Source organism: Ruegeria sp. AM4 (genome assembly GCF_056540665.1).
Genome location: NZ_JBQFXD010000004.1, coordinates 288,358 through 346,028, shown reverse-complemented (window position 1 = coordinate 346,028; position 57,671 = coordinate 288,358). Strand labels below are relative to the sequence as shown.

The following is a 57,671-nucleotide window of genomic DNA, read 5'->3' as shown; positions in this document are numbered from 1 at the left end:
TCTAACAATTTGGAGACCCAAATGATGGAAAATGAAGAAGCTTACTTTCGACAGGCAGTCGCTGGAGCGCGCGCCTTCAAAGAAACAGAAGAGACAGCATCGTCGCTGGATTGGATCGATGATCTGGAAGGCATCGCGATCAACGGAAGCCACGAATATTCGATCAAATCTCTCAGAGAGTTAGACAGGCTTGCAAAATCTGAGAACGAAGAGATCAGCGCAAAGGCCAAACAGGCGCTCGAACTAGCGCTGGAGTTAACCAAAGTCTGAGTGGCTTTGGCTTCTCCGACAGAGTGCGGGGACCGGAATACTCGGACCCCGCCCCCTGGGGCATAGACCAAATTTACACCGAAAGCCTGCGCACCGGTCGCGGAGAAAAATGCGCTGATGTGGAACTTTCGGGGTCTAGCTTGCGACAAAGCCGGTCTCCGCATCGCGAATGACTGGATTTCGCGCTCATTCTATCCCTCCGTCGTGCAGGGTATCCATTTAGCGGGCAAAATGTAAATCTGCGGTTTCTGCACCAACGTCGGCTTACTAGGGGGCACAGAAACGGGGGTTTGTGATCGTGCTTGGACGCTCAACGAAGTCGTGATCGTCTATTTTCTGGGAGGGCTGTGGCCGTGAGCACCGCCATACTTCCCTGTCAGGGTTGTCTCGGTTCTCAAATCATGAATCTTGAATGTCGCTGACAGATGGTAGCCGATTTGTGATCTCGCCTCTTTTGTTCAATCTGGAGTTAAAATCAAAGCAAGAGTTGCGCACTAAGGGACTGTCAGCCATGTTTTGGCCAATCCATGTTCTGTAGGATCATCAGGAGCGTAATATGGCTGAGATAGCGGACCGCGCCAGCGTGCTGGCATGGCTTGGCGACAAGCCTCGTGAAGTCCAGGTCGCCATTGCGGCGCGGGCGAGCTTGCGCTCTCTGCCATTCATTTCTACCGCTTCAAGCGGCTTAGAGAGTTCACTATTACTAAGCTCACTTTGGATGGCACAAGTTTCTGCCGCTTTCAGCCGAGCCGATCAAGTCGATGATGGTCTTGGGGGTTATCGTGCCGCCTTTGCAATTGCAAAAGCGCATCCTACCACGCCCTTTGTTTCCGATTTTGGGGCAGCTTTTGCTGCTGCCGCCGCCGCTGCAAACGGAGCAGTGATTTCGATTGGATCGGATGATCCGACAACTGCTTCAACAGCGTCCGTTCTTGCCGCGGATCGGGCGATCAATTTTCCGACGATAGCGAAAGGGGAGGCGCTGAGTGATCTGTTTTGGGCTGCTACAATGGCAGATGCCCAAGAACTTGACACAAATTCGGTGAGCCGGGAAATTTTCGAAAGTCCATTGTGGCAATCCGAAGCGCCAGTCGCTTTCCAGAAGTATTATAAGAGACTCAAAGATTTTTGGAAGGATGAACCAGAGACGTGGGGTTATTGGCTGCGGTGGTATGAAGGAATGCTGATAGGTGCGCCGCTCGCGTGGGATTTGCAGAACGCAGTAGCTCAGATTCCAACTGAGTTCTGGGCGGCTGGGTCAGAGACGGTGGCCGGGCAGATCCGGATGGTCGAGGCTGACTGGATTACCAAGAGATCTAGTACTTTAGAAGTGTTGGTCCTCGACGATTCGACTCTTACCTATTCGGCAGAACCCGCACTGACTTCCAACCCTGGCAGATTGGCTCGTCACCTTGCACGAGTGGAAGATGCTCTTGATGATTTGATCTTGCTTGGCGGGAATAATGGCCTAAGCGAAGCAACCATAGAGTATCGGATCATTAAGCGCCTTGTTGCCAAGTATTGGGACGACCCGGAACGCGTGGCGTTTGACTTGACCGATGTAAATCACTCCGTCGAGAGGCAAATTAGAGAAGGTGAATACCCAGATAGCGAACCTTTCCGGCTTTTGCAGGCTGCAACCAGAGTTTGCATCTCAACTGTTTGTGATTTGAATCCAGAAGTCGCTGCAGAGTTGGAAAGGGAATATCCGAAAAAGTCAGAAGAATTGAGTGAAGAAAACGCTTTGGTTCTCTATGAGGCAATGCACCAAAGTCTCGATGTTCTGGATGAGCCCGCCTCGGAGACTACGCTCGAAGATATCGAAGAAGTACTGCGTGGTCGGATTATTGACGCTTCGTCAGAAAAATCAGTCGAAGAATTGGAGCGGTCGGTAAGGCAGTTTCGGACGCTGGTAATCAAGAGGCAGATATCGCGTTTATGGCGGATCGGTCGAGATATCATGAACATAGAGAAACTAGCGGTTCATTATGATGGCAAGCAGTCTAAGGCAGCGGGCGTTGTGATGCGCTATGGTGGAGTAGCCGGCCTATTCTGGGCCGCCATCAGAATTCTGGCCGACATCTTGGGGCTGTGACTTGCCAAAATTTTTGATCAGCTCGACGACAGCAAACTGAGTGACAAAAGTGCCGCTTCGGAGCCCAAGATTCTGAAATACGGGCCCGCAGCCGACGAAAGCGCTAAAATCAGAACGGCGACCTGAGCAGGTTAGTCATTCCGAGCCAACCTTGTAAAGACCACCTCGCAACCGGCTTAAGCAAGAGATGGGGATCAATCTAAGCAGATCCGCTCAATGTCTAAACTTCGAGAAACCCCCGTCCAATTCCCTATTTTTCTCCAAATTTTTATCTGCGAATGATTCGCCAAGAGCAAACAGCCTAAAGGGGCGAGCAGATGTATGTATCAACGGAGAAGTGCTTAAATCGATCGGCCAAGGAATATGCCGATGGAGCTCTGGTACTCCTTGAGACGTTCAACCGAAGTGAATCGGATGAGCGTTGCGAGGCTTCGGAATACATCTTCGATCTCTACAACTTGGGGTATGCGTTCTTTAGAATTCGCACGATGATGGCGAAAGGCCCTGACACAGTTCCGCACGATTGGCTGCTGAGACGAGAGATCTCGCGGGCTCGAAGAAACGTTTTGGCTCGGTATCCGCGCCTCTTGAACGCACGTATTGTCAACGAAGGCTTCAATGCGCTGGAAGAGCTTTTCGAGTACGCTGGAAATGTGGAGATCCAGGCAAAGAACGGGGCTAAGACAAAGGCGCTGGCAGTGTCACACTTCTTTCAGAATATTCTGCACAATATCTTCGTGGGCTCGCGGTACGGCCTCCTGGACCTCGATCGTGCAATTGTAACGTCACAAGCAACTTCCATTTCTCCGACACATGATCCTGATCAGCGATTGCTTATTTGAAGCTGTTCCTGAGCATGGTCCAAACGTGGGTTTCAAAAGAAGCGTGACACCGTGGTTTCATAACGGGCAGATGGCACTCTGGCCGTCACACACTTCTTTCAGAACGCCCTGCACAGTTTCTATTTTGGGCGAACTACGGACCTGCTAAACTTCGAGCGTCTTCTCGGACAATTGCAACCACCGCCACCGGCCTACACGCTTATCCTTCCGTCTAAGCTCTTGCACAAGGTTAGTCGGACTCGGAGATTGTTCTCCCGAACGATCAACTTCCTCATCAAGTACACTTGTTTCGCATGACCAATTAAGGAGCAGGTGCTTTGAAGAAATCGGTGGATTCGAAGTAAACTACTGTGCTAGAAGGGCTTTAATTTGAGAGGCCTCCCCTCGGCTCTCATTAATAAAACCAATTATTTCGTCCTCTGACAAACCCCCTAAATCGACGTTTTCAACTAGCTCCTGAGTAATCTCTGAAACTTCTTGAGAAATATGATCTAGCTCGCTCTGAATTTGACTGGCTTCAAGTTTGTGCGCCCTAATGGCTTGATCCAATGCAGAAATGTCGGCTTCCCCTTGGGCCATTCGACGATTAAGAATGGTCAAATCATTACGCAATTGGGTAATCAAATTCCGGTTGTCTTGTTTTTGCCTATTCCAGTTTGCTTTAATTATGTCATGAGAGCAATCTGCATAGGCGTTTCCGTTTGGGCACCTATTATAGGTTTGTGAATCAAAACTCTGTGCTCGCCTCAACCGGTTTTGGAGGTTTGTCTTCCCTGAATTGAAGTTGAAAGATTGATCCTTCAGGTTTCTTTTATCAAGTTCTGCTGCCCTTAAGTTAACCTCGGACAGCTCCTTGGCTTTTTCAAGATCTTTGCTATCAGCGACAAGCTCTTTAATTGTTTCTTTGAGCTGTTCAAATTCAACCTTTCCTGCTTCGATTTCGAGAAGATATGCGTCCAGTTCGAATTCTTCGATTTCCACGGCAAAAAGATGTTCAGTAGCCCATTCCCTGAGCGAAGACGCTCTTTCCTGTTCGAGGTTGTCGATCTCGGTTTTCGCAGCGTTAACTTTTGCGTCCAGGGCGTCCAAGGCAGGAATTATGGATGTTTCGAGTGAGAACCAGCAGACAACAGCCTGTCGAGAAATAAAGTAGACGGGAAACTCAACCATCTCAGACAGTATCTCGTTGAGCCTTTGGTAATACAACTTGTAACCTCTAACTTCTTTTCCGAGATGATCTAGCAGTTCCCTTGATGATCGATAGTCTTCGTCTCGCTCAAACTCGCTCATAACATCGATGGTTAATTGTCGGTATGTTTGACGCTTCGTCCGTGGATCAAATTCTATGAAAGCATTATAATCAGGTACATTATCAATCACATAATGGCTGTCTGCTATGCTCGCCATGTAATCAACAACGGCTTGCGACGGCACACTAAAGCCGCTGCAAAGAGAGCCGGGTGGTGGCTTAACAGCTTTGCCTCTCAAGGCTGCTTCGATGCTGTCGTCTGCCCAAGCCGTCCATTTAACAATTCTTGTAAAGTCCCCAAGAGGAGAATTAGGTGCTCCTTTTAAGAGAGTGCGAGAAATTTGCTTCACTGATTTCATTGCGGCTTTCTGAGTCAGAAAGAACGCTTTTCTTTTTTCGGCGTCTGCCAAGTCTTCGCTTGATTCGGATAGGCTCATGCTTGGTTTCAGCAGAGCGGAAAGGGTCGCCGAGATTATGAGAAATCGTCTATCAAAGATTTTTGTCTTAATAATCAAGGTAATTAACCCTATTTTCGATTTAGCCACTCATCCAATTTTACTTCATTGATTTGGCCGTTTTTCACGCGCCCATCTATCCCTTTGCGCCCGTTTACCGAGGACGTACGGCCAGGCGAACCGCTTTTCCCTGCGACCTGGCCCTTTCTTTCGTTTTCGCGACCTTGGCAGCCACAGGATCCGCGCCCGCCAAATCCAACAAGACCTGCCGCGCCCGCCGCACCACCGCTTGCTGCTAGACCTCCCGAACCACCTTGTGTGTCCGTTCTCAGTTTAAAGCCGGGAGTATTGGGCAAATCGAGACCAATTGAGCCGCCATTGCCTCCAGAGCCGCCATTGCCGCCTGGGCCGCCATTACCTCCGTTCCCTGCATTCCCGCCCCACGCTGGCCCGGCTGCGCAAGAGCATGCGCCGAGGATTTTCTTAGTTCTAGAGGGTCCGCCCTGTTCTCCATCGCCTCCCGGGCCACCATTGCCACCACGGCCGCCATTTTGACCGTCTTCACCTCGGCTAATAATAATAAGGTTTCCGGAGGCCTCATTTCTGATCTTTATAACGACAGTAGATGCGCTTCTACCTTTCGCGCCGTTAGGGCCTCGCCCCCCGTCACTGCCATTACCGGCATGGCGGCCGTTGACCCCCGTTCCTCGACCATGCGTACCTGGACCGCGAGTGTAGTGAGTACCTCGATTGCCGCTAGAACCCGTTTTAGTGTTCGGGCGAGGTTGACCGGTGATCGCCGAGTCTGAAAAACTCTGAATCTTTGCAGTACCATCAATTACGAGCCTATCTGCGAGGATGATAAGCCGATGTCCGTTAGTAATTATTTTTGTCCCATCAGCAAAGAAAAGCTCTCGCGCTTTTATCGCCGTTGGTTCGGACAGTGTTTTGGTGCCCGACACAATTTGCACAGGTTGAACATTTTGGGAAAAACTTGGGGCTGCACCTAAGAAATTGACCGCTAAAATTAAAAAACTATAAAAATGTAGAAGTCTCATAAAGGCCCCCAACAGAACGGCACAAATCATTTAATGGATTTGAAGTGATTTGTAGCCACACAAAAAATCAAACGAATGGCTCTATGCTAGCCTTCTAAAGCAAATTTTGCAAAAAACCTAAATTGGTAAATAATTACAAATACTTAAGCCGACACCTCTTGAACTGCCAAGGTCTCGCTGATAGAGTGTTGTTGTTCTTACTTTTTTGAACCTATTCTGAATTTTTGTTGTACTTCTCGAACAGCGATGAGACGTGGGTTGCTGCGCTAGATTAACCTTATGACGTGTGGACATTTTTTTCGCTTCGTAGAGAGCATTACACTGCCATTGAAGGGGAGTGCGAAAACTCGCGCAAGAAGGCTAGCGGTGAAAAATATTGAGTATTTTTGTTGCTGACTTAAACTGTTCTTGCGGTGCTGCCCCGGTGCTGCCCCGCGAAATTGTAGTGCGGTGGCAGCTAGTCGACTGATCCGTAAAATTCAGTAATTATTGTATTTTTTGGTCGGAGTGAGAGGATTCGAACCTCCGACCCCTGCCTCCCGAAGACAGTGCTCTACCAGGCTGAGCTACACTCCGACCGTGGCGGGTCATCTATACCTGAGGCGTTGGATGTGCAAGAGGGATTTTTGGTGCTTAGCTTGGTCGCAACCACACGAATAAAAGGCGTATCGCAGCGTTTCCCAAAATTGGACCTCAGGGCGTCCGGGTTGGTTCTTCAAATTGTGCCGTAGGTATCTTTGAATACTAATTCGCCCTACGATTTGCTCAAACGACCCCTGCAGCGCTACCGGAAAGCCATGCGTTTGACGGAATCAGGGCGAACTGGTACACTTCGCCCCAATATTTAACTTAAATTATTGAGTCTGTACCCAGTTCCGAAAGCTCAAGTCTGTGAATGGCAGAGTCTGTCAAATGCGCCCTCGTACAAGGGCGTAGTCAGGTTGTTTTTGTACCAGTTTTGCAAGCCTGTTCCGTTAGTCCAGGCCGTTAGATCATCTGCCGATTGGAACCGGGACCCTCACCATCCGAGGAGCGTCCGACCATGGCGAAAGAAAAGACGACGAAGGCAAAACCACGTAAACCCAGGAAAAAGGGCTCTGGCGGATCCGGCGGCGGTAGCGGCGGCGGATATGGCGGCGGTGGTGGCGAAGAACCGCTGGGTGAAGGCCCCGAAAATCTGGACGTTCATGAGGCATTCCTGAAGCACCGGCTGGAAGGCGGCGAGGACCCCTCGTCTCAAGCTTATGCGCGGGCTGTTGAACAGTTTCAGAAACTCCCCGGTGCGATCCGCGGGAAGCCGGCCTTTATACCTCCCGCACCGACCGACGATTCTGACAGCGATACGGGAGGTGAAAAATGATCCCCGGAACAGTTTGGAAACCCATCGGACCCAGCCCAATTACCGGCGGTCGCGAAGACAACGGTCTTGTCACATCCATCGCGACCCATCCCAGCGATCCGGATATTGTATATATCGGTACAGCGGATGGTGGCGTCTGGAAAACCGGCGACGGAGGCGCAAATTGGCTGGCGCTATTCGACGAAGAGCTTTGTCTTGCAATAGGTGAGCCCAATTGCATCGCGATCGATCCTGGTGACACCGATGTTTTATACGTTGGAACCAGTACACGAGGTGCGGTTTCGGTTCAGCAACGGGTCGGAATCTTCAAGTCTTCGGATGGCGGATCCAGTTGGATATTGCTGGGCTCGGGTTATCCCGAGGGCAATGACGGAAACGCGGACGACTTTGCGAACCGTAATGTCAATTCCATTATCGTGGATCCGGCGAACTCTCAGATCATCTATGCGGCGACAAGCACGGGCGTTTGGGTCTCGAACGACGCTGGCCAGAATTGGGTCCGTGGCACCGGCACTGCCGGTTTCGATGCGCGGTCACTGGAGCTTGATACAACCTCGCCAGCCGGTGCGCGTATTCTTTACGCAGGGATGAGCGGGCAGGGCGTGTCGCAGTCCACTGACGGCGGTGCGAATTGGGCCCCCGTAATGACAACGGCCACACCTGCCGTCGCTGCTGTTCTGGGCGGCGGGGTCGTAATGGGTCAGGTGCTTGCGCGTCTGGCACCTGCGACATCGCCACCGGCAGCGGGCGGCATTCAGGTGATTTATGCGGTCATCGCACATGCCAATAGGGGTTCGACCCCGGACCCGATCGGCCTGTTCATGAGTACCGATCAGGGCGCGACATGGACCCAGCAGGCCGCAGGCGGCGCAGCGGCGGCCACGACCTTTGCCGGGTATTGCATGACGCTCGCGATCGATCCGGCCTCACCCGGTGACGGGGCAAATGACATTTTGTACTGGGGTACCCAAAATCAGGTGCGCTCGGATGATTCCGGTGCAAATTTCACCAACATCTCCAACGGCCTTCATGCTGACACACATGCCTGGGGGTTCTTTCAGCCACCGGCACCGGCCACGACGACGATATATTGTGGCAATGATGGCGGTATTTTTCGGTCCACGGACGATGGCGGGACTTGGACAGCCTTAAACTCGGGCGGGTTCCAGACGACGCTGATCTACAACATGGACATCAAGCCCGGAGCTGCTGGGGATGTGACAGTCGCGGGGTTCCAGGACAATGGGCACAAACGCACGGATGGGCCTCTGGGTTGGACATCTATCGGCGGTGCGGACGGTTGGGACATCGTCTATGACGGGCTGACCGCAGACCGGTTGCTGCTGACACGTAACAGCAGCAATCCCGCAACGCGCGTTGTTCGGTCCACAGATGACGGTGGCAGCACGGGTGACGTGACACCCTGGGCCGCAGGCAGCGCCGAAGACGCGTTCTATCTGGCAAGCCTTGCCGCTGATCCAGGCAATGACGGCGTCTTTTACGTGGCGAGCAACGCCAACATCTGGCAAAGCCTTGATGGCGGGACGACGTGGCGCACAATCTTCCCGATTGCGTCTGGGTTCATTACCCCGCGCATCGCTGTTTCGCAAACAAATGGCAACAATGTAGTCATCTCGGCGGGAGGGCAGGTCTTTGTGTCGACCAATGCGCTGGCAGCAACGGTTGGATTGCCAAACGGCGTGACCTTCGCGAATATTACGCGTAACCTGCCGGGCCGGAACGTCACACGCTCGGCTTTTGACCCAAATGATGAAACGGCGATCTTTTGCGTGCTGGGTGGGTTCGCATCAGCGGCTTCACCGGGGCATGTGTTCCGAACAACGATTGGCGGCACCCAATGGGCCGATATCTCGCCCGCTGTGAACGTGCCGTTCGGCGCGATTGCATTGGATGGGGATGAGACGCCCTCGACCCTTTATGCAGGGTGCGATCTGGGGGTTTTGCGGTCTGTAGACCGGGGTAACACCTGGTATGTAATGGACGATCTGCATTTCCCGAATGCGCCGGTGACGGACATCGTGATCGGGCGCGGCTCGAACGTTTTGCGGGCGGCGACCTACGGGCGTGGTGTCTTTGAATTTGCCAAGCCGCAAGGCCCGGTGATTGCCGTGAACCTGCAAGACCGGTTTGAGTTCGGCACGGTCTGCGAAGGTCCGGTCTCGCTGACGTTACAGGTCTTCAATGTCGGCACGGCCGATTTGATCATCAAAAGCGTGCAGCGCATCCTCGGCTCTACGGCATTTAGTGTCGAAGCGTTTCCTTCAACGCCATTGTCGATTGCTCCGGGCGGTGAGGTCGATTTCACCCTGACTTATTCGCCTTCGGCACCTGGTGCAGATGATCTGGCGACCATTCGGATCGCGTCCAATGACGCCGAATCGCCAACGGTTGATCTGCTGGCAAGCGGGACAGGTGGAACCGCGAACGCCGAACTGTCGATCGCTGACGATGGCGACTTTGGCGATGTTTGCGTTGGCAAGTTCCGCGATCAGGGGCTTGTCATAAACAACTCGGGCCAATGTCCGCTGCTGGTCAGCGGCATCGGATCCTCAGCGCCAGAGTTCTTTGTTCCCAACACGGTGTCTTTCCCGCTGAAGGTAGCGCCCGGCGCAAGTGTAACCTTGCCGTTGCGCTATGAACCTTCGGGCTTTGGCAGCGACGCGGCAAGCATTCTTGTCAGCAGCAATGATCTGAACAGCCCGGCGCAAATGGACGTTCGTGGCAACGCTCCGCCGCCGAGGCTGGTGTTGTCCTTTGCCGATGACGGCGATTTTGGCAATGTCTGTGTCGATCATATAAGCGACAAGCCATTGGTCCTGTCCAACAGTGGAAAATGCCCGCTGACGATTTCCTCGATAACCTCGAGTTCGGTCGAATTCATCGTGCCGCAGGTTCTGATCTTCCCGCTGGTGATTGCTCCGGGCGCGGCGGTGCCTGTGCAGATACGGTTCCAGCCAACCTCGTTTGGTGCAAAATCGACCACGATCTCTGTCGTAAGCGACGATCCGGCAAGCCCGACATCGATCGATCTGACGGGATTTGCGCCAAGCGGCAAGCTGACGATCACTGGAACGGGATGTTTCGGAGGGGTCGAACTCGGCACCCACGCCCTGACCACCTTTGCGATCTGCAATACAGGAGATTGTGATCTTCACGTCACCAAAGTTGCGTTCAAGCCGCCAACAAAGTGCGAGGAACTGGCGCATTGCGGTGAAGGCTGCGGATGCGATTGTGGTTGCGGCGATTGTGACGACAAGTACGAACCGCGCAAAGATCGCTGCGATCAGAAATGTCTGAACTTCAAGATCGTCAGTAACCCGTTCCCGGCGACGGTGAAATCCGGGTCCTGTCTGGATCTGACCGTGAAGTACACGCCAACATGCAACAATTCTGCCTGCTGCGAGATCGAGATCGAAACCGACGACCCGGACAACAAGAAAGTGTCGATCTTTGTGACCGGCCATCTGAAGCGGACGCTGAAATCGGCGTTGAAATGCTGGGCCGGGCAAGAGCTGGGAGACATGATCAAAGCGGGGAAATCCTGTTGACCGATCGTCGTCAGATTACGCGGTTTGAACAAAGCACACCGGTGCGACCGCGCGTGCGCGTCGGTGTTCTTGGTGCCGTGTCGCCGGGCCTTGCAGCGCTGGTTGCGGTGTTTCTAGTCGGTGCTTTTGTTGGCCTGCTTTTCATGGCGTTGTTTCTGTTGGTGGCGATCCTGTTTGCGGTGGCGGGTTTTGCTTTCCTGTTTGCAAGGCGCAAGCTTTTCCGGCCCACCTCGGTCTCGCACCTGAGACGCTATGGAGATGAGTAAGGCGGACCTGGCCTCCGCAAACGCGCAGAGGGCGACCGGCACGTCCTCGCTGCTGGCCTTGTTCCTTGCTGATTTCATCGTCCGGACAAGCTATCAAATCGGCAAAGCCCCCGTGCTGCCGGTCTTTGCCCATGGGCTAGGCGCGACACCGCTGCTTTTGGGCGCAATCGTGTCGGTTTCGACGGCAACGGGTTTGTTTCTGAAGCCGCTGTTCGGGCTGCTGTCCGACTATCGTGGCAGAAGGATATGGCTAATCTTGGGGACCGCGCTGTTTACGCTGGTTCCTGCCTTCTACCTGTTTGTCGAGAACCCAACCGACCTGTTTGCACTGAGGATCGTGCACGGGCTGGCGACCGCGATCTATGGTCCTGTGACTTTGGCTTATGTTGCATCATGGCGGCGCAAGCATTCTGCCGAGGCCTTTGGCTGGTTCGGATTGGCGCGGACATTTTCCTATATCCTCGGCCCTCTGATCGGGGGGGTGGCCCTTACATTTGCCACGCCCGAAGTGATCTATGCCAGCACCTGCTTTTTGGCAGCGCTTGCATTCCTGCCGACGATCTATGTCAGGGATACTGGTCCCAAAGTGAAACCGTCGAACTGGTCGCTGACCGGGGCTGTTCGGGTCGTGCTGTCCAGCCGACCTCTGTTTGTTCTGGCGGTGATCGAAGGCACCACGTACATCGCGATCTATTCGGTCAAAGCCTTTTTGCCCGTTATGGCCCTGATCGCCGGACATCAGCCAATCGAGATCGGTACGTTTCTTGCAGTTCAAGAAGCCACAAACGCCATGTTGCGCCCGCCCATGGGGAGGCTGGCCGATCGCACCCGCCCCGGGGTTCCGCTTTTGCTGGGGCTGGCCACCCTGTCGGCGGGCCTTCTGCTTCTGTCAGGGGCGGGGCCGACACCGGCGGTCTTGTTTGCAGTTGCGTTTCTGGTCGGTGCCGGTCAGGGCGCGTTTGGGCCGGCTACGTTGTCGCTGGTGGCGACGGCAACGCCGGCGCAGCATCTGGGGTTGGCCTTCGGCAGTATCGGCGCAATTCGTAACGCAGGTAAAATCGCCGGTCCTATCATAGCTGGCGCGCTGGTCAGCACACTGTCGTATCAAGCGGCTTTTGCCAGCATCGCCTCGATCCCTCTGATATTGGCGCTCTGGATCATGGTATCACCTCGGCCAACACTTGCGATGCATGCTTACAGCACCGTCAGGGTCAAACGGTCAAATCGCCCCCAGCGCGACACATCCGGAAACGGATGAACTGACGTCGATCGTCTAAGAGAGTGGATCAGTACGATAGAGCCGTATCTTCGTTCCGCCATGGTCCACGACCGGCCCCGGTGGTAGAAGAGGCAGGCGGGTCGCCCGCGCGAGTGCCGCATTGCTGGTCACGATCCCGGCGCGCCACCCTTTGAACCGTGTCATCAACGTCTTGCCAAGACTGCCATACAATGATCGCAGCCGCTTTTCGTCACCAATGCGTGCACCATAGGGCGGATTCACGATCACCAGACCAGCAGGGCCGGGTGGCGGCTTGATGTCGCTGACGGCGCGGTGTTGGAACCGCGTGACGGGCTCGACGCCCGCACGCTTGGCATTGGTCGATGCGGCCTCGACCGCTCCGGTATTTCTGTCCGAGCCACTGAATACCAGGTCGCACTCCGCCACCTGCGCACTGCCGCACATCTCCTGCCAGGCGAGGTCGTCGAATCCCGCCAAATCCTGAAACGCGAAACGTCGCGCTCGGCCTGGAAGCAGCCCCAACGCGATTTCGGCGGCCTCTATGACGAAGGTTCCCGATCCACACATCGGGTCCAGAACCGGTTCGGATCCATCGAACCCGCAATCTCGTAGAAACATTGCCGCCATCGTTTCCCGCATCGGGGCCTTGGCAACCGCAGCCTTGTGGCCGCGTTTGTGCAGGGGCTCGCCCGAGCTGTCGACCGAGAAGGTGCAGATGTCTTTTTCGATTCGCAGCAGAACACGGAGGCTGGCGTCAGACTGAATGGGCGCACCCAACGTTTCCGCGATTGCACGCTCTACGCGCTGACGCGCGGCCCCGGCGTGATAGATTCTGGATTTGCGACTGGTCGCCTCGACCTTTACGGGAACATCCGGGCGTAGAAAATCGGACCACGGAAACTTGCGCGCACGTTTGTCCAATTGCGCCAGATGAACCGCCGGGAAACTGCCCATCCGTACCAGAACCTTGTTGGCGCCCCGCAAAACCAGATTTGCGCGCCAAACCTCAGCCCAGTTTCCGCGACATGACACACCGCCGGCGACGGCGCGGGCGGACTCAAACCCATGCTCGACAGCTTCGGCGAGCAAGGGCGCTTCGAGTCCCGGAGTGGCGATCAGAAAAAGTTCCATGTCATCGGTGCTGGTCATTTTCTGTGCTTACACCGGTTGCACATCAGGTGCGACAGGCAAAATAGTGGCTTTTTTAGATGCCCAGATGGCGCACCCGGGTCAGAATATGGTAATGACGTAGAAATTTAGGCGGTAACGGGTTTGCGTTTGTGGTCATCCCCGCGTAAAGGGGCCGTGATCGGAATAATGCCCGCGGATTCTTGCTGGCTGCTGACGGTTTCGTCGGTGCCGGGTTTGATCATTCGCACTGTTTCGAATCGTCGGGTGACGGCAGGAAACATGAGGCGCAAGAAAGAGGCTTGGAAGAACGTAGCGACATGCAAACTTTCAAACTGAAAAAAGGGCTGGACCTGCCGGTTGAGGGCGCGCCCGAACAAAAAATCCACCCCGGGCCAGAGTTTTCGACCGTTGGTGTGCTGGGCGGCGATTACATCGGTCTCAAACCCAAAATGCTGGTGCAGGAAGGCGAGGACGTGCAGCGCGGTACGCCGCTGTTCTGCCACAAGGATGCACCTGATGCGATGATGGTCGCCCCGCTGAGCGGCAAGGTCGTGGCCATAAACCGAGGCGCCCGACGGGTTTTGCAAAGCGTTGTCATCGAGGTTTCTGACGCGAATGACACCGGCGTGGACTTTTCCGCAATTGGTGACGCAACAAGCGCCGAAGGCGTGACGGCCAAACTTTGCGCGGCCGGTCTGTGGACCGCATTCCGCACGCGGCCTTATTCGAAGATGCCGCAACCCGGCAGCAAACCGGCAGCAATCTTCGTGACGGCGATAGATACAGATCCCCTGGCCGGTGATGCCGCGCTGATCATTGCCGATGCGGCCGATGCTTTTGCCGCAGGTTTGGCCGCCATTACCCATCTGACAGATGGGAAGACGTATCTGTGCCACGGCGAAGAAACCTCGGTTCCGGGCTCTGATGTGCAGGGGGTCGAGGCCGCATCCTTCTCAGGGCCGCACCCAGCGGGTTTGGCTGGGACGCATATCCATTTTCTGGAACCACTCGCCGGTGACAAGCAGGTTTGGACGATCGGCTATCAGGATGTGATCGCCATCGGTCGACTGGTGCAGACCGGTCATCTGGATCCGAATGTCGTGATTGCGTTGGCTGGTCCTGGCGCGCGTCAACCGCGCCTGATCCGCACCGTCATGGGTGCCTCGACCGATGATCTGACGCGGGATGAGGTCTCGGTTGACGGAACGGCGCGGATCATCTCGGGTTCGATCCTGTCCGGTACACAGGCCGAAGGCCCGACAGCCTATCTTGGTCGTTTCGCGCGTCAGGTTGCGATCATTCGCGAAGATCCCGACCAGCATACGCTGGGCTGGATTCTTCCCATGCCGTCCAAATACGCGGTGCAACCGGTTCTGGGCTCGGCCTTTGCCAAGAAACTGTTTGCGTTCACTTCGAACCTGAACGGCGGGCGTCGCGCGATGGTTCCAACGGGTACGTTCGAGCAGCTGATGCCGCAGGACTATCTGCCGACCCAGCTGCTGCGGGCGCTGCTGGTCATGGATACCGATACTGCACAGGCTCTGGGCGCGCTGGAACTGGACGAAGAGGACATGGGCCTTGTGGGTTTTGCCTGTCCGGCAAAATATGAATACGGGCTGGCGCTGCGCGACTGCCTGAACAAAATTGAAAAGGAGGGCTGATCCGAATGGGTTTGCGCAACTTCTTTGATCGGATTGAGCCGAACTTTACCAAAGGCGGCAAGTACGAGAAATATTTTCCCATCTACGAGATGGTGGAAAGCTTCATTTACACTCCGAAAACCGTAACCACTGCTGCACCGCACGCACGGTCTTACGTCGATATGAAGCGGATCATGACCTATGTCGTGATCGCGACGATCCCCTGCATTCTGTGGGGGATGTACAACACTGGCTATCAGGCGAACTCGGCCATAGCTGCGTTGGGGCCGGATTCAGCGACGGGCTGGCGGATTGCGATATTGCAGACATTTGGCATTTCGCTGAACCCGGACAGTATCTTTGCATGCGTCATGCACGGGCTGATGTATTTCCTACCGATCTACATCGTGACGCTGGTTGCCGGTGGTATTTTCGAGGTCATTTTCGCGACCGTGCGTGGTCACGAAGTGAACGAAGGTTTCCTTGTTACGTCAATGCTTTACACCCTGATCATGCCCGCTTCGGCACCGCTTTGGCAGGTGGCATTGGGCATCATCTTCGGTGTGGTCATCGGCAAAGAGGTTTTTGGCGGCACCGGTAAGAACTTCCTCAATCCCGCGCTTGTCGGGCGTGCCTTCCTGTACTTTGCCTATCCGGCGAACATGTCGGGCGACACTGTCTGGACCCCGGTCGACGGGTTTTCGGGCGCAACTGCGTTATCGGTTTCCGCCTCAAAGGGATATGAGGCGCTGGCCACCGATGGGATCACCTGGTGGAACGCCTTCTTCGGCACTATTCAGGGCAGTTTTGGCGAGACCTCGACGCTGGCCATCATGATCGGCCTGGCCTTTTTGCTGATGACGCGGATCGCCAACTACCGCCTGATCGTTGGATGTCTGGCCGGCACGATTGGCTTTACCCTATTGTTAAACCTGATCGGATCGGACACCAATCCGATGTTTGCGATGCCGTGGTACTGGCATGTTGTCATCGGCGGTTACGCCTTTGGTCTGGCCTTCATGGTGACCGAGCCGGTATCTGCCAGCCACACCAATCTTGGCCGCTATATCTATGGTGCGCTGATCGGTGTCATGGTTGTGATGATCCGTGTGATCAACCCGGCCTTCCCCGAAGGCATGATGCTGGCCATCCTGTTCGGCAACGTCTTTGCACCGCTGATCGACTATTTCGTCGTGCAGGCCAACATCAAACGGAGGGCGCGTCGCCATGTCTGATCCGCAACCTCAAGAACCCAAGGGCATGATTGCCAAGTTTTTGGCGGCATCGCCCGACTCGGTCGGCAAGACGATCTTCATCGCGGTGGCGGTCTGTCTGGTAGCGTCGATGGTCGTTTCCGCAGCTGCTGTCAGCCTGCGCCCCGTGCAGGAGGTCAACCGTCTGAAGGACAAGCAGGTCAACGTTTTGCAGGTTGCAGGTGTCTACGAGCCTGGCATTGATGTGACCGAAGCCTTCGCCGCGTTCGAGCCGCATGTGCTTGAGTTGTCGACAGGTGAGTTCGTTGACGATCAGTTCGACGCCGCCACGTTTGATGATATCGCCGCTGCCAGCGATCCCGAGTTGAGCGTGGCGCTGGACGATGATCCAGCGGGCATTGGCCGCAAATCCAAATACCGGGTGATCTATCTGCTCCGCGACGAATCTGGTGGTTTGGACAAGGTAGTACTGCCGCTGCACGGCTACGGCCTTTGGTCGACCCTCTTTGGCTTCATAGCGCTGGAAAACAACGGCAACGACATCTTCGGCCTGCAATTCTATCAGCACGGTGAAACGCCGGGCCTTGGGGCCGAAGTGGACAACCCGCGCTGGAGGGCGTTGTGGAACGGCAAAAAGCTGCGTGACGACAATGGTGACTTACAGATCACCGTGTCGAAATCGCAGCCTGCGGCCGGGCCTGACTTTTATGTCGACGCGCTGGCTGGTGCCACGCTGACCTCGGTCGGTGTCGACAATCTGGTGAAGTTCTGGATGGGCGACGCGGGCTATGCTCCGTTCCTGGCCAAACTGCAAGCAGGAGAGATTTGATGTCGCAGACCAAGAAAGAAATGCTGGTCGACCCGCTTGTCGACAACAACCCGATTACACTTCAGGTGCTGGGCATCTGTTCAGCGCTCGCGGTGACCTCGTCGCTGCAGGTGTCGATGGTGATGGCGCTGGCAGTGATCTTCGTGACGTCGTTCTCATCCTTCTTCATCTCATGCCTGCGCAACCAGATCCCCGGCTCGATCCGGATCATCGTGCAGATGGTGATTATCGCTTCGCTGGTGATCCTGGTGGACCAGATCCTCAAGGCCTACGCGTTCGAGATTTCGAAAACTCTGTCCGTGTTCGTGGGCCTTATCATCACCAACTGCATCGTGATGGGCCGGGCCGAGGCGTTTGCGATGAAGAACCCGCCGGTAGCGTCTTTCATCGACGGTATGGGCAACGGCATGGGCTATGGCCTGATCCTGCTGCTGGTCGGTTTCATTCGTGAGCTTTTCGGCGCAGGGTCGCTGTTCGGCGTAACCATTCTGCAAACAGTCAACAATGGTGGCTGGTACGTACCAAATGGCATGCTGCTGCTGCCGCCTTCGGCGTTCTTCATCATCGGTCTGATCATCTGGGCGTTCCGGACATGGAAGCCGAACCAGGTGGAAGAGCGTGAGTACAAAATTCAGCAGGTAGAGGCCCACTGATGGAAGGTCTGATCTCACTGGCCGTAAAGGCCATCTTTGTCGAAAACCTCGCACTCAGCTTCTTTCTGGGGATGTGTACCTTCATCGCTGTTTCCAAGAAGATTTCGACAGCGCTGGGTCTTGGGATTTCAGTGATGCTGGTTCAGGCCATCACAGTGCCCACCAACAATCTTCTGCTGAACTACCTGCTGAAGCCAGGCGCGCTGTCCTGGGCCGGGTTCCCGGATGTGGACCTGACCTTCCTTGGCCTGATCTCGTATATCGGCGTGATCGCGGCGATGGTGCAGATCCTGGAAATGATCCTCGATAAGTACTTTCCACCGCTCTACAACGCGCTGGGGATTTTCCTGCCGCTGATCACGGTGAACTGCGCCATTCTGGGCGGCTCGCTGTTCATGGTGGAACGCGACTATAACTTTGCCGAGGCGGCAACCTACGGTCTGTCCTCAGGTTTCGGCTGGGCGCTGGCGATCACCGCAATGGCGGGTGTTCGGGAAAAGCTGAAATACTCGGACATTCCCGACGGTCTGCAAGGATTGGGTATCACCTTCATCACTGCAGGATTGATGGCAATGGCCTTCATGTCCTTCTCAGGCGTGAAACTGTAAGGAGGGACGCATGGAAACTTTTAGCCTGGGCGTTGTCCTTTTTACCCTGATCGTTATTGCGCTTGTGGCCATCATCATGGCCGCGCGCTCGCGATTGGTGTCGACCGGTGACGTGAACATCACAATCAACGGTGAGAAAACCATATCGGTACCGGCGGGCGGTAAGCTGCTGCAGACGCTGGCCGCAGAGAAACTGTTCGTGCCGTCAGCTTGTGGCGGTGGCGGAACTTGTGCCCAATGCCGCGTCCGTGTGCATTCTGGCGGCGGGTCGATCCTGCCGACTGAGGAAAGCCATATTACCAAACGCGAAGCTGCTTGTGGCGACCGTCTGTCCTGTCAGGTCGCGGTCAAGCAGGACATGAATATCGAAGTTCCCGAAGAGGTCTTTGGCGTCAAGAAATGGGAATGCACGGTTCGCTCGAACGAGAACGTGGCGACCTTCATCAAGGCCCTGACGCTGGACCTGCCCGAAGGTGAGGATGTGAACTTCCGCGCCGGTGGCTATATCCAAATCGAAGCGCCTGCGCACCAGCTGGCCTATACTGATTTCGAAATTGAAGAGGAATATCGCGAGGACTGGGACCGCTTTAACTTGTGGCAGTACAAGTCCGTGGTGAGCGAACCGATCGAGCGTGCCTATTCGATGGCCAACTACCCGGACGAAAAGGGCATGATCATGCTCAACGTCCGTGTTGCCTCGCCGCCTCCGGGCTCCGAAGGTATTCCCGCTGGTCAGATGTCGTCCTACATCTTCAACCTCAAGCCAGGCGACAAGGTCACGATTTCGGGTCCGTTCGGCGAGTTCTTTGCCCGCGAGACGGAAAAAGAGATGGTGTTTATCGGCGGTGGTGCAGGCATGGCTCCGATGCGCAGCCATATCTTCGACCAGCTCAAGCGCCTTGAGAACCGTGACCGCAAGATCAGCTTCTGGTATGGTGCGCGGTCAAAGAAAGAGATGTTCTTTGTCGAGGATTTCGACACGCTTGCCAAAGAGTTCGATAATTTCGACTGGCACGTCGCCCTGTCGGATGCCCAGCCCGAGGATGACTGGAAGGGCTATACAGGCTTCATTCACAACGTGCTGTTCGACGAATACCTCAAGAACCATCCGGCCCCCGAGGATTGCGAATATTACATGTGCGGTCCGCCAATCATGAACCAGTCGGTCATTAACATGCTGCTGGATCTGGGCGTGGACCGCGAAGACATCATGCTCGACGATTTCGGCGGGTAGAGCTTGGGGAACCGGCGCTTTTGGCGCCGGTTTTCTTTTATGGGCGGGCCGACTTACTCGTCCCGCTTTTCCTTTAGAAGCGCAGACAGGATCGGCACCAAAAGTGCCGGAAGCGCGCCGAAGGGATTTGCTCCGATATTCTTGACGGCTTGCACAAGATCTCTCGCGTCCGCCGCCATGTCCTCAAGCTCGTCCTCGATATCGGTGATAGCCATATCGCGAACCTCGATCGCTGGGGCGATTTCGGCCTCGGCACTGATACTTTTGGTGAACAACACAAGCAGCCCGGACAGAAACAGATTTGCAACTGCCAAGATCGCGGCCGCATAAGCGGGCGAAACCCAGGCTTTCAGCGCGAAAAAGAATGCAACATTTAGCAGAACCAGCCCAGCCAGTGCCGCTATTCCGGCCAAGACCATCAAGATGGTCTGTTGCTGCACAACCGCCAATCGGCGCCGCGTAATCAGCCGCTCGGTTCGATAGATCGTCGTCAAATTCCTGCTGATCCGGTTCATGATTATTTTCCTATTTTTGTGTTCGACCAACCATATAGCCCAGCGCAAACGCCGCGATCAGGGTCGTGATGGGATATGATTTTTGCAGGCGACCGAATTCGGCCACGACTTTTTCGCCGACCTCTTCGGCCTTTGTCAGATCAATGCCATGTTCTGACAGCAACGCTTTGATTTCCTCGGCGGTTTTGTTCGGTGCGGATGCATCGGAATCCTTGTCGTTCGCCGGGGTGTTTTCGGCCTTTGCCGCCAACCGGGCATTACGTGTTCGAAGCTTTTCCAACTCGGTCTCGAGTTGCGCTTTGGTCACCATGGGCAAACAATCCTTCCAGTGCTGGTTCCGCACGGCCACATATACGGGCGCGCAAAGATGTCCGGGGATATGAACATGTGATCCGACGCGGGTAAATGCCGTTGTCGCCGGCAGCAGGCAGAGGTGGCAATCCGCAATTGCCGCAATAGCGTTGGCAGGGTAGGGATCATGTCCAATGGTGATGCGATTGATCAAAAACCTGTTCTTTGCGCCAAAGTGCGATTGGGCACCGTCGACGCTGGCGCCGGACGCGCGGTTTTACGTTATTGGAGACGTGCATGGACGTCTCGATCTGTTAGAGCAGTTGTTGCCGGAACTGGATACGAATTGCCCGGTTGTTTTTGTTGGCGACTATATCGATCGCGGGGAAAACAGCGCTCAGGTGCTTAGCCTGGTCCACGAACTCAGCGATGGCCATCGCGAATTCATCTGTCTGTTGGGCAATCACGAGGAGATGCTTCTACGGTTTCTCGACGACCCGCACCCATCGGCGGCTATGTGGTTGCGCAATGGAGGGGCGCAAACCTTGGCGTCGTTCGGGATAAGCGATGAAGCTGTATTGACAGACGGTGCCGAAAAGATCGCCGACAGATTGCGCAGCGAGATGGGCGAGACCCTGCTCAGCTGGCTACAGGACCGCCCTCTGGTCTGGACCAACGGCAACGTCAACGTTGTTCACGCAGCGCTTGATCCGGGCAAGCCCATTGACAATCAATCCCGACAGACTTGCCTTTGGGGCCATCGCCAGTTCCCCCAGCGACAGCGCAAGGATGGGCAGTGGGTTATCCGTGGCCACACGATTGTGACCGAACCAATGGTTGTGAACGGAGTTATTTCGGTGGATACCGGCGCGTTTGCCACCAATATCCTGACCGCAGCTGAGGTGTCACACGGTCAGGTCAGGTTTCTTTGCACCGCTCGCGACGGCGTCACCCGTCTTTAGGCTGACAAGTTGCAGCGTCGCTAGCCGACGATCATCTGCTTCATACGAAGCGCCTCGTATTCCAGTTCTTTCAAACGGAAATGAACCACATCGCCGATGGTGATGACCCCGCGCAAATTGCCGCCACTCAAAACCGGCATATGGCGGAACCGGCCTTCGGTCATGGTTTTAAGAACCGTGTTCAGATTGTCTTCGGGGGCACAGGTCTGCACGTCGCGGGTCATCAGCTCCTCGACCGATTGCGGCAGGGTTTGACCGGGGGTGTCCGCCATGCGGCGTACAATATCGCGTTCGGACAGGATGCCTTGCAAAGCGCCGTTCTGATCGGTCACCACAACCGCGCCGATATGTTTGTCGCGCAGAATGTCGACGACCGAATGAATGGTGTCGTTGGGCCGAACGGCGATCACGGCGTCCCCTTTGCCTTCCAGCAGCTTTGCCACGGTTGTATTGGAATGCGACAAATTCGACTCGATCGACTGGCTGCGGGTGGTGGCATCGGCCTTGTCGCCGCGTGTAGGCGGCTGGTAAGAGCTTGGGGCCATGGACGGTCTCCTCAGACTTGGGTATTGGCTGTCTCTTCTACCTTATCGCAGGGGAAAGTCCTGTATAGGGTGCAAATTGGAAATCTGGCGCAACTGCGCCGCATCGCAGGGAATTTCTATCGCATGAGCCACCTGTACCTGACCCCGCCCGTGGCTGTGGCGATCTTCCTGGGTGTGGTCATTTGCGGTCATAATTTCCGGAGGGTTTGGAAGCAGCAAGCACCCGGCTGGAAAACACGTGCCTGGATATTCGGCGTGCCGGCCGCGCTCGGATTGCTGGCGCTGGGGTTTTTGCCGCTGAAACTCTAGGCCCGGTTTGACTCTGACTGGGGGCGCTGGCATACGCCGGGCACAGTTCTCGCACGAGGTTTCAAGATGCGCCACCTGACAGCCCTGGCTTTGACGCTTTCCCTGACCGGTTGCCTGTTCGGCGACGAACCGGACGTGGTCCGCCTGTCGGGCGAAACCATGGGCACGACGTTCAACATCACCGCAATCGGGGACGATCTGGACGAAGAGGCGCTGGCGGCATCGGTGCAAGAGGCTTTGGCTGACGTTAACGCCAAGATGTCAAACTGGGATCCGAACTCGGAAGTGTCGACATTCTCTGCCTCAGCCAGCACGGACCCGGTGGCGGTTTCCAAGGAATTTGCGCTGGTTCTGGCCGCCGCGAACGAGGTTCACGCAAAGTCGGGCGGTACATTTGATGTGACGCTTGGCCCGCTGATCGAACTATGGGGTTTTGGCCCGCGCAAACCGGAAGATCCGGTGCCGTCGGAGGTCGAAATCCAGACCGCGTTGAATGCTGTTGGGCAGGATCGTCTGCTGACCTTGGACCAAGAGGCAGGAACCCTGGCGAAATCCGACGGCGGTGTTGGGATCAACCTGTCTGCCATCGCCAAAGGTTATGGCATTGATGCGGTTGCCGAAACCCTGAGCGCGGAGGGGATTGAAGATTACATGGTTGAGATCGGCGGCGACCTGGTTGCCAAGGGCGAGAACGACAAGGGCGAAAGCTGGCGTATCGGTATCGAAAAACCCGAGGCTGGCGCGCAGAGCATTCAGATGGTCGTTCCTGTTGCTGATCTGGGCATGGCGACTTCTGGCGACTACAAGAATTTCTTTGAACAGGACGGTGTGCGCTATTCCCATATCATCGATCCAACGACCGGGCGTCCGATCACGCACCGTACGACCTCGGTGACTGTTTTGGCAGAGAACGCAATGATGGCGGACGCATGGGCGACCGCGATGCTGGCGCTGGGTCAGGAAAAGGGCCTGGAACTGGCAGAACAGCATAAAATTGCCGTGTTCTTCATCTCGCGGGATGTGACAAGTGGCGACGATGCCTATATCACCGTACAAAGCAGCGCGTTCAAGGACGCGCTGGGGACCAACTGACAGGTAGGAACCGGGATGACCACCTTTATTCTGGCCTTTGGGCTGCTTCTGATCGTCATGGTTGGTATGTCGCTGGGAGTCATGCTTATGGGCAAGACGATCAAGGGCAGTTGCGGCGGGCTGAATGCGATCTCGGGCGCGGATAAATGCGTGGTTTGCAAAAAAGATATCGACCCCGACAGCCCTTTGCGTGATCAGTTGCAGTGCAAGCGTGCGAAAAAGATGCTGCAACGCATGGAAGGCTAAGCTGCCGCTTTTGACAACTCAAACACAGACACATCGGTGCCGACACGCGCGTGACTAACCCGCGTCAAGCCGATGCGGATTCGATTTTTCCGAATGCGGTCACGAATTGTGTCCCAAGAGGGCGCTATCATAGGGCGCGACGTCGCACCGACAACAAAGACCATGTACGTTAATTCTGATTAACGCATTGCAAAAGGCGGTTCACCCCCGCGCGGGCAGGGGATAGAAGAGACGTCAAGAGCAGCCATCGGAGAGCATCAATGACCGTCCCCAAACCCGTAGTCCTGTGCATTCTCGACGGTTGGGGGCTTTCAGATGACACGACTGCTAACGCACCTTTGCTGGCGAATACACCGACATTTGACGCGATCATGTCGAATAGCCCGCACGCCAAATTGATCACTCATGGACCCGATGTGGGCCTGCCCAGTGGCCAGATGGGAAATTCCGAAGTTGGTCATACCAATATCGGCGCGGGTAGGGTGGTCGCTATGGATCTCGGGCAGATCGATCTGGCAATCGAGGATGGTACTTTTTTCGAAAATGACGCATTGCAAGCCTTCATTGCCCAAGTGAAGGCAACAGGCGGAACCGCGCATCTGATGGGGCTGATCTCGGACGGTGGCGTACATGGGCATTTGAACCACATTGTCGCCGCTGCCAGGGCGATCACGGATGCGGGGGTGCCGGTCGCCTTGCATGCGATAACTGACGGGCGCGACGTGGCCCCGAAATCGGCATTGACCTATGTTAACGCTCTTGAGGAACGCCTTCCGGACAACGCCCACATTGTCACCGTTTGTGGCCGCTATTTCGCGATGGATCGGGACAATCGTTGGGAACGCGTGTCCGAAGCCTACGCTGCCATGATCAACGGGCAGGGGCGCGCCGCGCAAAGCGCCCGGCCTGCCGTGGATCAAGCCTATAACCTATCAGAGACGGATGAATTCATCGTCCCGACAGTTCTGAGCGGATTCGATGGCTTAAAGGACGGTGACGGCTTCTTTTGTCTGAACTTCCGCGCCGATCGGGCGCGTGAAATACTACGCGCAATTGGTGAGCCTGGGTTTTCGGACTTCGACACCGGCCCACGTCCGCAGCTTGCCGCGCTTTTGGGCATGGTCGAATACTCGGACGGCCACAACACATATATGACGACGGTATTTCCCAAACGGGAAATCGTGAACACTTTGGGTGAATGGGGCGCCAAGCAGGGGCTGCGACAGTTCCGGCTGGCCGAGACCGAAAAGTACCCGCATGTGACGTTCTTTCTCAACGGCGGCAAGGAAACGCCTGAAGAAGGCGAGGACCGCTATATGCCCAAATCGCCCAAGGTCGCGACCTATGACCTGCAACCGGAAATGTCTGCCCCGGAAGTGACCCGCAAATTTGTCGAGGCGATCGAGGCGGGTTATGACCTGATCGTAACCAACTACGCCAACCCGGACATGGTTGGCCATACCGGCGATCTTCAGGCGGCCATGAAAGCGTGCGAAGCCGTGGATCAGGGGCTGGCTCAGGTCGTTGCAGCGCTCGAAAAGGCTGGTGGCGCGATGATTGTCACGGCCGATCACGGAAATTGCGAACTTATGGTCGATCCTGAGACTGGTGGACCCCACACCGCGCATACGCTGAACCCGGTTCCGGTTGCATTGGTTGGCGGTCCAGCGGATGCCGCGTTGCGTGATGGGCGCCTGTCAGATCTTGCACCGACAGTTCTGGACCTGATGGGTTTGCCCAAGCCGTCCGAAATGACCGGAGAAAGCCTGATCAAATGAGGTTACGCGCGCTTTGTCTCGCAATGTCCCTGTGCCCCGGCATCGCGTTGGCGCAAAGCGATCCTTCGCAGGCGGCGCTGGAGGCTGCGGCGCTGCTGGAACAAGCCTCGGTCGCCCTAAGCGAAGCAGACAGCGCGCGCGACCGCGTCCGCGCCTTGACCGACACCATTCAGGCCTACGAAACCGGCCTGTCTGCGATGCGTGATGGCCTGAGGCGCGCTGCGCTGCGCGAGGCGCAGCTGACCGCTGAGTTACAGGCGCGCGAGGAAGACGTCGCGCAGCTGCTCGGAGTTCTCCAGACCATTGAAACAACAGCGCCACCGGTACTGATGCTGCATCCTTCGGGGCCGCTGGGGGCCGCGCGCACCGGCATGATGCTGTCCGAGGTGACCCCGGGCCTGAACGCGCGTGCGCAATCTCTGGCCAATGATCTGAACGAAGTGCAAACCCTGCGGATCTTGCAACAAAACGCAGCCGATACGCTGACCGAAGGGCTGACCGGAGTACAGGATGCGCGCACGCAACTGAGCAATGCCATAGCCGATCGAACCGATCTTCCGCGCCGCTTTGTTGAAGATCCGGTGCGGACGGCGATCCTGATCTCGTCAACCGAAACGCTGGATGGGTTTGCCAGCGGTCTGTCCGAAATCTCTGGTGGTGCGATTGCCGAGACCGACGCCGACATATCGGCCCGCAAAGGCCAGGTCGAATTACCGACCCAGGCCGTTATTCTGCATCGCGCGGGCGAGACGGATGCCGCCGGCGTTACCCGTCCAGGTCTTGTGTTGGGTACGCGCCCTCGCGCGCTGGTGGTGTCGCCTACCGCAGCCACAATCCGTTATCGCGGGCCGTTGCTGGATCTTGGCAATCTGGTCGTTCTGGAACCGCAACCGGGGTTGTTGTTTGTATTTGCAGGCTTGCAAGAGGTCTATGGTCAGCCCGGTCAGGTCATCCCCGCAGGCACTCCGGTCGGGCTTATGCCCGGAGAAACGCCCGGAATCGGCGCTATTATGTCAACAAGCGGTGATGGCACTGGAACTGACCGGTCAGAAACGCTCTATATAGAGGTAAGACAAGACAACAGCCCCGTTGATCCGGACAGTTGGTTCCGGACAAACAAGGATGGATAAACGAGTATGAAGAAATTTATGATGGCCGGTCTGGCCGGTACTGTGGCAGGGATTGTAGCAACCACTCAGATCGCGGGTCCGCTGCTGGCGCAAGAGGCCGAAAGGAAGGCTGACGTTTATCAGCAACTGGACCTGTTCGGCGACATCTTTGAACGTATTCGCGCGCAATATGTCGAAGAGGTCGAGACAGATGATCTGATCGAGGCCGCGATTGACGGTATGCTGACCTCGCTTGACCCGCATTCCAGCTATCTTTCGCCCGACGATGCCGAACAGATGCGCGTGCAGACGCGTGGCGAGTTCGGTGGCTTGGGCATCGAAGTCACACAGGAAGAAGGCTTTGTTAAAGTCGTTTCTCCTATCGATGGCACACCAGCGGATGAAGCCGGGATTGAGGCTGGTGATTTCATCACCCATGTGGATGGCGAAAGCATCCTTGGTCTGACGCTCGATTCCGCCGTTGACCTGATGCGCGGCCCTGTCGGTTCAGAAATTGTGATAACCGTTGTACGCGAAGGCGAGTCGGAGCCGTTCGACGTGACGATCATCCGCGACACGATCAAGCTGACCGCCGTACGCGCGCGTACCGAGGGCACCAGCGTGGTGCTGCGGGTGACGACGTTCAACGATCAGACCTATCCCAATCTAAAGGAAGGACTGGAAGAGCAGATCGATGAGGCCGGTGGCCTTGAAAACGTCAACGGCATTGTTCTGGACTTGCGCAACAATCCGGGCGGGTTGCTGACCCAGGCCATCAAGGTGTCCGACGCGTTTCTGGACGAAGGCGAAATCGTTTCGACCCGCGGCCGCAACCCAGAGGATGGCGAGCGATTCAATGCCACCGTGGGAGATCTGACCGGTGGCAAGCCGATCGTTGTTCTGATCAATGGCGGGTCGGCATCCGCATCTGAAATTGTGGCCGGCGCCTTGCAAGACCACAACCGCGCCATCGTCGTGGGCACCAAAAGCTTCGGCAAAGGATCAGTACAAACGGTCATGCCACTGCGCGGCGATGGGGCCATGCGCCTGACGACCTCGCGCTACTACACACCGTCTGGCCGGTCGATCCAGGCGTTGGGTGTCAGCCCGGATATCATCGTCGAACAACCGCGCCCGGAACCCGCGACCGAAGAGGAAGAGGAATCCAACGCCCGCACCCGGTCAGAGGCGGATCTGCGGGGCAGCCTGAACAATGACAGCCTCAGCGAAGATGAAATCCGTCAGATCGAAGAAGACCGCGCCAAGGCCGAGGCGACCGCCGAACTGCGCGAGCAGGATTATCAATTGGCCTACGCGATCGATATCCTCAAAGGGCTGTCGGCGTTCCGACCGAATGGTCCGTCGCAGTAAACGATAAAGGGCCGCGCCAGTCGCGGCCCTTTCACTTTGCGGCTACCCTTCAACTTTATGCAGTTTTTTTTCATCCAGCATCAGTGCGAGAACAATTCCGACAGCGACCGAGAATGTGGCAAACACAAACGCCATGTTCATGCCGCTGTCAAAAGCTGCCGCGAGGGCTGATCTGACCTTTTCCGCCTCTGCTGCGCTGAGGTTGTGCAATACAGCCTGCGCGGATGGCGTATCCAGAGTACCGCCATTGATCGTCCTTTGGTCTGCGTCCGACAGAGAAATCCCCTCAGCCGCAAGCGATTTGCCCAGACTGGCAAGGCTGGTGACATACATGATCGCTGTGGCACAAGCGACCGCGATGGCCCCGTACACAAGATGTGTCATGAAGCTGAGCCCGCCGACCAGACCGGCGCGTTCTGGCTTGACCGCACAGACGGCAGCGGTACCGGATGGGCCAACGGTCAGCGTCGCGCCCAAGCCGATCATTGCCATACCGGGCAGGATCTGGAAGTACCCGAACCCTGCAGGAAGAGCAACGACACTTGCGGCACCTACTGTGGCGCAAACGTATCCCCAAAACAGCAGCCGCTTGGGGCCGAAGTCGTTGTAGAGCGTCCCTGAAACTATGGATCCGACCGCCAGCAACAAGGTCAGCGGGGCGAGGCCCAGAGCCGACTGGAAGACCGACCATCCAAGAACCTTCTGCATGTATTGTGGGAAATACAGCAACCCAACAAACGCGGCGGCCACGTTGAACATGTTCAGGCCGAGGGTGATCAGAAACTCTCGGTTCTGCATCAGCTGCGGCAGTAGCAGCGGTTCCTTCACGCGCTTTTCTATCCTTGGAAACAGCACGAACAGCGCCGCGCTGACCACGAACAGCAACAGAAGCGGAGCCGATGTCCAACCCCAATCGGCCCCAACATCCAGCGCGTAGAGCAGCAGCAGAACGGCGACCGACAATATGCCGACACCGGCAAAGTCAATGTGCTCGCCTTGTTTGTGTTTGGTTTCCTTTTCCAACAAGATGATCGCGGTGACCATCGAAACGCTCGAGAATATGACGTTGGCCAGGAAGAACAGCCTCCAGTCGCCAAAACTGACCGCCGCCCCACTGATCAGGGGGCCAAAGACGTTGCCTGTGGTTACGCCTGCAAGAATCAGTCCCATGACCAGCGCGCGATGTTCCGGTTTTGAAACTTTCGTTGCCCCGAACGCCAGCGTGCAGGGCCAGACGCAGCCCGCGCCAATGCCCTGCAACGCGCGCGCACCGATCAGATAGTCCAACCCGGGTGAAACAAGGCACAGAACCGAGGCGAACAAGAATATCGCCAGCCCGATGATCATCACTTTGCGATGGCCATACATGTCACCCAGGCGCCCTCCGGCTACCATGGTCATCGCAAAAAACAGCGCATAGATGTTCAGAACCCATTGGGTGCTGGTGATGTCTGAATCAAAGCTGTTTTCGATGGCGGGAACCAGCATCAGCGCGCCGGTGAAATCGATACCTATGCCAAACCCCGTCACCATCAGGGCAATGACCTTGAGGATACTATTGCGGTTCATGGAGCCACCCGGTTTGTCTGGAATGCCCCAATGATGCACGCAACCGGTGAAATTGATAGAAAAAACTGGCTTTGCAGCCCCGCGAAGAAGTGCCGAGTCGTCAGTCTTCGGGCGTGTTCATCCGACGGAAGGCGCGTTTCAGCATGTCTAGCTCGGCGCGCAGCAATCCAATCTCGGCTCGCAGATCCGCCGCGGCGGGCTCACCGGCGATGATGGTGAAATCGCCCAGCTTTTCCTTTGTATCCTGGTTGTAGATGACGATGCAGTGAACACCATCCGACAAGGCGGCGTTGGGAACCGGCACACGGAGGGTCCACCCCTCGGCATTTTGGATCAGCGCAACATCCGGGAGCGCCGCGCCCAAATAGACCGCTTCGACCCGAGGTTCCGTATCCGCTGCAATGTGTGCTTCCCATAAGGCGTTTTCAAACCGGGTGGGGGTCAGGGTGATCTCTGTCAATTCGGAGTCCCTCAAAGATCGGCCCGGTGATGGCGGCATAGGGTCAGATCACGCAGCACCAGTTTGTTCATAGCCGGGTCTTCCAGGATCAGATCCAGCCACAGCTTTTCTATCCGCCGCTCGTTCAGTGTCAAATGTGCCAGGTCGAAATCCACCGATACTTGTGACGCGCTGGTATCAAGTTCGCGCAACACCTCTTCGGTATTGGGGCCGTGCTGAACGTTCAAGCGGGCGAAAATCCTGATCGACCGCTCGCTTTCCAACAGGCAATCCAGTCGCATCAGATGCTGGCGGGTCAGCCCTCTGGCGACTGTCGAAGGCAGTTCGACGGACAGGGACAGGAACGAACCGTCAAAGCCAAAGGTTTCGATGGCCAGCGAAAACGGCGCAAGATCCCTGTCGCGGCGATTGCGCATCTGGCGCATTGCGATCTCGGCCAGCGGGCAATCATGAAATAGGGTGACCTGACTGTCCAATTTCGCCTTGCGTGGGGCCGAGGCCAGACCTGCGCGGTGCAGCGGCTCGCGCCAGAGGTCCGGGCGCCAGGACCAGTCGGCACCCAGCGGCGTTGAGAAACGGGTCGACCCGATCAAAGGTCGCACCAGTCGCCCGTCGGCTTTCTGAATCAGACGGTCCAGGCGCGCCCTAAGCTGCCGCGCCTCATCCCGTCGCTGGCGCAGGTCAGCAAGCGGGGCATGATCGGCATCTTGCTCGGCGCGCAGCCACCGCGAAAGAACGCGGCGATGAATATGGCGGTCCAGAATTCTGCCCATAGCTTCGGTTCCCAATTCCTATCCCTCTTTAGTCAAAATCGGGGGAGAGAATAAAGATACCCATAATCCAAGGGTGATGAATTTTTTGATATCTCGAACCATAATGGCGCTTCACCTGGCTTGTATTCGCGCATTCTTGCATTAGGTGAGGGGGCCACGTACCTTCGGCGACCGCAGGGCGCGGCGTTTTCATCGTTTCCGAAAAACACTCATTAACAAGACAGGGCAGGGGCATGGAACGCACCCTATTTTCATTCATCTGGAAATACTCGAAAAAGCAGCAGCTTGTGCTGCTGGTGCTTACGGTTCTGTCGTTTCCGTTCCTATACGCTTCGCTGGAGCTGCCCAAGCAGATCATCAACGATGCCATTGGTGCGCCGACCGCGACGGTCACGTTCTTCGGCTTCACGGTTACGCAGATTCAGTACCTGCTGATCTTGTGTTTCGCGTTTCTGGCCACGGTCATCGCCAGTGGTCTGATGAAGATGCGCATTAACACGATGAAGGGAATTCTGGCGGAACGCATGTTGCGCCGCCTACGGTTCACGCTGATCAGCCGGTCGATGCGGTTTCCCAATTCCTATTTCGCCGCCACCAGTCAGGGAGAGCTGGTGTCCATGATCACATCCGAGGCTGAACCCATGGGCGGACTGATGGGCGACGCCATCGCGCAGCCGGTGTTTCAGTTCGGTCAGATGATGACGATCGTGACATTTCTGTTCATGCAAAGCGTCTGGTTCGGTCTGGCAAGCATTGCTCTTATACCCTTGCAAGCCTGGTTGATCCCCAAATTGCAGCGCCAGATCAACCTGTTGAACAAGGACCGCATTCAGGAAGTCCGTCACTTGAGCTCGGAGATCGGCGAAAGTGCGGCAGGTATCAGCGATCTGCGCACCAATGGCGGCTGGCGTTATCGGTTGGCCCAATTCAGCCACCGTTTGGGAACCTTGTTCGAGATCCGCTTCAAGATCTACAACAAGAAATTCTTCATGAAGTTCCTCAACAACCTGATCACGCAGATGACACCGTTTCTGTTCTACTCGGTCGGTGGCTACCTTGCGATCACGGGTGAGGTAACCGTGGGCGCCCTGGTGGCGGCATTGGGTGCCTACAAGGACCTGAGCGGTCCTTGGAAGGATCTGTTGACCTACTACAATCAGGTTCAGGACATGTCGCTTCGGTGGGAGATCGTGACCGAACGCTTCGCACCATCCGGCATGATCCCAGAAGAACTGTTCGAGGGTGAACCGGAAACCATCCCACATCTGACCGGGGACATCGAACTGCGCAATGTCACCGTGCGGGATGATGACGGGAAGACCATCCTCGAAGATATCGACCTGATCATCCCTCAGGGCGCACGCGTGGCGATCAAGGCGACCCATGCAGCGGAACGCACAGCGTTGGCGCAATTGTTGACGCGCGAGGTTCTGCCGGTTCAGGGCGACGTCGTCATGGCCGGGCACAGGCTGAACGAGTTGCACCAGAAGGTCATCGCGGCGCGGATCGGCTATGCTCATTCGCGGCCTTACCTGTTCGACGGCACTTTGGGTGACAACCTGCTGATGCCTTTGCGCACCCATCCGCAGCATGAGAGCGATGCATTGAAACTGCCATCCCGCCGTCAGATCGAGGCCGTGCGCGCAGGCAATCCGCCCGACTCGCTGAGCGATGAATGGATCGATCCGGCACTGGCCGGTTTGGATGACATCGAAGAGATCCGCAACTGGTGGTTCCAGCTGGTCGAAGCGATGGGCATTGACGAGTTCATGTTCCGGCGCACATTGCGGTCCCAGTTCGACCCCGAACTGCACCCTGAGCTGGCGCAGGAAATCGTCGATCTGCGTGGCAAAATCGCAGAACGGCTCAAGGAATCCGGATTGGACCAATACGTCTATCGGTTCGAGCCCGACCGGTTCAATCCGGCTGTCCCGTTGGGTGGTAACCTTCTGTTTTCCGCCCCTAAGAAGGAAATCTCGGCCGAGTCGCTTGCAGCGGACGGACGCTTTTTGTCAGTGCTGACAGCGCACGGGTTGGACGATGATGCGCTTGCGATCGCCGAGGCGGTGCTGGATACCCTGAACCAGACCTTCGGCCGCGACGGAACTGACCACCCGCTGTTTCTGAGGCTGGGCTTGTCCAAGGACATGTATCACCGTTTGCTGGATATCGAGGACCGCAGACGGGCCAAGGGCGATGATGAGATCAGCCTTCAGGAGCGGACGCTGCTGCTGACCGTGCCCTTCATGCTGACTGCCGAACAGATCGGTCCCAGTTTTCCCGAAGAGTACAAAGAAAAGATCCTGTCCATTCGTCAAAACCAGGCCGAACAGTTGCGCAATACGATGGACGGTATGTTTGTTCCGCTCGCGCCGGATGTCTATCTGCCACGCCTGACCGCGCTGGAAAACGCGCTCTATGGGCGCGTATCGCTCATGGCCGGTGCCAAGGCGGACGAGATCGAAAACCTGGTCGCCGAGGTCCTGAGCGAAGCCGATTTGCGCCGCCAGGCAGCGGCGATCATCTACGATTTGCCAGCGGGTCTGGGTGGAAACAACTTGCCAACGGTTTTTCAGGAACGGGTCTCTTTCTCGCGGGCGGGGATCAAGCGTCCCGATGTGTTGATCCTCGACAAGGCGCTGGCCAGCCACGATACCGAAAGCCGTCTGCGGACGCGGCTGAAACTGCGCGAGTTGCTGCCTCAATCCATCATGATCTTCATGGAGGATCATTTCGCCCATCCGGAAGCCTATGATCTGTTTGTCGAAATCAAGGAGGGCCGCATCGACGGCGTGTCTCGGACCAGGGTCGAGGACGAAGACGACCTGTCCGATGACCTGAGTCGTAAGCTCAAGATCATCTCCTCGACAGAACTGTTCTCGAGGCTTGATGGACGAAACCAGCGTCTGTTGGCGTTTTCCGCGCAATGGTACGAAGCTGCCAAGGGGCAGACAATCTTTGCCCGCGGTCAGGCCCCGGACGCGGCCTATCTTTGCATCTCGGGAGAAGCCAATCTGTACTGGGAGACCGAAGATGGCGAGCGCCGGCCTCTGAGCACGATCGAGCCGGGTCGCCTGATCGGGGATTTGGCGGTGATTACCGGCGAACCACGACAAATCGATCTGGTTGCAACGCAGCACTGTACCTTCCTGCGGATCGGGGCTGAGGAGCTCAGAGCGGTTGTGGAAAGCGACGCAATCGTCGCGATGCAATTGCTGGAAACTGTGGCGGGCTACCTGACAACATTGGGAGAGCGGGTGCGGTTGTCCAATCTGCCGTTGGGCGACGAGCCCGAGACAAACCATGCCGGATAGGATGCAGCGCGCGACCTATTCCAGCCATGAGCTGTTGGTCAAGCCTGTGCGGGACTATCCCGAACTGTGGCGGTTGCTGGTGGGGCTGTGCGTCATCGGTCTTGTAGTCACGTTGTCGAATGCGGCCCTGTTTGCCATTGTTGCGAGTACCGCTGGTCCGAATTGGGCCGAGTCATTGTTGCAAGGTTCAACCCCAACGGCATTACTGGTCATTCTGGCCAGTTTTGTGTTTGCGATAGTCGGTGTGGCCCTGGCAGCCAGGCAGTTTCAGCACCGGGCGTTGATCTCTGTAATCGGCGCGCCTGCGTTGGCGCTGCGGCAGTTCTGGCGCGTGTTTCGGGTTCTGGTCGTTCTTGCTGCGGTCGTGCTTGTTCTGCCGCCTTATGGCATGGGCGAACCTTTGGTTCCGAATCTGCCCCTGTCGAAATGGCTTTTGCTTTTGCCGTTGTCCGTTGGTGCCGTTCTGATTCAGACCAGCGCCGAAGAGATTCTGTTTCGCGGCTTCCTGCAGCAAAGCCTTGCTGCCCGGTTCCGTGCACCGGTGATCTGGATGGGCGTGCCTGCGGTGCTTTTCGCCGCCGGCCACTATGATCCCGGCGCATCGGGCGAAAACACGATGCTGGTTGTGATCTGGGCTGGGGTTTTTGGGGTGTTGACCGCAGACCTGACCGCACGGTCAGGTACACTGGGCCCCGCCATTGCCCTGCATTTCTGCAACAATGCCTCGGCCTTGTTGTTGTTTTCGCTGCCGGACATGCTGGGTGGTTTGGCGTTGTATCACGTTCCATTTGACGCGACCGACAACGGATTGCTCCGACAGTGGCTCTATGTGGATTTTGGATTGATGATCGTCGCGTGGTTATCAGCACGGCTTGCACTCAGGCGCTGATTGCATTTCCTGCGCGGGCGTCTTATTTGACGTCAACATCGCATCAGCAAGGTTCCGACATGAACTGGATCACAAACTACGTCCGCCCTCGGATCAATTCGATCTTCTCGCGCCGGGAAGTGCCGGAAAACCTTTGGCACAAATGCGATGAATGCGGAACGATGCTGTTTCACCGCGAACTTGCCGAGAACCAGAACGTTTGTACGCAATGCGGCCATCACATGGCAATCACGCCGCGCGACCGGTTTGGCCACTTGTTTGACGGCGGTATCTTTACCGAGGTAGCGGTTCCCGCCCCCAATGATGACCCGCTGCATTTCCGCGATCAGAAGAAATACCCTGACCGCATGAAGGCGGCACAGAAGAAGACCGGCGAAAAAGAAGCAATGCTTGTTGCCACGGGTGAAATCGGACGCACGCCGATCGTGGCCGCCGCGCAGGATTTTTCGTTCATGGGTGGCTCGATGGGCATGTATGTCGGCAACGCCATCATTGCCGCCGCGCAAGAGGCGGTAAAACTCAAACGCCCGTTGATCCTATTTTCTGCGGCCGGTGGCGCGCGTATGCAGGAAGGTATCCTGAGCCTGATGCAGATGCCCCGGACCACTGTTGCGGTCGAGATGCTGAAAGAGGCCAACTTGCCTTACATCGTCGTGCTGACCCATCCTACGACCGGTGGCGTGACTGCGTCCTACGCAATGTTGGGCGATGTTCATATCTCAGAGCCTAATGCGCTGATCTGTTTCGCCGGACCACGGGTGATCGAGCAGACCATTCGTGAAAAATTGCCCGAAGGGTTCCAGCGCGCCGAGTATCTTCTGGACCACGGCATGCTGGACCGTGTCACCAAGCGGACCGAGATGCGCGAAGAGCTGATTACCATCACACGCATGCTGATGAATCAGCCCCCCGCCGTCAAAGGCGATTTGCCTGCGCCCGAACCGGAAGAGGAACCGACACCCGCTAAGGGCGCGGACAAGAAATGACAACCGCGAATTCGGACGTCATCCTTGACCGGATGATGGCGCTGCACCCGAAAATCATCGATCTGACGCTGGATCGTGTGTGGCGCCTGTTGGCTGCGCTGGACAATCCGCAGACCAAGCTGCCACCCGTGATCCACATTGCCGGGACCAATGGCAAGGGATCGACTCAGGCGATGATCCGTGCGGGGCTAGAAGGGGCCGGGTTGACGGCCCACGCTTATACCTCGCCGCATCTGGCTCGGTTCCACGAGCGTATCCGCCTTGCAGGCGAGCTGATTTCCGAGCCTGCTTTGTCTGCGGTTCTGGACGAGTGCTACGCTGCCAATGGTGGTGAGAACATCACCTATTTTGAGATTACGACTTGCGCAGCACTGCTGGCTTTCGCGAGGGCGCGCGCCGACTTTACGCTGCTTGAGGTTGGTCTGGGCGGGCGTTTGGACGCCACCAATGTCATTGAACAGCCGGTCGCGACAGTGATCACACCGGTCTCGATCGATCATGAGCAGTTTCTGGGCGACACGCTGGGCAAGATCGCGGCGGAAAAGGCTGGGATCATCAAGCCCGGTGTACCCTGCATTGTTGGCCCGCAAGAAGACGAAGCGCTGGAGGTCATCGAATACACCGCCGCGCGTCTGGGTGCGCCGCTACTGGTGCACGGTCAGCATTGGCACGTCCACAAGGAAAACGGTCGCCTTGTCTATCAGGACGAAACTGGCCTGCGCGATCTGCCATTGCCGAACCTGCTTGGCGCGCATCAGATCGTGAACGCGGGGGCGGCGCTGGCTGTCTTGCGCCATCTGGATTTGGGTGAAGACGCCTACGAGACCGCGGTCACCAAGGCCGAATGGCCCGCTCGGATGCAGCGGCTGAAAACCGGACCGCTTGTAACGCAAGCCCCTCAGGCCGAGCTTTGGTTGGATGGCGGCCACAACGCTGCCGCTGGTCACGCGATTGCGGATGTACTGGCGACATTGCCTAAGAAACCGACGCACATGATCTGCGGGATGCTCAATACCAAGGATGTGACCGGTTATCTTGCGCCACTTGCAAATCAGGCGGACAGCCTGACCGCCGTTTCGATACCCGGAGAGATGAACACTTTGCCCGCCGACGACACCGCCGCTGCTGCGGCACAGGTCGATTTGCCGGCAAAGACGGCCACCAGCGTGTCTGACGCGCTGCATGAGATCATCGAAACGGATCCGCAGGCGCGTGTTCTGATCTGTGGCTCGCTCTATCTGGCGGGGAATGTTCTGCGCAAAAACGGCTGAGTATCTCCCTTGCAGATCTCTTACGAGGTGCCGCGCTTTACTTTCCCCAATCCTTGTCCTGCATTTCCCGCAGACGTGAGGCAGTGCGTTCGAACTCGAACGTGCCTTCGCCTTCGACATACAACATTTCGGGCTCGGCTGCCGCTGAACAGATCAGCCTGACCTTCGCTTCGTAGAGTGCATCGATTAGGGTGACGAACCGCTTGGCCTCGTTGAAGTTGTTGCGCGACAGCTGTGGAATATCCTCCAACACCAGCACCTTAAGGGCTTCGGCAACAGCCAGGTAATCCCCCGGGCCCAACATGCGCCCGCACAGATCATAAAACGATGCGCGCGCCACACCGTTGCGGAAGGCGGGCAGGGCGACCTCGCGCCCTTTGACCTGCAGCGCCAAAGGCTCGGCAGGACCACCGGACAGGTCATCCCAAACGGCGCGGATCTTGGCCCGTGCCTCGGGGCCGATTGGCGAAAAATAGACCGGCGAGCCTTCCAGTCGGTTCTGCCGATAATCGGTGGGCGAAACCATCTCCCACACTTGCAGTTGATCTTTGATGTGCTGGATGAAGGGCAGAAACAACTGTCGGTTCAGCCCGTCCTTATACAGATCATCCGGGTGCCGGTTCGAGGTCGTAATCACCACGACACCCCCCGCGTGCAGCAGGTCGAACAGGCGACCAACGATCATCGCATCGGTGATGTCGGTGATCTGCATTTCGTCAAAGGCCAGAACCCGAACAGATTTCACCACCTTCTCGGCGACTGGGGCCAAGGCGTCTTCGACGCCGTCTTCGCGCGCCTTGTGCAGGCCCGAGTGAATTTCCTGCATGAATGCGTGAAAGTGGACACGCCGCGCAGGAATATCCCCCAGTGTATCAACGAACATGTCCATCAGCATCGACTTGCCGCGACCAACGCCGCCCCACAGGTACAAGCCTTTTGGCGGCGGTGGAGCCTTTCGGAAAAGCCCGCGTTTGACAGGCGCCGCCAGTGCTGCGCTGATACGGTCGAAATGGGGCAGGACGGCTTCTTGCGCCGTGTCCCGGGTCAGCGAACCATCGGCGATGCGCGCCTCATAAAGCGAAGTCAGATCCTTCATATCAGAGCCATAGCGCCCAGTTTGCATGTTGAAAAGCAAGCATTTGGCGCGCGCATCAATTTTGCTTATCCAGCAGGTCAAAACTCGTGAATTGACCGGGTGCAAAATCCCGCTAACGTCCTTTTTTGCCAATGCGCTGAGGACCCAATGCAACAATCCGCACGTCTGCTGAACCCGATCTTGATCGTCGGGTGCATCATCATCACCGTCAGCTTTGCGGTGCGGGCCTCATTTGGTGTGTTCCAGATCCCCATTGCGGACGAGTTCGGCTGGCTGCGGACAGATTTTTCCATGGCCATTGCAATCCAGAACCTGGCCTGGGGCATCGGCCAACCAATCTTTGCTGCCATCGCTGAAAAAGTCGGCGACCGGCGCGCAATCGTGCTGGGCGCGCTTACTTACGCAGCCGGAATGGTCCTGTCCGCGTGGTCGGTGACGCCGTTTGGTCATCAGATGTACGCCTGGCTGGTCGGTTTTGGCATTGCGGGAACCGGGTTTGGTGTGGTTCTGGCGGTTGTCGGTCGCGCCTCCTCGGACGAAAATCGCTCGATGTCACTGGCCATTGTAACTGCGGCTGGCAGTTTCGGGCAGGTGCTTGGTGCGCCCACGGCCGAATGGTTGCTGAGTTTCCTGCCCTGGCAACAGGTGTTCATCGTATTTGCCATCGCCATTCTGGCGTTGATCATGACCTTGCCATTTATGCGAGCACCGCAGGTCGCAAGCAAAGCCGAACTACAAGAGAGCATGGGGCAGATTCTGGGCAAAGCACTGCGCGACCCATCCTATGCCTTGATCTTTCTTGGCTTTTTCAGTTGCGGTTATCAGCTGGGTTTTGTCACCGCCCATTTCCCTGCCTTCGTGACCGAAATGTGTGGGCCAATTCAACCCGGCGGGGTGCTGCATTCCATCGGGATCACGACGACTTCGGCGCTAGGGGCGGTGTCGATTTCCCTGATCGGGCTGGCCAATATTGGCGGCACGCTGTTGGCCGGGTGGGCCGGAAGCCGCTTTCCCAAAAAATACCTGCTGGCGGGTGTTTATACGGGACGAACACTGGCGGCCGCATTGTTCATTATATTCCCGATCACTCCTTTGTCGGTCATCGCGTTCTCTCTGGTGATGGGCTCGCTTTGGCTGGCCACCGTGCCGCTGACATCTGGTTTGGTCGCGCATCTCTATGGCCTGCGCTACATGGGTACGCTGTACGGCATCATTTTCCTCAGCCATCAGATCGGCAGCTTTTTGGGCGTTTGGCTCGGCGGGCGCATGTACGATCAATATGGCGACTACACAACGGTCTGGTGGATCGGTGTCGCCATCGGAGCGTTCAGCGCCATCGTGCATCTTCCGATCCGAGAAAACCGGGCGCCATCTTCGGTCGCGGCGTGACCTAGATCGCTTGTTCCGGCAGCAGCAAGCCCTCTGACACAAGCCGATCAGCCCAACCTTGCGGCTCGTCAAAGTGATGGGTCTGCCAGCCCCGGGATCGGGCCGTTTCGATATTTTCAAGCCGATCATCGGCAAAAAGAAGGGCTGACGGGTCCAGCCCGCAATCAGTCTCGACCATCTGATAGATCGGTGGATGAGGTTTGACGGCCTTCATGCGCCCGGACACATATTGCCGGTCGAACTCGTTCAGGAATGGATAGACGGTGGTGGCGTATTCGAAGTTCTGAACCCCGAAATTGGACAGAGCAAAAACCGGCACTCCGTTCGCGCGCAGCGCTTTCAACAAGCGAACCGAGTGCGGGATTTCAGGTGCTGCCAATTCGATCCAATCGTCATGCCACATGCGGATTTCATTACGCCACTTCGGGTATTTTTCGGCCCATTCATAGATCGTATCTGTAAAGTGATGTCCTTGATCGACCAGATCATTCATGCCGTGCAGATCGACCTCTGCGAACATCGCTCGTCGGCGCTCTTCACCGATAACGCGATCATAGTGACGCTCGGGCTGCCATTCGATCAGAACGTTTCCGATGTCAAAAACAACAGCTTCAATAGTCATGATACGATCCTGTGTCCGAGTTCCTGATAGGGCAAAAAAACCAATCTCTGCCGCCGGTTGCAAGCTCGAACCCGCAGCGCGAAGCGCTGCCTGGCCCAACCGGATCGGGCGCATCTTTGATGCGACCGGGACGGGCGGGAGCCCTAGGCCCTAAGTGCAGCGCGAAGCTCGCGTTCAAGTGAATCCAGAAACCGGGATCTGTCGGCCTTGCCAAAGGGTTTGCCGCCACCGCCAGAACCTAAGGGATTGGCCGCACGCAGGTCGGCCATCAAGTCGCGCATGGCCAGTTGCTGTCCGATATTGGCGGCGGTAAATACCTCGCCATTTGGGCGCAACACCCGCGCCCCAGCTTCCACACATTTGGCTGCAAGCGGGATATCGGATGTAATCACCACATCCTTTGGACCGCATCTTTCAGCGATCCACTTGTCGGCCTCATCCGCCCCCTCGGATACGATAATGACCTGTACCAAGGGGTTGTTCGACGGGCGTAGCCCACCATTCGACACAAGCGCCATCCGCACCTTGTGGCGGGTTGCGACCCTTTCGGCCTCGGCCTTGACCGGGCAGGCGTCGCCATCGACGAACAGCGTTGTCACGCGCTCTTTGCCTTTGACTTGGGCGCTTCTGCGGGTTTCTTTCGCACCTTGAACTCGTCCGGTATCGGCATCCGGTTGAATGCGTCCAGCCCTGCGATCTTGTAAGCCTCTGCCAGCGTTGGGTAATTGAACGTGTTCTGCACGAAATAGTCTACCGTGCCCTTCAGGTTCAGGACCGCCTGCGCAATGTGGATCAACTCGGTCGCACCCTCGCCGACGATCTGCACGCCCAGAACCCTGCGGGTCTTGAGCGAGAACAGCATCTTCAGCATCCCGTGCTCAAGCCCCATGATATGCCCGCGTGAGGTTTCGCGAAACCGCGCCACGCCGACCTCATAGGGGATCCCGCGTTCCTGCAGCTCCTCCTCGGACATACCGCAGGTGGAGATTTCGGGGACCGAATAGATGCCATAGGGATACCATGGGCTTTCGGGCAGCGTGGGCGTTTCCAGCGCATGGCACGCCGCCACGCGACCCTGTTGCAGCGAGGTCGAGGCCAGCGACGGATGCCCGATCACGTCACCGGTCGCATAGATATGCGGCACTTCGGTTTGGTAGGTCTTGCGATCGACCTCAATCCGGTTGCGGTGGTCGGTGGTCAGCCCGACCGCATCCAGATTAAGCGCCGAGGTCGCCCCCATGCGGCCCGCTGCGAACAGCAGCATTTCGGCGCGGACATGTCGTCCGTTTTCCAGCGTGACCTCAACATGGCCGCCAGCATCTTCGATTTTTTCGACCGCAGAACCCAGCCTCAGATCAACACCGTTCTCTCGGATCTGATGGGTGAAATCGTGGATCAAGCGGCTGTCGATAAAGTCGAGAAACGTATCGCGAGGTTCGATCAGGGTCACGCGAACATCCAGTGCCGAGAACATTGTGGCATATTCAACGCCGATGACCCCTGCGCCGATCACACACAGGGATCGGGGGATTTCCGCCATTTCCAGAAAGTCGTCACCGTCGACGATGGTTTTACCGTTGAAGGGGACGTAATCCGGACGATAGGTCTTGGTGCCGGTTGCGATCAGAAACTTTGCAGCCGTCAGGCGCGTGGTTTCGCCGGCGTCAGTTGCGATTTCAACCTCATGCGGGCCCACGAACCGGGCAAGACCGTTCAGCGTTTCTACGTGGTTGCGGTTGAACTGATGCTCCAACACGTCAACTTCGTGATCCAGCGTCATGTGCAGGCGCGCTTTCAGGTCTTCGGCGCGGATCTGATCTTTGACGCGATAGGACCGTCCGTAAAAGCTGCGCTCGCGCCATCCGGACAGGTTCAGAACGGTTTCTCTCAGCGTTTTGGACGGGATCGTGCCGGTATGCACGGATACCCCGCCCAACCGGTCCTTGCGGTCGACCACCAGGACCCGCCTTTTCAGCTTGCCTGCCTGGATCGCTGCGGCGCGCCCCGATGGGCCCGAGCCGATGATGATCAGGTCATAGTCAAATTTGCTCATACCTCAGTCCCCGTAAATCGCCTCGGCGTGGAAGGTAATGTGGTCTTCCATGAAGGTGGACACGAAGAAATACGAGTGGTCATAGCCCGGTTGCAGCCGGAATGTGGCTTGCTGGCGGCGTTCCGCGATGGCCTGTGCCAGCGCTTCCGGCCGCAGAAGGTCGATGAACTGGTCGTTGGCACCGGTGTCAATCAGGACCGGTCCATCGAAACCCTTCTCCTTCATCAAATGCGCCGAATCGTGCTTGGCCCATGCCGTCTCGTCTGTGCCAAGATAGGCTGCCAATTGCTTGCGACCCCAATCCGCACCCGTTGGGTTCGAAATCGGCGCAAAGGCTGAAACCGAACGGAACCGGCCTGGCAGGTTCATCGCCAATGTTAGCGCGCCGTGGCCGCCCATCGAATGACCTGTGATCGCCTGACGGTCCATGTCAACGGCGAAATTCTCTGCCAGCAGCGCCGGAAGCTCCTCGGCCACGTAATCCCACATGTTGAAATGCGGCGCCCAGGGCGTTTCTGTCGCATTCACATAAAATCCCGCACCCTGTCCAAGATCATAGTCGTCATGATCCGCCACGCCTTCGCCGCGTGGCGAGGTGTCGGGAAAGACAACAGCAATGCCCTGTTCCGCCGCCCAGGCCTGTGCACCGGCCTTGGTCATTGCGTTTTCGTGCGTGCAGGTCAGGCCCGACAAGTACCACAGGACCGGAACTGGGCCATCCTTGGCTTCGGCGGGAAGGAACAGACCAAAGGTCATGTCGCAAAGGCACGCCGAGGAGGCATGGCGGTACACGCCCTGCACTCCGTCAAAACAGGCATTTTCCGAAACGGTTTCCATCAGACACTTTCCTTACATTGGGTTTGCACAATCGCTAACGATCCTGATTGCGAGCGTAAAGCCCGTTGCATCATAACCGATGTATTTTTCGCCCCCTTCGGGTCAAAGCCCCCCGACCCAGTCAATGACAAATGGCAAGGTCAGGATGCTGGCCATCGTTGAGAGCAGGATTGCCGCTGACGCGCGATGCGGGGCGACATTATAATGCGCCGCCAGCATATAGACATTTCCCGCAACCGGCAGAGCGGCTGCGGCAATCGCGACCGAGGCTGGAAAGGTTTCGACTGGAATGAGCCAGATCAGAACAATTGCGATGCAAAGGGGATGTATCACAAGTTTGCAGAAACTCAGCCATGCGGCGATCTGCACGCGTTCGGCAGACTTGCTGGCCAGCGATGCGCCGATGGCAAATAGCGCGCCCGGAGTCGCCGCACCGCCCAGAATTGTCAGGAAGTCGTTGAACGGGTCAGGCATGGAGATGTTCAGCGCTGACCAGATCAATCCTCCAGAAATGGACACGATCATTGGGTTTTTTATCAGGCCAAAGCCAATCAGTCTGAAAGTGTTCACAGTCAGCCGTCCATCGCGGCCACCATTTATCAATATGACGATCAAGGACGAAAACACGACAAGATCGACAGCCAGAATCAGCATCACGGGGCCGATTGCGGCCTGCGTGAACAGCAGCGCCAGCATAGGCAGCCCCAGAAATCCGACGTTTCCGATCGCTGCGCATTGCGCCTCGATGGCAGCGGTCGGGATGTCCAGCCCCCGCATCCACGCACCCAAAGTTGCAAGAGCATAGACGGTGAGCGTACCCAAAAGATAACCCAGAACAAGCCTGCCGTTGAAGATCTCGTCAAAAGGCAGCGTCGCGGCAAAGCGGAACAGCATCGCCGATAGGGCAAAGAAAAACACAAACTTCGTTAAGTATGCCGTCGCCTGTTCGGTGAAGAAGCCACTGCGCCCGGCACCGTATCCCAGGCCGATGATCGCAAAAAAAGGTAAAGTGCGCAGGAAGATATCGACCATGGAGCAAGAGGTAACACGGATCGCAGGGGCTGCAAGGTTTCGTTCGCAATCCTTGCTACGGCGCAGTCGCTGAGTTTGCCGAAATCGGTTCGTAGTCTGCTCGCAAACTCAGTATAATTCCGGAGCAAAGTTTGAGCGACTGTTTGGTCACTAGGACTCAAATTGACAAATGCAGGCGCGCGATGCTCAGCTCAGCGCATGCGTGACAGTCCATCGTTTTTTGAACGGCTGTTCGTCGGGCGCCAAAGATCTTTTGCGTGGAAGGAGTTCCGAAAGTTGATTTCTTTGCTGACCGGCGCGACTAAAGTGATGCCCTGGCTTTATTGCCTTGGTTTGTTTCTTGCTTTGCGGCAGACTTTCGCAAAAAGGGAAAAACAATTGTAACGACGATCCCGACCACGACGTAACTCAATACAGCAAACGATAAGCCATACCCAAGCATCGCAACGACAACGCCGGAAAACATCCCTGCTATGATGCCCAGTAAGATCGCGCCTATCACCGAATTATCCTCAGTTTCCTGCTGCGCCTTTTTCGATATCGCTTGTTATCACAAAACGCCCAAAAGTTGAATACCCAACAAGGATGGTTACGGTCACAACAACCGCAAAACGATGGAAATTATTGGCAATTTGTTGCTGAGCTTGGGCGGAATTGTGCGCGTCAAAGGGGCGCAACAAACAACTCTAGATTTCGCCTTCGCGGTGACGCCTGGACAGATTGGAGCTGTTGTGGCGCGTGTATTTTGGGCTGCGCGGAAAGTGGGAAGTTTGTGCGCTGTTCCATCGATGCAAGATCGCCGGGCCATGCCATTTCGCAATCGCACAGAGTCGAAACGATTTGAGCGGCAAAAAATTTCTACTTTAGGGAGAGTCGTCAAGATTGGTTGGATCGTCGATCAACCGCCCTGAGTCTGGGTGCAGCGTATCTGATGCCGCTCAATCTCTGCCTGTGCGCAAGTTCCGCGAGCTAGGCGCAAGCAATTGCGAGTCTGAAGATCGGCAGGATGCTTATTGAATGTCGTTGCAGCAGTATGCGATCCTCGTACCAAATACGTTCAGCATATGCCGCCGGGTGGTTGAGGCGGCCGAATGGTTGGGCCGCCTCGTTTGTTTTACATGTCCCAGACTTCGACAACTACGGTTGCTTCGGAAAGTTCACCGTTTTCGTCCGATACCCAATAGGTAAAGCTGTCGGTACCTTCAAAGTCCACGTTCGGCTGGTAGAGCAACCGCCCGTCTTCCTGCTGGTACACATCACCGTTGTCCGGATCCGTGAATCCGTTCACCGAGAGAACATCATCGTCGAAGTCCGTGTCATTGGCGAGGACATTAATGAGCACTTCCTGGTTGGTGTCGGTCGTGACGCTGTCATTTCGAGCGAAAGGCGCACTTCCGTTCAAATCAATGATGCCATTGTATGTTGCACCATCTGTACGGTCGTTGAGCGCCCAGTAGTTCGCAAGCTGCGCATCCGTCATCTCGAGCGTGACAACATGCGTAATCTTCTGAACTTCACCGGTTGCCCGATCCACGAGGAAGTCATCAATCAGGACGACATTTTGACCGTCCGGTGTTTTATAGTATCCCTCTTCGGCGATGATGTGGACGATGTGCTGATCGAAGTTGAGCCGCAGAGGATCCTGGGTAAAGGCGCGCTCATAGGTTCCGATCGAATCCGTCTTGATTCCGTCGAAGCTGAAGCTCTCTCCCGGCGCCAAGCTTAGGTCGCCGTTGTGGATGAATTCCAGGCGCCCCGGTGTCAGATCGTCAGAGGTCAGAAGCTGATGCAGGTTGGGATCAAAGCCGACGAAGTCCACGCCGTTGTTGATCGATTCATAATCGATAAACACATTGCGCACTTCGCTTCCTGGGACCGGAAGGAAGTTGGCCGGAGTTTCAATGCCCACGTCGAACCCTTCAGCGCGCAGACCATTTATGACCATGTCGTAGGTGTTGTCACCCAGCCTGATCCCAACATGGTCTACATCGCCAAAGCGTCCACGTTCATGGATAAGGTCAAAGTCAACCAGCGTGTAGTGCGCGGTATAGTGGATGCTTGCACCAATTGCTGTTTCCCAGTTCAAGAACCCGTCAAAGACAGAACGCAATTCGTGCGTTTGCTGATCCGGCACGTTTTTGATGACCGTAATCCCGGTGTTGGTGCCGAAGGCTTCGTTGTCGCGGAAACCTTGAATGGGCGCGTGGTTGTTCGCAATGGTATCTGAGCCGTACCGGATTTCCGGGTGATCCAGATTTTCAACCAGCGGATCCGCTTTGTTGTTGCGATGCATCCAGACGAAACCATTATTGGTGTTGGCAGCAACGTTCTCAGCCGCCTCCACCAAACGTCCGGCGAAGAAGAACCCATCACCGGTGTGCCCGGTATCCTGCCCGTTAACATTCGGAGCATTCTTGACTTCAAAATCGCCCCAGCCGGTACCTTCGGCGCGGATCGCCATGTTTCTGAACCAGGTCCCGGTCTCGTCGCCTGCCTCAGCTACAAATGCAGCGCCAAATACGTCAAACGCCACGTTTTCCGAGAAGTTTGCGTTGCTCGAATGGTGGACAAAGCCCCAACCCGGAGACCCGTCAACGGTGTTTCCGACGGCCATAGCCGGGTTTGATTGGTCCTCAGTCCCGGTCCGGTGGAAGTGGAACGAATAGCGACCTTGCACATTGCTGTCGGGGCGTACAACGTCCAGATCCGCAGTGCTGAGCGCAGCCGGAGTGGATTTGTCAGTCCGACCCAGGTCTTCAAACGCAGCATAGCGAACATCGACGTCGTCATTGTGCATGAACATCACATGCCCACGATGATGCGTCTCAGTTGCGTCGCCGTCTTCGCTGCGGATGGTGATGTTCCGCGACATGTTCGCGACATAAGCAAAAAGGTCGTCGCGTGGCGTGTCGTGGTCATGCTCCAGCGCGCGATCAAATGTGATCTGATTGCCGTTGATAGCAGTGATGATCACCTCTTCGTCTTCACTTTCAACGTAACCCAACCCCGTGCTGGAGTGACCGGTTTTGTGAGTGCCGGTGAGGACAAGTTTGTCGCCAACCTGCCAGCCTTCAGGGATTTCCTGGAGGGTCATCGACGTATCGCCCGTCATCGGTGCCTCGGCGACCTTCAGGAAAGCGGTTTTTTCCGCGCCGTGGATTTCAACCTGGCCGTGAGAAATGACACCGCGTGACAGCAGAGACGGGTCCCAGCCGACGTCGATATCGCCATTATTCGCGATGACGATATCAACATTTACGTTGGCTTCGATCGGGTTTTCGGCGGTACCGATTTCCAACCGTCCCGATGTATCCACCACCAATGTATCAACGACCATTCTGGTATCGATATCAGTGGCAAAGGACAACCCGCCGTCAACGCGAACACTGAACAGCGACGCGTCGCTTTCACCATTGTAGTTAACAGCAATATTCTTTGGAATCAGGACATTGGCGCCTGCATCGGGGATGCGGCCTTCGTACCATGTGGCCGGATCAAACCAGTCCCCATCAGATACTGCAACATGGGTTGCCTCGGAACGCGGAACTAGGTCAAGCAATTGCGCATGCTCGGTTGCCATGCCCGCGTTACCGCCATGAGCATGCGCATTTGGCTCAGCCATCACGGCTGCGACAAACGCCTCAATCTCTGCAGGGCTGGTCGGTTCGGGAATGGTGCCCGGGATATTGGGTCCGCCATGGTCCACATCGTCGTTTCCACCGTGGCCACCGTGGTCTCCATGGTCTGTATCATCACCGGTATCGGTGTCGTCATGATCACCGTGATCGGTATCATCACCGTTATCGGTGTCGTCATGATCACCGTGATCGGTATCATCACCGTTATCGGTGTCGTCATGATCACCGTGATCGGTATCATCACCGGTGTCTGTGTCATCATGATCACCGTGATCGGTATCATCACCGGTGTCTGTGTCATCATGATCACCGTGATCGGTATCATCACCGGTGTCTGTGTCGTCATGATCGCCGTGATCGGTATCATCACCAGTGTCGGTGTCGTCGTGATCACCGTGATCGGTACCGTCACCGCTGTCTGGTGACGTGTGAGTCAAACTCTCGCCATTGATAAGCTGTGTCGCACCATTTGTGTCTGGCCCGCTCCATTCCAGCTTCAGCGTCTGTGCGCCCCACAATTCAAAGTACCGAAGTTCAAGGTCATGTTCCCCTTCATCCAACTCAAGGGTAACAGGAACCACCGTACTGGCGTGTGCGCCATCGTTGTCGATAACCCTTTCGCCGTTCAGGTAAAGCGCCGAGCCATCGTCTGATGTCAGATAGATTGTATAAGTGCCAGCGTTCTGAACGTTCAATTTGCCTGTGTAGCGTGCGGCAAACCCATCAGTCGCACCGTTTTCCCAGAACGGATCATACGACACTTCGGTATCGAATTCCGAGACAACGCCAACAGCGTCCGGAGTCGCATCAAAGTCGATTTCGCTCAGGCTCATTGCATCATGCGACAACACGAAGAACTGCGCCATAAGCCCAATACGCGGGGCCGTTTGATCATCGGATCCATCCCCATGATCGGTTCCATCACCTGTGTCGGTGTCGTCGTGGTCCCCGTGATCGGCGTCATCGCCGGTGTCTGTGTCACCGTCGTCGCCCTGATCGGTTCCATCACCTGTGTCGGTGTCGTCGTGGTCCCCGTGATCGGTGTCATCGCCGGTGTCTGTGTCACCGTCGTCGCCCTGATCGGTTCCATCACCTGTGTCGGTGTCGTCATGGTCCCCGTGATCGGTGTCGTCGCCGGTGTCTGTGTCACCGTCGTCGCCCTGATCGGTTCCATCACCTGTGTCGGTGTCGTCATGGTCCCCGTGATCGGTGTCGTCGCCAGTGTCCGTGTCACTGTCGTCGGAGCCAGGAACAGAATGTGCTAGGCTGTCACCGCTGATATACTCACGTACACCGTCAGAATCAGGACCCTCCCACTCGAGCATAAGCGTTTGTGCACCGCGGTTCTCGAAGTAGCGCAGCTCTATGTCATGTGCGCCTTCGGACAATTCCAACGTGGTCGTCAGCAGCCTCGTCGCGTGGCGACCGTCATTATCAATGACCAATTCGCCATCGATATACAGCTCGGATCCATCGTCGGACGTCAGATAGATCGTGTAGGTGCCCGCGGTTTCGACAACCAACTGACCGGTAATTTCAGCGGCAAAGCGATTGCGTGGACCGTCTGCCCACCACGCATCCTTGCTTCTTTCATAAGCAATTTCGGTCAGGGTGTCTTCGGCGATCGGTGTCGCGTCAAAGTCAATCTCATCCAGGCTCTCGGTGCCTCTTTCAATTCGGAAAAATCTGGCTTGCAGACCGGGATTCGCATCGGCGACATCGTTCGTTTCTGCAGCATCGGCATTCACCGGCGCATCTGCAGCCTCTTCAGCGGTCTCCGAAACGTCTTGGGTTCCGTATTCGACGACATCCGAACTCAGCAGGCGCGTTTCACCGTCCGTGTCAGGACCGTTCCACTCCAGCTTGAGCGTCTGAGCGCCGCCGCTTTCGAAATACCGGATTTCGATTTCATGTGAGCCCGCCGTCAGGTCAAGTGTCGCCGCAATCAGCGTGCTTGCGTGGTTGCCGTCATTGTTGATGACTGGCTCGCCATCAATATAGAGGGCCGATCCGTCGTCCGACGTCAGGTAGAACGTGTAGGAACCGGGTGTCGTCACATTCAGATTGCCGGAGTACAGGGCGGCGAAGGAATCGCGAACGCCATTCTCCCAAAACGGGTCGTAAGACGTTTCGATATTGAGTTCTTCGACAACCTCGACGGCGTCCGGTGTCGCGCCAAAATCGATTTCATTGAGGCTGGAAACCCAATTCGGCAGAATGAAGTACTGGGCAACGAAGCCTAATCCTTCTGTCGGAATCCCATAATTCCGAGTGTCAATGCTGCTCATGACGTGTTCCTTGGTGTCGGTAACAAAAGCCCGGTAAGGCTCCGATTGTTGTGGTGGCTGAAAAAGTACTAGTGGCGTAGAAAGGCATAAGTGCGGCGAGACTCGGACATAAAGACCCGTCTATGGCGGAACTTTGACATCTCCGCGCTGAATGAGTGGGTGCAAGCGTCAATTGTCCTGCTTTCGCAGGTATTGTATTCGACTAGATTTAACATACTGCCCGTCGCTTAGTTTTGGCCCATTTATGAATGTCCGCAATGCCTTATACGCGAACAATCGTTTCCATTTACTCAACCAAAAACTAATTTAACCATCCCTGTTTCTGTGGATAGTGACGGTCTTTAACGGCAGCAACCTGATAAATCTGGCGATGGGTAAGCAGGCAAGACATTGCCGAAAGCCCCCGAAATTCCGCCGAAATAGCGCTTAGCGCGTTGAAATTTGGCGAATCTTGGGCAGGTCGCTCATCTTTTGGTTTAACGCGGCCGAGTTGTTTCATCCTGTTACGGGGAATCGTTTCAGATTTGTCTTGAATTCTTCGAAATCAACGGAACACCTGAACGACGGTAAAAACGGCGCCATTCGAATCGATAAATTTAGCTACCTGCAATACGAACTCATCGGGCGAACCCGAAGCTCTAAGGTTAGGGGTTGCCAGAAATTGTCATTGGAAAGCTCAGCACTCGAACATAGACATCTTGCAGCGACTGGGTCATCACAATGGATAAGGCCCCGTTCAGCGAAATCGCTCAATAAGTTGCAAATTGATATGACAAAAACTCAAAAGCCGTCAGAGCCCGAATTCATTGCTTTGATCAATTGTCCGACAAAGACCGGGCTGTTCGAGAAAATCCTAGATTGCTGGGAAAAAAGACAGGGGTTTGCCCTTGCGACCCTAAATCTGGATCACATTGTGAAAATGCGTCATCTATCAAGCTTTCGAGACGCATATAGCGCACAGAGCCACGTTGTTGCTGACGGCAATCCGATCGTTTGGTTGTCACGGCTGGCTGGGCGCCCAATTGAATTGATGCCAGGTTCCGAATTAATCGCGCCGATATCGAGCCTGGCCGCACAGCACGGCGTTTCGATCGCATTGCTGGGCGCGACCGAAGAAACTTTGGATCGGGCCGCTGACCGCTTGGCAAGCACAAATGCTGGGCTGAATGTCGTTTGCAAAATCGCCCCACCATACGGCTTGGACCCAATGGGTCCCGAAATCGAAGCATATCTGAAGGATATAGAAAAGTCTGGCGCAAAGCTGTGCTTTCTGGCTTTGGGAGCGCCAAAGCAAGAGATCCTTGCTGCCCGCGGTCTGGAACTCGCACCCGAGTGCGGCTTTGTTTCAATTGGCGCCGGGCTTGATTTCATCGCAGGAAGCCAGCGTCGCGCACCACCATGGGTCAGAAAGCTGGCGTTGGAATGGCTTTGGCGGATGTTGAGCAATCCTGGCAGGCTCGCCGCGCGCTATGCGCGTTGTATCCTGATACTACCAAAGTTGACCTTGCAGGCGTTGCAAGTTCGTTTTTCTCGCTGAACCGATTTCCCTTACGGAGCAGATTTCGACAACGCGATCGAATGGTATCTTCAGAGGAATGCCGCATCGCAATTTGATGTAACAGAGAGCGCAGAACAACTCGCGTTGGGCGGCCACGCCTCGCAACCATTCGAATAACGATATCGGACTTAATACCCGTAGTTATCAGATCTATCCAAATAGCGACACTTGTTCAAAATCACACCCATCAGATTACAGCGTGCTTCGATGTCACGTTTGCATTTCTCCAATTCCTCGGCCGTTGAGCTTTCGGCGCCAGCGACAAGAAGCACACAGTCGATCTGATCGAGGAATGCGTAAGTGTCATCGCACGCCAACATAGGAGGCGTGTCAAACAGCATCACGTCGGGCTTGTACCTTTCTTCAATCTCATCGATGACGTGCGCGGCATCCTTATCCTGCAATAGCTCAGCAGGGCTCTGAACCGGTTGATCGTTGATTGCAAATGCCAGCTTATCCTCAAGGCAGACGATGTGGTCTTCGGGGGCAGCTTGCCCCTCCAATGCTCTGGCAAACTGGTGTGTCCCACCGACGTTAAGGGTTTTTGCGATAGAAGGGCGACGCATATCCAAGTCAACAACCAGAGACCGCATATTGCGTTGACGGGCAAAGCTGAACGCAAGGTTGAGACACAGGGTGGTTTTTCCGCAAGCGGACCCGGGTGATGTAATGGCGACACGCCGCCAATTGTTCGAGTTCATTTGATGCAGCATGCGGGTGCGCAACGCATCAAACGGTGCCGCCATGTCGCTGACCTGATCAGAAAAGACACGTGCCCGTTTGAGCCGTTTGTGGTTGATCTCAACTTTTTCCAGCGCTGCCCAGTGCTGGGCTTCCGGGGCTGGCGTATCAACCGCATCACCTGAGCGGTTCTCAAACGCGAGGGCTGGGGTTGGCGCTGGCTTTGTTTTCGCCGAGCCATCGGGTTGCTGCCGTGCTTCGCGGGCCTTTTGGATAGCAGACTGAATGCGTTCCATATCTCGTTCCTGTTATCCTAAATTGAACCTGTCAAGCAGCCCAGATGCGCCTAATCTTTCGGCGACTTTCTCGATAAACAGGTCAAGGGGCAAATAAAATTGGTGGATCACGTATAACCCAATCGCCACCCCGGCGATGGGGATCAGCAAGCTTGCAAGCACCAATCCTCTGCGCGCGATCACATCACCCGTATTCGGGATGTATGGAATAGTGGCAAAGGGTGCCGCGCCCAAACGGTTTGTAAGGTCTGCGGGTCGGCGAAGGGTACCGTTGATAAGTTCCAGCAGTACAAACAAACCGCCCGCAAGCGCCAGTCCAGCGGCCATGCCGGCAGCCGCGATCTTCTTGCGGCTTGACTCAGCAGGGCTGTCGGGCACGACAGCTTGCTCCGACACGGTGATCCGTTGACCACGCGCCTGAGACTCAATCTGATCTCCTGTTCGGGCTTCGGCAAGACTTGCGGTCGCCTGACCGTATTGAAGACGAAGGTTATCGTAGTCGCGCTCCAAGGTTCCAAGGGCGATTGCGTTGGTCGGCGTCGCCTCAATCGAAAGCGCCAGCTGATCCAATTCGCCGTTGATAACTGTTTTTTGCTCTTCGATGAACGAAATCTGACCGTCTATGTCTGAAATTTGCAGGTCGAATGCGGTGAAGTTTGGTGCGGTCTCGGTTCCCAGGCCTAGTTTGATATTGGCGGCCTCCATCGCTGCGATCTGGCCGTCCAGCGATTTAATTCGGGGATGATCCGGGGAATAAATGACCAGGGCCGAGGCGCGCTCGTCCTGCAACTGCCGCAATCGACGCTGTTCCGGCGTCAGACTCTCACCAGCCAAATCCGACCGGCCAGTCCTCTCGTAGATCTCCACCAGTCGAGCACGCCGATCGCGCAACCCGGACAATTCCCGATCCAGTTGCAAAATCCGTTCCTGTAACGAGGACTGACGGTTTCGGCGGTAGTCCAAGCTGTCAGGCAGCGCATCGCTGTTCGCTTCCTTGAATTCCAGAATTCTTCCGCCTTGTTCTGCCAGTTCTTTGTCCAGGCGCGCGACTTCCTGTACGAAGAAGTCCAGAGTTTGAGCGGCCACGCCGGTGCGCATTGCCACGTTTTCCTGCAATATCTGTTCAACGATTTCGTTGGTAACCAGAGCTGATATTTCACCAGTTGGTGCGGCAAATGACACCGAAACGAAGGAGGCCCTGTTACGCGTGTCAACTGGCAGGTCGATCTCGATCCGTTCCCGCATATCCTGGATTTTCTCGTCGGTGGTCAGTTCCGGCTTGTCGTCGTGAACACCGAAGCGGCTGGACAAATCCAGAAGATTGGCTCGGGTCATCAAACGCTGCTGAATGACTTCGAGGATTTCGACCACGCTGGCCTGGACCGTTGTTGACGCAAGCTCACCAGGTATCTGCGGAGGTTCCACTACCAGAACGGACTGCGCTTTGTAAATTGGGGTCAGCGAAAGCGCATAGATGACACCACCTATCGTACAGGTCACGACAATAAGAAGAAGATAGGGCAACCGCCTAAAGACAAGTGAGAGATAAAATCGCAATTCATCCATCATATCGATGCACCATCCGCTTGATCTGGCAAACTCGCCGCGAAAAAGGCACCGTCATCCAGAACCAATTCGACAGTATGCCTTGAAACGCTCTTTCCTCCGCGCACAGAGGCATAAACCATGGCAAGATCGCAGAGCTGATTGACAAGTCGAGGAACGCCACCGGTCTTTTCGTAGATAAGGTCGGTCGCGGCCGGGCTAAAGAAATTGCGCGCTGCGCCCGCAACGTCCAATCTGTGGGCAATGTATCTTCTCACGGTTTTTCTATCCATCGCACGCAGATGAAAACTGGATGCGACGCGCTGCGCAAACTGCCGCATTTCCGGGCGGCGAATAATGTCCTGCAACTCAGGTTGCCCCACCAGCACCAACTGCAACAACTCGTCTTTGTTGGCGTTTATGTTCGTGAACATACGAAGCTCTTCAAGCGACTCGGAACTGAGGTTCTGCGCTTCGTCGAAAATGAGTATGACTCGGTGCCCTTGGGCATATTCCTCGATCAGGTGCGTCTGGAACGCGGCAAATAGGTCAACATAGGTCGCGTTGGTCGGTGCGGGCTGGCCCAGAGCCATCAGGACCCATCGCAGCAGCTCACCCCTGTCGCCATGTGCGTTCGAGATCAGTCCAATTTTAACGTCATCACCTACGGATTTCAAAAACTGATGCAAAAGAGTTGTTTTGCCTGCCCCAACTTCGCCCGTGATCAATGTGATCGGCGCTCGGGTTAAAATTCCGTATTCCAGCATAGTATAGGCCTGCAAGTGGGCTTGCGACCAAAAGATGAAATCCGGATCCGGCAAAAGCGAAAAAGGCCGCTCTGCCAGCCCAAAGCAAGCAGAGTAGATGTCCAGCGATGTATCCGAATTCACCTCGCTAGGCTTTGGGGTGGGGTTAAACGTCAATTTGCGTACTCATCTACTAATAAACTCGCCCAGTCGCTTCCTGAGTGTCCCTTTGGTTCCATTTGTCTGTGAAACCACCTTATCCGCTTTCTCCGCTCTCCTTTTATATATGCTACTCCTCCGAAATTGCTTGTCGCTCATCCGGCTATGTTTATCTTTCCGAAGTCCACGTTGGCTTCCATGTGCTATTTACACTGATACCATTCTTGCAGTCGGCAATCTGTGAAACAGATGACGTTTGACCACTTTTTTGTCATTTTAGAGTACTGCACCCGGTAAAGACTAAGGTTCAGTAAGCGAGTCGGATAGAAAGTTCCATTTGCCGTTCTGAACTGTAACATTTTCCGACACAATCGCAGATGGGGCCATAGATTGTTTGTCCTTTGAGGCCACCTTCCTGTGCCATGTTTCCGGCAAGCCTTTAGAGTATCGATCACCTGTCTTACTGCGACTCATCGGCTGCGTGATTGTGCCCTGCTTGAAAGGTCGCTGACGGCAACTGGCTGGCGGATCAGGGTCGCCACGCGAACTCGCGTCCGATTGAAAAGAACACAAGAGGGCTCGTTGCCTTACCCACACCCTGCTCGTCACGAACGCGATAGTTAAGACCGGTGTTGATGACCCATTGAGATTCAAGTTCATAGCTGTACACAGCATTCAACTCAGTACGGTCTATGCGCGGGTCGACAGTGACGTCATTCGTCAAGATCTGTGTTGCGCCGAAGCCCAGCCGAGAAGACGGACCCAAACCCAAGATATACCCGACGTTCAGAATGTACTCGTCGCTGAAGTCGTCTTCATCGGCATAAACGACATTTCTGTCAAAAAATATGCGAAGCTCGTTTTCGTTGAACTCCTGTGAGTAGCTGAGCGACCCGATCGGTTCGGTCAAACCGTCCTCTGTGTTCGCCACCCCCAAGCTGGCGGAAAAACTGCCGTCCGCAATTTCTCTACTGTACCCGACGCGCATTCTGCTAAGGCGCCCTGGCGAGTCTATTTCCGATTCCAGGCCAAATGTGAGTGACCCGTTCGGCACATCCTGTTCGAACAAAAAGCGCCCGATGGGACCGGATTGTCGAATATCTGGCGAAACGGAACGACGTTCGTGAAGATCTGCGTAGCCGAGCGCTAAATCAAAACGATTTCGGGGCGATAGTTCGTGCGAAACGCCGATCAAAATGTCGTTTGTTCGGCGATCTGTTTGGTCGAGATCATCTTCCTGAAACCGTTCTGCGCTGGCCTCGATCCTCGCGGTTGTAACGGGCGACAAAAAGAAACTCAGACCGACGGTCGCGCGATTGGTATCTTGGTCAAAAAGATCAGGGTTGGTTTGATCCACATAGCTGATGTCCTGACGCTCGAGGCGAAAGAAATAGCCGACTTGATCCTGGCGCCCAAAGTCCATCTGGAAGGATAGGTTGTATTCTCTTCGTGTACCCTCGCCCGTCAGGTCATCGAAATCCGGCGGCAGGTCAATCACACCTTCATCATCGACAAACACGGTCAACGAACGCAGAAAGCCTATGTCGTAGCTTGAAAAATCAGCGTCGAACGCCAGCCCGGCATTCGCGCCCTCGCGGGTATAGTCGAAGTCGAAGATCGAGTCGCCGATATCGAACTCGCTGCCTCTGTCTGGAAGGTCCGACCACCGAAGCGCAGTTATAGCATCCAAGCCGATGCTCTGGATCGGTGTTTCACTGGACAATCCGAACGACAGGATCGTTGAGGCAATTGTTCCATGTCCTTCTTCCGGCACGTCCAATTGCAGGTTTCGCCCGCTTTCGAACCTTTGGGCAATACCAAAGCTTAGTTGCAAACCGCCGGGATCCAGTTCAACACTCTGCGCTTGTGCGCGCTCGTTGACACTTGATGCTGCGCACACAGTGCCGAACAGTACAGCATGCAGGGCAGACTTTTTGTTCACGGCCCGATCACTTTCAGATTTATTCGAATAGGCGACGTTGCGGGATGACGATCACATCGCCGTCAATCAGCTTGGTCGTACCACCGGTTCCGGTCCCGTCAAGCATCGCGTCATAGTTGAATTTGTACACGGTTTCTTTGCCGCTTCTGTCCGTCCGGCGCAGCATGATCCGTTTTGTCGCCGCAAAACGCGAGAACCCGCCCATCTCGCCGAAAAACTGCAACAACGTGGTGCCGCGAACAGCTTCGTGCCGCCCCGGTGTGCCGGCTTCGCCAATGACATACACGTTGATCGTTTCTTCCGGCAGTGGCGCGATGGGGACGTTGAGCGCACCCAAGGACACGAACACACTGGGCGGTGATGCAAAATTAGGCGCCAGAAGTTGTTTCAACTCGCCGCTGACCTGTTCGACGCTGCGACCACCTGCTGCGAGAGAACCAGCCAGCGGAACGTTGATTCTGCCATCTGGTCGAACGAGCACTTCGCGATTGAGGCTGGGGTCTTCAAGCACCTCGATCCGCAGCGTGTCTCCGGGCTGTATGCGGTAGTTTTGTGCTTCGGCTGAAAGTGCAAAGGCGCTGAAAATGAACGCGACG

Annotated in this window: 48 protein-coding genes and 1 tRNA gene (1 of these 49 running past the window's edge); 27 read left to right on the top strand and 22 right to left on the bottom strand. The window is 56.0% G+C overall.

Annotated elements, in window-relative coordinates:
* Window positions 1-21 precede the first annotated feature (21 nt).
* From ACR0JA_RS11040 to ACR0JA_RS11030, 3 genes are all read left to right on the top strand, one after another.
* Window positions 22-270: a hypothetical protein gene (locus tag ACR0JA_RS11040; protein ID WP_480574131.1), complete on the top strand. Its 249-nt coding sequence runs from the start codon at window positions 22-24 to the stop codon at window positions 268-270.
* 556 nt (window positions 271-826) lie between these two features.
* Window positions 827-2,365 (top strand): hypothetical protein, encoded by a 1,539-nt coding sequence (locus ACR0JA_RS11035; RefSeq protein ID WP_480574128.1) that lies wholly within the window; start codon window positions 827-829, stop codon window positions 2,363-2,365.
* 317 nt (window positions 2,366-2,682) lie between these two features.
* Window positions 2,683-3,207, top strand: coding sequence for a hypothetical protein (locus ACR0JA_RS11030; RefSeq protein ID WP_480574125.1), 525 nt, complete (start codon window positions 2,683-2,685; stop codon window positions 3,205-3,207).
* A 345-nt stretch (window positions 3,208-3,552) separates the two neighbouring features.
* Here ACR0JA_RS11030 and ACR0JA_RS11025 read toward each other — a convergent pair whose 3' ends face one another.
* From ACR0JA_RS11025 to ACR0JA_RS11015, 3 genes are all read right to left on the bottom strand, one after another.
* Window positions 3,553-4,893, bottom strand: a complete 1,341-nt coding sequence (locus tag ACR0JA_RS11025) for a hypothetical protein (RefSeq protein ID WP_480574122.1) — start codon at window positions 4,891-4,893, stop codon at window positions 3,553-3,555.
* Between the two features lie 89 nt (window positions 4,894-4,982).
* Entirely contained in the window at window positions 4,983-5,969 is a 987-nt protein-coding gene (locus ACR0JA_RS11020; protein WP_480574119.1) for a hypothetical protein, read from the bottom strand.
* Window positions 5,970-6,468: 499 nt separating this feature from the next.
* Window positions 6,469-6,545: transfer RNA gene (locus tag ACR0JA_RS11015), tRNA-Pro, on the bottom strand.
* 466 nt (window positions 6,546-7,011) lie between these two features.
* Here ACR0JA_RS11015 and ACR0JA_RS11010 point away from each other — a divergent pair.
* The 4 genes from ACR0JA_RS11010 to ACR0JA_RS10995 are packed head-to-tail and all read left to right on the top strand — an operon-like array spanning window position 7,012 to window position 12,422.
* The gene (locus ACR0JA_RS11010; protein ID WP_480574116.1) at window positions 7,012-7,329 is read left to right on the top strand and encodes a hypothetical protein; all 318 of its coding nucleotides are present in this window, start codon (window positions 7,012-7,014) and stop codon (window positions 7,327-7,329) included.
* Window positions 7,326-10,898, top strand: coding sequence for a choice-of-anchor D domain-containing protein (locus ACR0JA_RS11005; protein WP_480574113.1), 3,573 nt, complete (start codon window positions 7,326-7,328; stop codon window positions 10,896-10,898). The genes ACR0JA_RS11010 and ACR0JA_RS11005 overlap by 4 nt, the downstream gene beginning before the upstream one ends.
* Complete coding sequence (locus tag ACR0JA_RS11000) at window positions 10,895-11,164, top strand: hypothetical protein (RefSeq protein ID WP_480574110.1); 270 nt, start codon at window positions 10,895-10,897, stop codon at window positions 11,162-11,164. Before ACR0JA_RS11005 ends, ACR0JA_RS11000 begins: the two co-directional genes overlap by 4 nt.
* Window positions 11,157-12,422, top strand: a complete 1,266-nt coding sequence (locus ACR0JA_RS10995; protein ID WP_480574107.1) for an MFS transporter — start codon at window positions 11,157-11,159, stop codon at window positions 12,420-12,422. The genes ACR0JA_RS11000 and ACR0JA_RS10995 overlap by 8 nt, the downstream gene beginning before the upstream one ends.
* Window positions 12,423-12,437: 15 nt before the next feature.
* Here the strand turns inward: ACR0JA_RS10995 and ACR0JA_RS10990 are convergent, their stop codons facing one another.
* Complete coding sequence (locus ACR0JA_RS10990; protein WP_480574104.1) at window positions 12,438-13,553, bottom strand: THUMP domain-containing class I SAM-dependent RNA methyltransferase; 1,116 nt, start codon at window positions 13,551-13,553, stop codon at window positions 12,438-12,440.
* 299 nt (window positions 13,554-13,852) lie between these two features.
* Here ACR0JA_RS10990 and ACR0JA_RS10985 point away from each other — a divergent pair, with 299 nt between their 5' ends.
* Genes ACR0JA_RS10985 through nqrF form a run of 6 tightly spaced genes read left to right on the top strand, consistent with a single transcriptional unit; the run spans window position 13,853 to window position 19,713 of the window.
* A complete protein-coding gene (locus ACR0JA_RS10985; protein WP_480574101.1) occupies window positions 13,853-15,196 on the top strand; it encodes a Na(+)-translocating NADH-quinone reductase subunit A in 1,344 nt (447 codons plus the stop codon).
* A gap of 5 nt (window positions 15,197-15,201) precedes the next feature.
* Window positions 15,202-16,410, top strand: coding sequence for an NADH:ubiquinone reductase (Na(+)-transporting) subunit B (locus ACR0JA_RS10980; protein WP_480574098.1), 1,209 nt, complete (start codon window positions 15,202-15,204; stop codon window positions 16,408-16,410).
* The gene (locus tag ACR0JA_RS10975; protein WP_480574095.1) at window positions 16,403-17,218 is read left to right on the top strand and encodes a Na(+)-translocating NADH-quinone reductase subunit C; all 816 of its coding nucleotides are present in this window, start codon (window positions 16,403-16,405) and stop codon (window positions 17,216-17,218) included. The genes ACR0JA_RS10980 and ACR0JA_RS10975 overlap by 8 nt, the downstream gene beginning before the upstream one ends.
* A complete protein-coding gene (locus ACR0JA_RS10970; RefSeq protein ID WP_170710614.1) occupies window positions 17,218-17,871 on the top strand; it encodes an NADH:ubiquinone reductase (Na(+)-transporting) subunit D in 654 nt (217 codons plus the stop codon). The genes ACR0JA_RS10975 and ACR0JA_RS10970 overlap by 1 nt, the downstream gene beginning before the upstream one ends.
* Complete coding sequence (gene nqrE, locus ACR0JA_RS10965; protein WP_480574092.1) at window positions 17,871-18,479, top strand: NADH:ubiquinone reductase (Na(+)-transporting) subunit E; 609 nt, start codon at window positions 17,871-17,873, stop codon at window positions 18,477-18,479. The genes ACR0JA_RS10970 and nqrE overlap by 1 nt, the downstream gene beginning before the upstream one ends.
* A 10-nt stretch (window positions 18,480-18,489) precedes the next feature.
* Complete coding sequence (gene nqrF / locus ACR0JA_RS10960) at window positions 18,490-19,713, top strand: NADH:ubiquinone reductase (Na(+)-transporting) subunit F (RefSeq protein WP_480574089.1); 1,224 nt, start codon at window positions 18,490-18,492, stop codon at window positions 19,711-19,713.
* Window positions 19,714-19,766: 53 nt separating this feature from the next.
* Here the strand turns inward: nqrF and ACR0JA_RS10955 are convergent, their stop codons facing one another.
* Both ACR0JA_RS10955 and ACR0JA_RS10950 read right to left on the bottom strand, forming a co-directional pair.
* The gene (locus tag ACR0JA_RS10955) at window positions 19,767-20,228 is read right to left on the bottom strand and encodes a hypothetical protein (protein ID WP_480574087.1); all 462 of its coding nucleotides are present in this window, start codon (window positions 20,226-20,228) and stop codon (window positions 19,767-19,769) included.
* Between the two features lie 10 nt (window positions 20,229-20,238).
* On the bottom strand, window positions 20,239-20,733 hold the full coding sequence (locus ACR0JA_RS10950; protein WP_480574084.1) for a hypothetical protein: 495 nt from the start codon (window positions 20,731-20,733) through the stop codon (window positions 20,239-20,241).
* Here ACR0JA_RS10950 and ACR0JA_RS10945 point away from each other — a divergent pair.
* On the top strand, window positions 20,714-21,481 hold the full coding sequence (locus ACR0JA_RS10945; protein WP_480574081.1) for a metallophosphoesterase: 768 nt from the start codon (window positions 20,714-20,716) through the stop codon (window positions 21,479-21,481). The genes ACR0JA_RS10950 and ACR0JA_RS10945 overlap by 20 nt on opposite strands.
* Window positions 21,482-21,501: 20 nt before the next feature.
* On the opposite strand, the gene ACR0JA_RS10940 is transcribed toward ACR0JA_RS10945, so the two are convergent.
* On the bottom strand, window positions 21,502-22,026 hold the full coding sequence (locus tag ACR0JA_RS10940) for a CBS domain-containing protein (protein WP_480574078.1): 525 nt from the start codon (window positions 22,024-22,026) through the stop codon (window positions 21,502-21,504).
* 24 nt (window positions 22,027-22,050) lie between these two features.
* On the opposite strand from ACR0JA_RS10940, the gene ACR0JA_RS10935 reads away from it, so the two are divergent.
* The 6 genes from ACR0JA_RS10935 (at window position 22,051) to ACR0JA_RS10910 (ending at window position 27,931) form a co-directional block, all read left to right on the top strand.
* Window positions 22,051-22,335, top strand: a complete 285-nt coding sequence (locus tag ACR0JA_RS10935; protein ID WP_480574075.1) for a hypothetical protein — start codon at window positions 22,051-22,053, stop codon at window positions 22,333-22,335.
* Between the two features lie 66 nt (window positions 22,336-22,401).
* Window positions 22,402-23,427 carry an FAD:protein FMN transferase gene (locus tag ACR0JA_RS10930; RefSeq protein ID WP_480574072.1) on the top strand — a complete coding sequence of 342 codons (1,026 nt, stop codon included), beginning with the start codon at window positions 22,402-22,404 and terminating at the stop codon, window positions 23,425-23,427.
* Between the two features lie 15 nt (window positions 23,428-23,442).
* Window positions 23,443-23,673 carry a (Na+)-NQR maturation NqrM gene (gene nqrM, locus ACR0JA_RS10925; RefSeq protein ID WP_480574069.1) on the top strand — a complete coding sequence of 77 codons (231 nt, stop codon included), beginning with the start codon at window positions 23,443-23,445 and terminating at the stop codon, window positions 23,671-23,673.
* Window positions 23,674-23,933: 260 nt separating this feature from the next.
* Window positions 23,934-25,451, top strand: a complete 1,518-nt coding sequence (gpmI, locus tag ACR0JA_RS10920) for a 2,3-bisphosphoglycerate-independent phosphoglycerate mutase (protein ID WP_480574066.1) — start codon at window positions 23,934-23,936, stop codon at window positions 25,449-25,451.
* A complete protein-coding gene (locus ACR0JA_RS10915; RefSeq protein ID WP_480574063.1) occupies window positions 25,448-26,581 on the top strand; it encodes a murein hydrolase activator EnvC family protein in 1,134 nt (377 codons plus the stop codon). Before gpmI ends, ACR0JA_RS10915 begins: the two co-directional genes overlap by 4 nt.
* Window positions 26,582-26,587: 6 nt before the next feature.
* A complete protein-coding gene (locus ACR0JA_RS10910; RefSeq protein ID WP_480574060.1) occupies window positions 26,588-27,931 on the top strand; it encodes a S41 family peptidase in 1,344 nt (447 codons plus the stop codon).
* A 42-nt stretch (window positions 27,932-27,973) separates the two neighbouring features.
* Here ACR0JA_RS10910 and ACR0JA_RS10905 read toward each other — a convergent pair whose 3' ends face one another.
* From ACR0JA_RS10905 to ACR0JA_RS10895, 3 genes are all read right to left on the bottom strand, one after another.
* The gene (locus tag ACR0JA_RS10905; protein ID WP_480574057.1) at window positions 27,974-29,500 is read right to left on the bottom strand and encodes an MFS transporter; all 1,527 of its coding nucleotides are present in this window, start codon (window positions 29,498-29,500) and stop codon (window positions 27,974-27,976) included.
* A gap of 100 nt (window positions 29,501-29,600) precedes the next feature.
* Window positions 29,601-29,960: a hypothetical protein gene (locus tag ACR0JA_RS10900; protein ID WP_480574054.1), complete on the bottom strand. Its 360-nt coding sequence runs from the start codon at window positions 29,958-29,960 to the stop codon at window positions 29,601-29,603.
* A gap of 11 nt (window positions 29,961-29,971) precedes the next feature.
* Window positions 29,972-30,733 carry a DUF6478 family protein gene (locus tag ACR0JA_RS10895; protein ID WP_480574051.1) on the bottom strand — a complete coding sequence of 254 codons (762 nt, stop codon included), beginning with the start codon at window positions 30,731-30,733 and terminating at the stop codon, window positions 29,972-29,974.
* Between the two features lie 233 nt (window positions 30,734-30,966).
* Here ACR0JA_RS10895 and ACR0JA_RS10890 point away from each other — a divergent pair, with 233 nt between their 5' ends.
* From ACR0JA_RS10890 to ACR0JA_RS10875, 4 genes are read left to right on the top strand one after another with little or no spacing between them, the layout of a single operon-like run.
* Window positions 30,967-34,047, top strand: coding sequence for an ABC transporter transmembrane domain-containing protein (locus ACR0JA_RS10890; protein WP_480574048.1), 3,081 nt, complete (start codon window positions 30,967-30,969; stop codon window positions 34,045-34,047).
* Entirely contained in the window at window positions 34,037-34,936 is a 900-nt protein-coding gene (locus ACR0JA_RS10885) for a CPBP family intramembrane glutamic endopeptidase (RefSeq protein ID WP_480574044.1), read from the top strand. The genes ACR0JA_RS10890 and ACR0JA_RS10885 overlap by 11 nt, the downstream gene beginning before the upstream one ends.
* Window positions 34,937-34,995: 59 nt before the next feature.
* Window positions 34,996-35,922, top strand: a complete 927-nt coding sequence (accD, locus tag ACR0JA_RS10880; protein ID WP_480574041.1) for an acetyl-CoA carboxylase, carboxyltransferase subunit beta — start codon at window positions 34,996-34,998, stop codon at window positions 35,920-35,922.
* Window positions 35,919-37,193: a bifunctional folylpolyglutamate synthase/dihydrofolate synthase gene (locus ACR0JA_RS10875; RefSeq protein WP_480574038.1), complete on the top strand. Its 1,275-nt coding sequence runs from the start codon at window positions 35,919-35,921 to the stop codon at window positions 37,191-37,193. Before accD ends, ACR0JA_RS10875 begins: the two co-directional genes overlap by 4 nt.
* Window positions 37,194-37,230: 37 nt before the next feature.
* Here ACR0JA_RS10875 and zapE read toward each other — a convergent pair whose 3' ends face one another.
* A complete protein-coding gene (gene zapE / locus ACR0JA_RS10870) occupies window positions 37,231-38,289 on the bottom strand; it encodes a cell division protein ZapE (protein WP_480574035.1) in 1,059 nt (352 codons plus the stop codon).
* A gap of 147 nt (window positions 38,290-38,436) precedes the next feature.
* Between zapE and ACR0JA_RS10865 the strand changes: the two genes are divergently transcribed.
* A complete protein-coding gene (locus ACR0JA_RS10865; RefSeq protein WP_480574032.1) occupies window positions 38,437-39,678 on the top strand; it encodes an MFS transporter in 1,242 nt (413 codons plus the stop codon).
* Between the two features lies 1 nt (window position 39,679).
* Here the strand turns inward: ACR0JA_RS10865 and ACR0JA_RS10860 are convergent, their stop codons facing one another.
* The 5 genes from ACR0JA_RS10860 to ACR0JA_RS10840 form a co-directional block, all read right to left on the bottom strand.
* Complete coding sequence (locus ACR0JA_RS10860) at window positions 39,680-40,300, bottom strand: HAD family hydrolase (RefSeq protein ID WP_480574029.1); 621 nt, start codon at window positions 40,298-40,300, stop codon at window positions 39,680-39,682.
* Window positions 40,301-40,443: 143 nt separating this feature from the next.
* Window positions 40,444-40,899 carry a YaiI/YqxD family protein gene (locus tag ACR0JA_RS10855; RefSeq protein WP_480574026.1) on the bottom strand — a complete coding sequence of 152 codons (456 nt, stop codon included), beginning with the start codon at window positions 40,897-40,899 and terminating at the stop codon, window positions 40,444-40,446.
* Entirely contained in the window at window positions 40,896-42,353 is a 1,458-nt protein-coding gene (gene sthA, locus ACR0JA_RS10850; RefSeq protein WP_480574023.1) for a Si-specific NAD(P)(+) transhydrogenase, read from the bottom strand. The genes ACR0JA_RS10855 and sthA overlap by 4 nt, the downstream gene beginning before the upstream one ends.
* Before the next feature lie 3 nt (window positions 42,354-42,356).
* Complete coding sequence (fghA, locus tag ACR0JA_RS10845; RefSeq protein WP_480574020.1) at window positions 42,357-43,190, bottom strand: S-formylglutathione hydrolase; 834 nt, start codon at window positions 43,188-43,190, stop codon at window positions 42,357-42,359.
* A 102-nt stretch (window positions 43,191-43,292) separates the two neighbouring features.
* Entirely contained in the window at window positions 43,293-44,222 is a 930-nt protein-coding gene (locus ACR0JA_RS10840; RefSeq protein ID WP_480574017.1) for an AEC family transporter, read from the bottom strand.
* 614 nt (window positions 44,223-44,836) lie between these two features.
* Between ACR0JA_RS10840 and ACR0JA_RS10835 the strand changes: the two genes are divergently transcribed.
* A complete protein-coding gene (locus tag ACR0JA_RS10835; protein WP_480574014.1) occupies window positions 44,837-45,133 on the top strand; it encodes a hypothetical protein in 297 nt (98 codons plus the stop codon).
* 203 nt (window positions 45,134-45,336) lie between these two features.
* Here the strand turns inward: ACR0JA_RS10835 and ACR0JA_RS10830 are convergent, their stop codons facing one another.
* Window positions 45,337-50,148: a PA14 domain-containing protein gene (locus ACR0JA_RS10830; RefSeq protein ID WP_480574011.1), complete on the bottom strand. Its 4,812-nt coding sequence runs from the start codon at window positions 50,146-50,148 to the stop codon at window positions 45,337-45,339.
* 490 nt (window positions 50,149-50,638) lie between these two features.
* Here ACR0JA_RS10830 and ACR0JA_RS10825 point away from each other — a divergent pair, with 490 nt between their 5' ends.
* Window positions 50,639-51,685, top strand: a complete 1,047-nt coding sequence (locus tag ACR0JA_RS10825; protein ID WP_480574008.1) for a WecB/TagA/CpsF family glycosyltransferase — start codon at window positions 50,639-50,641, stop codon at window positions 51,683-51,685.
* Between the two features lie 149 nt (window positions 51,686-51,834).
* Here the strand turns inward: ACR0JA_RS10825 and ACR0JA_RS10820 are convergent, their stop codons facing one another.
* The 5 genes from ACR0JA_RS10820 to ACR0JA_RS10800 all read right to left on the bottom strand — a co-directional run.
* Window positions 51,835-52,683 (bottom strand): CpsD/CapB family tyrosine-protein kinase, encoded by an 849-nt coding sequence (locus ACR0JA_RS10820; RefSeq protein WP_480574005.1) that lies wholly within the window; start codon window positions 52,681-52,683, stop codon window positions 51,835-51,837.
* Between the two features lie 12 nt (window positions 52,684-52,695).
* On the bottom strand, window positions 52,696-54,252 hold the full coding sequence (locus ACR0JA_RS10815; protein ID WP_480574002.1) for a GumC family protein: 1,557 nt from the start codon (window positions 54,250-54,252) through the stop codon (window positions 52,696-52,698).
* The gene (locus ACR0JA_RS10810) at window positions 54,249-55,151 is read right to left on the bottom strand and encodes an ExeA family protein (protein ID WP_480573999.1); all 903 of its coding nucleotides are present in this window, start codon (window positions 55,149-55,151) and stop codon (window positions 54,249-54,251) included. The genes ACR0JA_RS10815 and ACR0JA_RS10810 overlap by 4 nt, the downstream gene beginning before the upstream one ends.
* 511 nt (window positions 55,152-55,662) lie before the next feature.
* Window positions 55,663-56,913 carry a hypothetical protein gene (locus tag ACR0JA_RS10805; RefSeq protein WP_480573996.1) on the bottom strand — a complete coding sequence of 417 codons (1,251 nt, stop codon included), beginning with the start codon at window positions 56,911-56,913 and terminating at the stop codon, window positions 55,663-55,665.
* A gap of 181 nt (window positions 56,914-57,094) precedes the next feature.
* Window positions 57,095-57,671: the 3' portion of a polysaccharide biosynthesis/export family protein gene (locus ACR0JA_RS10800; RefSeq protein ID WP_480573993.1), read on the bottom strand. The gene runs 23 nt beyond the window's last position; the window shows 577 of its 600 coding nt (coding positions 24-600); the start codon falls outside the window, past its right edge — the gene reads right to left on this strand; the stop codon is at window positions 57,095-57,097.

Coding starts and splice junctions, on each gene's coding strand:
- ACR0JA_RS10815 (WP_480574002.1), bottom strand. CDS start 54,252: ATGATGGATGAATTGCGATTTTATCTCTCACTTGTCTTTAGGCGGTTG.
- nqrF (WP_480574089.1), top strand. CDS start 18,490: ATGGAAACTTTTAGCCTGGGCGTTGTCCTTTTTACCCTGATCGTTATT.
- ACR0JA_RS11040 (WP_480574131.1), top strand. CDS start 22: ATGATGGAAAATGAAGAAGCTTACTTTCGACAGGCAGTCGCTGGAGCG.
- nqrM (WP_480574069.1), top strand. CDS start 23,443: ATGACCACCTTTATTCTGGCCTTTGGGCTGCTTCTGATCGTCATGGTT.
- ACR0JA_RS11005 (WP_480574113.1), top strand. CDS start 7,326: ATGATCCCCGGAACAGTTTGGAAACCCATCGGACCCAGCCCAATTACC.
- ACR0JA_RS10955 (WP_480574087.1), bottom strand. CDS start 20,228: ATGAACCGGATCAGCAGGAATTTGACGACGATCTATCGAACCGAGCGG.
- ACR0JA_RS10895 (WP_480574051.1), bottom strand. CDS start 30,733: ATGGGCAGAATTCTGGACCGCCATATTCATCGCCGCGTTCTTTCGCGG.
- ACR0JA_RS10835 (WP_480574014.1), top strand. CDS start 44,837: ATGGAAATTATTGGCAATTTGTTGCTGAGCTTGGGCGGAATTGTGCGC.
- ACR0JA_RS10860 (WP_480574029.1), bottom strand. CDS start 40,300: ATGACTATTGAAGCTGTTGTTTTTGACATCGGAAACGTTCTGATCGAA.
- fghA (WP_480574020.1), bottom strand. CDS start 43,190: ATGGAAACCGTTTCGGAAAATGCCTGTTTTGACGGAGTGCAGGGCGTG.
- accD (WP_480574041.1), top strand. CDS start 34,996: ATGAACTGGATCACAAACTACGTCCGCCCTCGGATCAATTCGATCTTC.
- ACR0JA_RS10975 (WP_480574095.1), top strand. CDS start 16,403: ATGTCTGATCCGCAACCTCAAGAACCCAAGGGCATGATTGCCAAGTTT.
- ACR0JA_RS10890 (WP_480574048.1), top strand. CDS start 30,967: ATGGAACGCACCCTATTTTCATTCATCTGGAAATACTCGAAAAAGCAG.
- ACR0JA_RS10990 (WP_480574104.1), bottom strand. CDS start 13,553: ATGACCAGCACCGATGACATGGAACTTTTTCTGATCGCCACTCCGGGA.
- ACR0JA_RS10995 (WP_480574107.1), top strand. CDS start 11,157: ATGAGTAAGGCGGACCTGGCCTCCGCAAACGCGCAGAGGGCGACCGGC.
- ACR0JA_RS10865 (WP_480574032.1), top strand. CDS start 38,437: ATGCAACAATCCGCACGTCTGCTGAACCCGATCTTGATCGTCGGGTGC.
- ACR0JA_RS10840 (WP_480574017.1), bottom strand. CDS start 44,222: ATGGTCGATATCTTCCTGCGCACTTTACCTTTTTTTGCGATCATCGGC.
- ACR0JA_RS10980 (WP_480574098.1), top strand. CDS start 15,202: ATGGGTTTGCGCAACTTCTTTGATCGGATTGAGCCGAACTTTACCAAA.
- ACR0JA_RS10875 (WP_480574038.1), top strand. CDS start 35,919: ATGACAACCGCGAATTCGGACGTCATCCTTGACCGGATGATGGCGCTG.
- ACR0JA_RS10945 (WP_480574081.1), top strand. CDS start 20,714: ATGGTGATGCGATTGATCAAAAACCTGTTCTTTGCGCCAAAGTGCGAT.
- sthA (WP_480574023.1), bottom strand. CDS start 42,353: ATGAGCAAATTTGACTATGACCTGATCATCATCGGCTCGGGCCCATCG.
- nqrE (WP_480574092.1), top strand. CDS start 17,871: ATGGAAGGTCTGATCTCACTGGCCGTAAAGGCCATCTTTGTCGAAAAC.
- ACR0JA_RS11030 (WP_480574125.1), top strand. CDS start 2,683: ATGTATGTATCAACGGAGAAGTGCTTAAATCGATCGGCCAAGGAATAT.
- ACR0JA_RS10830 (WP_480574011.1), bottom strand. CDS start 50,148: ATGAGCAGCATTGACACTCGGAATTATGGGATTCCGACAGAAGGATTA.
- ACR0JA_RS11010 (WP_480574116.1), top strand. CDS start 7,012: ATGGCGAAAGAAAAGACGACGAAGGCAAAACCACGTAAACCCAGGAAA.
- ACR0JA_RS10940 (WP_480574078.1), bottom strand. CDS start 22,026: ATGGCCCCAAGCTCTTACCAGCCGCCTACACGCGGCGACAAGGCCGAT.
- ACR0JA_RS11020 (WP_480574119.1), bottom strand. CDS start 5,969: ATGAGACTTCTACATTTTTATAGTTTTTTAATTTTAGCGGTCAATTTC.
- ACR0JA_RS10820 (WP_480574005.1), bottom strand. CDS start 52,683: ATGGAACGCATTCAGTCTGCTATCCAAAAGGCCCGCGAAGCACGGCAG.
- ACR0JA_RS10885 (WP_480574044.1), top strand. CDS start 34,037: ATGCCGGATAGGATGCAGCGCGCGACCTATTCCAGCCATGAGCTGTTG.
- ACR0JA_RS10905 (WP_480574057.1), bottom strand. CDS start 29,500: ATGAACCGCAATAGTATCCTCAAGGTCATTGCCCTGATGGTGACGGGG.
- ACR0JA_RS10930 (WP_480574072.1), top strand. CDS start 22,402: ATGCGCCACCTGACAGCCCTGGCTTTGACGCTTTCCCTGACCGGTTGC.
- ACR0JA_RS10915 (WP_480574063.1), top strand. CDS start 25,448: ATGAGGTTACGCGCGCTTTGTCTCGCAATGTCCCTGTGCCCCGGCATC.
- ACR0JA_RS10985 (WP_480574101.1), top strand. CDS start 13,853: ATGCAAACTTTCAAACTGAAAAAAGGGCTGGACCTGCCGGTTGAGGGC.
- ACR0JA_RS11035 (WP_480574128.1), top strand. CDS start 827: ATGGCTGAGATAGCGGACCGCGCCAGCGTGCTGGCATGGCTTGGCGAC.
- ACR0JA_RS10970 (WP_170710614.1), top strand. CDS start 17,218: ATGTCGCAGACCAAGAAAGAAATGCTGGTCGACCCGCTTGTCGACAAC.
- ACR0JA_RS11025 (WP_480574122.1), bottom strand. CDS start 4,893: ATGAGCCTATCCGAATCAAGCGAAGACTTGGCAGACGCCGAAAAAAGA.
- zapE (WP_480574035.1), bottom strand. CDS start 38,289: ATGAAGGATCTGACTTCGCTTTATGAGGCGCGCATCGCCGATGGTTCG.
- gpmI (WP_480574066.1), top strand. CDS start 23,934: ATGACCGTCCCCAAACCCGTAGTCCTGTGCATTCTCGACGGTTGGGGG.
- ACR0JA_RS10910 (WP_480574060.1), top strand. CDS start 26,588: ATGAAGAAATTTATGATGGCCGGTCTGGCCGGTACTGTGGCAGGGATT.